Here is a 51277-nt window from a genome sequence, read left to right as displayed (position 1 = left end):
GCTCAACACAGCAGCGACAACGCGATCACGAAGGTCGTTCGATAAAGGTCGGGTCATAGATACTGGCCTCCATCCAGCCAGCATCTTGAATCACAATCATCCTGATTCGGGAATCACCTCAGATTCAGACCAAAGCGGAAACGGTCTAACACCCTACCAGCGCGGAGAGCCGAAGCCGAAATAGAAACCGTTGGAGCGGCGATAGCGGTATCTATCCCGCTCCCAGGCTCTGTCGTCGCGATGATCGCGATAATCCCGGCGGTTATAGTCTCGGTGATAGTTGCGGTCGTTATACCAATGACGTTCACCCCTCCGCTGCTGCCAGTTGTATGGGGGAAAATCGTCGACGCGCACCTCGACCACCCCGGTTCGGCCGGGTACGCCGGGAGGGGAGGCAGTGCCGGCGAAAGCAAAGGCCCCGGTGGCCGATCCCGTGGCAAGCGCTGCTGCCAACAAAACGATTGCTGCCTGTCTCACCGCTTTACTCCTATTGTTAGGTTCTCGAGGGGTAACGCATCGGTTTGGATGCAGGTTCCGCCCTGTGCTGCTGCCCGTCACGGAACCGGACCTCGGACTATTGAAGCACCTGGACGACTTTTCGGGATTGGGGCTGTACGATGACCCGCTGACGGTTGACGACAGCGTAGGAATAGTGCGGATCGTCAGGGACGGGAACGACAGCCACATTTTCCGGCAGCGTCCTGCCAACGGCAACCGGCTCTTGAACAACGACGTTACCGGCTGGCAACGGCTGTTGTTGGACGTAGGTGACGACGCGGGCGGGAGGCGGATCGATGGCGGCGCCAATGATAGCTCCGGTCACGCCGCCGACGGCAGCGCCCACCGGTCCACCGACCACCGCGCCGGTAACCGCACCGCCTGCCGCACCGGTAACAATTCCGTCGGCTTTGGCATTGTAGGAAAGGGCAGCTAGGAAAATTCCCGAAATCAGAATTGCCTTTTGCATTTCCGTTCTCCTATGAGCACGCCCCGCTCACCGTGCTTAAACGAGCATAGAGGCGGCGAGTTCCAAAGCCGGTTCAGGGGAGCGCGGTTGTGAAGCGAGTACACCGGTCAAGCATCGCAACCAACGCTGCAGAGCGCTCTCCATACGCACAAAAACGCCCGCATCGGTAGCGGGCGCTTGGCATGCGACTAGGCTTGTGTCTTAGCGGGTAGAGGCGCGGGCGAGGGCCGGAATTTGGCCTCTGCTGATCCCGAGGTCCTGTAGGGTCCGGCTGTTAAGGCGGCCAAGTTCGGAGATTGCGCGGCGATAAGAAAGCCAATTGTTGAAGCTGCGAACGACGTTCATGTTGATCCCCTTTCATGGGCTCAGTTGACGCCGGCTTCCATTTATTGGTCCGTCGTCTTGACGAACCTTATGTGGGGATGGCGGATGCAAAATGCTCGCGCCTAACGGTCAACCCACCCATGCGGCTCGTGCATAACTCGCGATCGGAAGGACAATGGCCTCACTGAGCGGGTCGCGCGATATAGCGCGTGCATAGGAGAAGCAGCACGATGGAAAAAGAGCTGAAGACGAGGCCATCGACCGCGCCGTAGCTGACCACCCCGACAATCCCGCCGACGAGAAATGCGAGAATGGTCACGATATGCAGCTTCAGCCGCGCGGAAGTCTCGTGCCGCTGACCGTGGGCGCCTTCACCCAGGAGCATGGCAAGTCCAACCCCTATATCGGTTGCAATGCCGGACACGTGCGTTGTCCTCACACGGCTCGCCGAGATGCGTGTCGAGGCGGCGTTTTGGATTCCCATCGCAAAACTGAGCAGGCCGGCGACCGTCAGTCCGCTGCCGGGCCACGTCGATCCATGGGCATAGACGCCGACGGCCATCAGCAATGCGGCTTCGGCAAGCAAGGTCAGAGCATAGATGTTCCTGAGACCGCGAGACTTGCCGACCTGGATGATCAAGGACGCTGCAAGCGCGCCTAGGATGAACATCGTCACTATCGCCAGGAACGCCAGAGCCAGTCTGAACTCGCGCACCGAAAGATAGTCCGAAATCAGGGAAACGTTCCCTGTCATGTTGGCTGAAAAGAAGCCGGAGGCGATATAGCCGGCGCTGTTCACCCCACCGGCCACGAAGGCAAGCGAGGCGGCCAACAGCAAATCGATTGCAGGAGTTCTAGTTTCGCCTTCTCGGACAAGCATATACGGACCTGAGCATCACCATGGCAGAAGCCACGCAGTTGAGCAGAAATTCCCGCCGCTCGCCAGCGCCCCCTTGTCGCGGGCGCACTGTGTCGGGGCAGGCCGGTCCAGTGCCGTTGCTCAGACGGGACGATCGGCCTCCCGGTAGTCGAGACCGATATCGAGGATCGGTGCGCTATGGGTCAACCAGCCGATGGAGATCAAATCGACACCGGTCGCGGCGATGTCGGGCGCCGTCGCGAGCGTAATGCTGCCCGACGCCTCGGTCACTGCCCGGCCGGCAACCATTGCCACCGCTTGACGCAACTGCTCGACCGACATGTTGTCGAGCAGGACGGCGTCGGGGGCGAAGGCCAGCGCCTGATCCAGCTGGGCCAGCGTATCGACCTCGACCTCGATCTTGACGAGATGGCCGACGCTGCGGCGTACTCGCTCGATGGCCGGGCGGATTCCGCCAGCGATGGCGATGTGATTGTCCTTGATCAGGATAGCGTCGTCGAGGCCGAAGCGGTGATTGGAGCCGCCACCGGCGCGCACGGCGTATTTTTCGACAGCCCGCAAGCCCGGCGTTGTCTTGCGGGTGCAGACGATCCTGGCGCTGTGACCGCGGACCGCATCGACGACTGATGCCGTCGCGGTGGCGATGCCGCTCAGATGACAAAGAAAATTGAGCGCCGTCCGTTCGCCGGTCAGGATGGCACGCGCCGGGCCGGTCACGGAGGCAATGACCTCGCCTTGCGCCACTTTGCTGCCATCGGCGCAATGCACCGTCATATCGACGTCCTTGTCGATCATCCGGAAAGCGAGCGCCGCCAGATCGAGCCCGGCAACGGTGCCGGCCTTTCGCGCCGCGAGCACTGTCGTAGCATGATGGTCCTTCGCTACGATGGCATCCGTGGTCAGGTCGCCGGCTCTGCCGAGATCTTCGAGAAGAGCGGCTCGCACCAAAGGTTCGAGCATGATTGCGGGGAGAGAGGAGAGGTTCGTCATATGACGCTTTCCTGAGCTGGGGCGTGTGCGAGTTCCCGCGCCGCCGCCAAGGCGGCCTCGAGGGTGATTTCGGAGCGGCGGGCGGCGGCCGCATGGTTTGGATAGTCCGTCCGGAAATGCGCGCCGCGGCTCTCACGACGTAGCAAGGCCGAGATCGTGATCATCAGCCCGACAATGGCCGGGTCGGACGCCGTTCCATGCGGCTGTGCCAGCGGCAGCAAGGCGAACGCAGCCGCCAGCAACCCTTCGCCGTCGCGGGTGACGCCGAGGGCGCGCGATAGGATTGGGCGCACGGTTACCGGATCGGAGGAGGGGTGTTCGACCGCTACGGTTGGTTTTCCGCCAGCCCCAGACGAGCCCGCTACGCTTTCGGCCACACGGCGCGCGCAGACGACGGCCTCGGTTAGCGAGTTGCTGGCCAGCCGGTTGGCGCCGTGGAGCCCTGTCGAGGCGACCTCTCCGCATGCCCAGAGGCCGGCAACCGACGCGCGCCCCGCGTGATCCACGGCGACGCCGCCCATATGATAATGCTGGGCGGGCCGGATGGGGATGAGGTCATGCGCCGGATCGATGCCTGCGCGGCGGCAGGCCAGCGCGATCGTCTGGAAATGCTGCGCGAATGCCGCTCCCGGCTTTTCGCTGACGTCGAGGAACACGCGATGGCCCGCCGCCAGATGTCTCGCGACGGCGCGAGCGACGACGTCGCGTGGTGCGAGTTCCGCACCCGGCACGGCCATGAGGAAACGCCGGCCGGTCTCGTCGACGATCGTCGCGCCCTCGCCACGGACAGCCTCGCTGATCAACGTCATCGGACGGCCCGGCCCGTCAAGCGCCGTCGGGTGGAACTGGATGAACTCGAGATCGGCAAGGGCTGCACCGGCGCGCGCCGCAAGTGCCAGGCCCTGTCCGCAAGAGCTCAATGGATTTGTCGTGTCGTTGAACAGTCCGCCAATGCCGCCCGTTGCGAGAACGACGCGCCCCGTGGCGAAGACTACGGGACCTGTCGAAGAACGCGCCAGCACACCGGTCACTCTGCCATCGTCCACTAACAACCGACGCGCTTCGTAGCCCTCCAGAACTGCTATCGTCGGAATGGAACGGACAGCGGCGACAAGTGCGCGCATGACCTCCCGCCCGCTTCCGTCGCCTCCGGCATGGACGATGCGCCGGCGGCTGTGGGCGGCTTCGAGCCCGAGACGCAGCGTTCCTCCGGCCGTTCGATCGAAGCGAACCCCAAAGCGCACCAGATCCTCGATCGCGGCTGGTGCGGCGCGCAGAATGCGCGTGGCGACTTCCTCGTTGCAAAGGCCGTCGCCGGCGGCGAGCGTGTCGGCGATATGGAGGGCAGGGTCATCGTCGTCGCCGAAGCTGGCGGCAAGGCCGCCTTGCGCCCAGGCGCTCGAAGCATCGGCACCAAGTGGCGATCGCGATAGAAGAAGCACCGGCTCGGGCGCCAGATGCAACGCCGTCATCAACCCGGCTATGCCGCCGCCGATAATGACCGGCCGTCCGGCGAGATCTTGGATATTCACGCTCATACGGCCAGCATCCGCTCGATGGCAAGCCGCGCAGGCCCGGCGAGCGAAGCGTCGATGGTTACGACGTGCCGGTTCTCTTCGAGCGCCGCGCGAATGTTGGAAAGCGTTATCCGCTTCATGTGAGGGCACAAATTGCAAGGCCGGATGAACTCGACCTCGGGATGCAGCACCGCGACATTGTCACTCATCGAGCATTCCGTGATCAGCACGACGCGCGGCGGCTTTTGACTCTCCACAAAATCGGCCATGGCCGCGGTAGAGCCGGAAAAATCGGCCTCCGCCACCACTTCCGGCGGGCATTCGGGATGCGCCAGAACCGTCACTCCGGGATGATCCTCGCGCAGCTGGCGGATGTCGGCCGGCGTGAAGAGTTCATGGACCTCGCAGTGGCCTTTCCAGGCAATGATCTCCACGTCGGTCTGGGCGGCGATGTTTTTCGCCAGGTACTCGTCCGGCAGCATGATCACACGGGGAACCCCGAGGGACTCGACAACGGCTTTGGCATTGCCCGAGGTGCAGCAGATGTCGGAGACGGCCTTCACCTCGGCAGATGTGTTGACGTAGGTGACGACAGGTACGCCCGGATAGCGCTGCCGAAGCAGGCGGACATCCTCGGCGGTGATCGAATCCGCCAGTGAACAGCCCGCCGCCAGGTCGGGAATGAGCACGGTCTTTTGCGGATTGAGCAGCTTTGCCGTTTCTGCCATGAAATGCACGCCTGCGAGCACGATGACGTCCGCTTCGGTCGTCATCGCCTTGCGGGCAAGCGCCAGGCTGTCACCCACGATATCGGCAACACAGTGGAAGATTTCCGGCGTCTGATAATTGTGCGCCAGGATGACGGCATTTCGCTGCCGCTTGAGGTCCATGATAGCGTCGACGTCAGCCGCGAATACGGGCCATTCAACGGCCGGAATGACGCGCCGCACGCGGTCGTAGAGTTCCGAGCTGCGGGTTTGTTCGTATGCCATAGCCATGCCTAATATGCTCCATATGAGTATATGTTGGGCATATGCTTATACTGAGCATAAGGAAAGTCAAGCGCGTGAGAGTGGCAATTTTGTCCCTGCTACGGCGCGCTCGGCCAGCACCCCGTGCCGGAAACGAAACAGTTTCGCCGGTCGGCCGCCGGTCTCCGTCGTCATCGTCCCGGTCTCTTCGACCAGTTCCTGCTGTTCGACCAGGCGTCGGAAATTCTGCTTGTGCACGAGCCGGCCGGCCAACGCCTCGACGCTGCGCTGGAGCTGCAGCAGCGTGAATGTCGGCGACATCAATTCAAAGACGACGGGACGGTATTTGATCTTGGCGCGCAGCCGGGCGATGCCGGTGGCCAGAATACGACGGTGATCCGCCGCCATGGCCGAGCCGAACACTGACAGCCTGCTATCCGTCGCCTTGTCGCGATGCGCCTCCGCAACGAGCGCGGCTTCGTAAAGCAACTCGTAGCGCTGCAGCACCAAATCTTCGTTCCAGCCATGCTCGTCGAGGCCAAACGCGACCGCTGTCCGCTGCTGGCGCTCGCTGCGCATCGAGGCGTTTTCGGCGGCGTTCGCCCAGGCGTTCAACTGCGGAATGATGACGTTAGGCAACGCCGGCGGGACGCCTTCGCGGTGATCCTCCCACGGGAAATAGGCGTACCAGTTGCGCCAGGTTGCCTTGTCCGCGGGCTCCGCCTGCCCCTCGCGAGCCAGGGCCAGATAGCTGATTGAAATCACCCGCTGTGCCTCATCGGCTGCCCGGTCGCGGTCGGCGAAAGTGTAGAGCTGCTCGATGTAGCCAAGCGGATGTCGCGTCTGCTGTTCGACCCAGTCCCGGAGACCCGATTGCAGCGAACGGTGTCCAAGCTCGAATGGACCGGAGGGCAGGGCCAGGCCGCTCTCGATGGTCATGACGCGCGGCTGACCGGCGGTTGCCGCGACGAGCACCGCAATCAGTTCAGCGGCAATGGAATGTCGCAGGTCGGGCTTCAAAACATCTTCCGTTCCACTCACACACCGTCGGCAAGGGGCGCCCTGAGTGAGATGTCACACACAATCCGGAACCCCGGCTCATTGCAAGCTTTTGATCTTGTTGATGTCGAGAAAGTTGGTAGCGGAGGAGGGATTTGAACCCCCGACACAAGGATTATGATTCCTCTGCTCTGACCTACTGAGCTACTCCGCCACGGAGCCTTACGAAGCCTTTGCGATTGCCGCTCAAGCCCGTCGGTTGAGCGGCTTATAAGGTGCGGTTTGGCCCGGTGTCAAGCGCGTCGGTGACAAAAATCACTGCGCGAAAGCATGCCTCATGCGGCCGCCTCAGGCGGCTACCGGGTGCTCAAGAAGCGCCTTCAGCGCGGCCTCGGCCTCAGGCTCGCGTTCGGATCGCTCGATGAAGCCGCCGCCGTAGACGCGTGCGTCGTCGCCGGGCGCGGAGTAGAGCGCGCAGGCCTGTCCGGGGGCCACGCCCGCCTCGCCGACGCTCAGATCGACATAGATGCCGCGTGGGCCGGCCTTGAGTGTCGCGGGCGTCGGGGCGCGGGTCGAGCGGACCTTGGCGTAGCAGGGGAAGCCTTCGCCGGCGGCGGCAATCTCGATCGGCTCGTCGCCGAGCCAGTTGACGTCGCGCAGATAGACGCGATGCGTCTCCAGCGCTTCCTTCGGGCCGACAATGACGCGGCGCGAACGGGCATCGAGAAAGACGACATAGAGCGGCTCGCCGGTCGCAACGCCGATCCCGCGGCGCTGGCCGATCGTATAGTGCAGGATGCCTTCGTGGCTGCCGAGCACACGGCCGTCGAGGTGGACGATGTCGCCGGCAAGGGCCGAATTCGGCTTCAGCTTGGTGATGATGTCGGAATATTTTCCCTGCGGCACGAAGCAGATGTCCTGGCTGTCGGCCTTCTTGGCGACGACGAGGCCCATGTCTTCGGCAAGCTTGCGGGTCTCGGCCTTGGGCAGTCCGCCGAGCGGAAAGCGCAGATAGTCGATCTGCTCCTGGGTGGTCGCAAACAGGAAGTAGCTCTGGTCGCGGTCGGCGTCGGCGGGACGATAGAGCGCGCGGCGGCCGGGGTTGTCGCGCGAGGGGTTCGGGCGCGAGCGGATATAGTGGCCCGTGGCCAGCGCGTCGGCCCCGAGTTCCTTGGCGGTGGTAAGCAGGTCGGCGAACTTGACCGTCTGGTTGCAGGACACGCAAGGGATCGGCGTCTCGCCGGCCACGTAGCTTTCCATGAAGGGATTGATGACCGTGTCGCGGAAACGCTTCTCGTAGTCGAGGACATAGTGCGGGATGCCGAGCGTTTCGCAGACGCGGCGGGCGTCATCGATATCCTGTCCGGCACAGCAGGAGCCGGCGCGATGGACGGCCGCGCCGTGGTCGTAGAGCTGCAGCGTGATGCCGAGAACGTCGTAACCCTCGCGCTTCAGGAGGCCGGCCACGACGGAACTGTCGACACCGCCGGACATGGCGACGACGACGCGCGTATCTTCGGGCCGCTTGTCAAAATCGAGTATGTTCACGGGTCTTCCTGCCGCCAATGTCGGTCATTTAAGCGCTTGCTGTTTCATCGAGCCCGCCGTTTGACATGCAAATGCGGCGGATTTTCATGGCCGTCGGCTCATCGCGGGCTGAGCGCGCGCCTCGATCGCCAAGCCATATAGAAAGGAACGGCGTTCCGTGCAAGAGCGAGCGGATTGGCAGGCTCCCGCGCCTTGTCAGCACTTTGCTCTCTGCCGGTCCGCACCTATATCCACTGGGTGCCCCGAAGAGAGGTGTTTCCCATGCCCGAACGCGCCGTCAAAATCCCCGGACCCGACCACCCCATCACGATCGAACATCTGCACGATCGCGTCGTCGTCACCGCCGGCGGCCGCACGATCGCCGACAGTTGCCATGCACTGTCGCTCAAGGAAGCATCCTATCCGGCCGTTCTCTATATCAGGCGCGAGGATGTCGACATGTCGTTGCTTCAGCGTACGGACCACGCCACCTATTGCCCCTTCAAGGGTGATTGCGCCTATTACAGCATTCCCATCGGCGGTGCCCGATCCTTAAACGCGGTCTGGACCTATGAGCATCCCTATGCCGCCGTCGCCGACATCAAGGACTACCTCGCTTTCTATCCCGACCGCGTCGATGAAATCAGAGTGACGCCGATCGCGTGAGGAAAGCCGCCCGGTCGCCGTTTCGGGGGAGATGCTTCAGCTGTGGATCGGATCGATCCACAGCACCTCTTCCGGCTTTTCGACCGGCTCTATGTCGAGATTGACGACGACGGGATCCTGCCCGGAGCGGACCAGCACGCATTCAAGCGTCTCGTCGCGGCTGGCGTTTATTTCCTGATGCGGCACATAGGGCGGAACGAAGATGAAATCCCCGGGGCCGGCCTCCGCGACGAATTCCAGGCTCTCGCCCCAGCGCATCCGCGCCTTGCCCTTGACCACGTAGATGATGCTTTCAAGATCGCCGTGATGGTGCGCGCCGGTCTTTGCATTGGCGTGGATGGTCACCGTGCCGGCCCAGATCTTCTCCGCGCCGGCGCGCGCGTGGTTGATGGCGGCGGCGCGGTTCATGCCCGGCGTCTGGGCCGTGTTCGGATCGAGCGCATTGCCCGGAATGATTTTGACGCCGTGCTCGCGCCAATCGATCGCCTCGTGCGGGCCATGGTCGTGGCTGTGATCTTTGCTCATGGATGTGGTCTCCGCGGGCCAGGATTCGCGCCTTCCGTTAACCAAACGGTATCCGGAAGTTCCATGAACATTAGCGCGAACCCATTAGAAAACATAGGGAAATTGAGAAAGTTCAGCAAAAGGCTTTTCAAGTCGGCATTAATCTATAGAATCACTCGTGTTAAGGCCGGCGGGCCTCGTCAGTTTGCCCGCGTTCGTGCCGGTCGACTTAGGAGGACTTAGGACTTCCGCTTGAGAGGAGACAGCCATGACGAATGTACTGCCCCCCCTTCACGAGGGACACGCCCCGTTCACCCTGCAGCAGCTTTTTCGCGAAGCCGTTGATGCATTCGAGGAATGGGATACCGAAGTCACAGAACCGATCGTCACTTTCGAGGGACGCATCCTGCCGATCAGCACCGTCTTCGAGGCGATGCGCGGTTGCAGCGACATCATGCCGGCAAACCTGCTCGGCGCGATCACGGACCGGCTGACAAAGCCATGGGAAGGCGCGGGTTCGATCGACCAGATGACCTTCTCCATAGCTGCCCGTATCCTGGGCGTGCTGGTTCGCAAGCGGCTTTTCGCGACCGACAGCGCCGATCTTATCGCCGCGGCCGGCGCGCAGCAGGCCGAAGAGCGCGCGGAACGCTAACCGTCGATCCGATAGCCAAGAAGAAGCCGCCGCAGTTCACTGCCGGCGGCTTTTCATTTAGCCCGCTTGAATTTCGCTCCCGGTCCACGGGCTTCCCAGCCCATCCTATTCGTCCGCGTGCTGCGGCAAGCCGGAAGCGGCCCCGCGGCGCATCGGGCGGCGCTTGCCAAAATACCTCATATGTGAAAATCTTATTTACAGAAGAAAAGACGATGCACGCATGTCGCAGTGCCGGGAGAGAAATATCATGTCGGAGACTGAATTGCCGCTGAGCGGGCTTGTGGTGCTGGATATGAGCCAGTTCCTCTCCGGCCCCTATTGTTCGCTGCGGCTGATGGATCTCGGCGCCCGCGTGATCAAGGTCGAGCGGCCGGATGGCGGCGACCTGTCGCGCGGACTTTATCTCAGCGACACCGAAAGCGGCGATTCGACGATTTTCCATGCGATCAACCGTTCCAAGGAAAGCCTCGCGCTCGATCTGAAAAGCGAGCGCGACATGGCGGCGCTTCGCAAGCTGATCGCCAAGGCCGACGTGCTGATCCAGAATTTCCGCCCCGGCGTCATCGAACGCCTGGGACTGCATTTCGAGGCGGCACGCGAGATCAATCCGCGCCTCGTCTATTGCTCGATCAGTGGCTACGGCGAGGAAGGCCCCTGGGTCGGCCGGCCCGGCCAGGATCTCCTGGCGCAGTCGCGCTCCGGCGTGATGTGGCTGAATGGCGACGAGGGGCAGGGGCCGGTTCCCTTCGGGCTCGCGATCGGGGACATGCTGGCGGGCGCCGCGGCCGCGCAAGGCATACTCGCCGCTCTGGTGCGGCGGGGCGTCACGGGCAGAGGTAGCCACGTCCAGACGAGCCTGCTCGAAGCGCTGGTCGACCTGCAGGTCGAAGTGCTGACGGTGCATATGAACAGCGGCGGCAAGCTGCCGCAACGTTCGGGCTTCCGCAGCGCGCATGCCTACCTCTCGGCTCCCTACGGGGTCTATGCCGCCGCCGACGGCTATCTGGCGATCGCCATGACGCCGATCGCGAAACTCGCCGATCTCCTGCGAATGGACGAACTCCTGCCCTATCGCGATGATCCGAAGAGCTGGTTTACCGCTCGCGACGAGATCAAGCGACTGATTGCGGAGAAGATCAAAACCGAGCCGGTCGACCATTGGCTGTCTATCCTCGAACCCGCCGACATCTGGTGCGCCAAAGTGCTCGATTGGCCGCAGCTGCTGAGCAGCGAGGGTTTTGGCGCGTTGGACATGCTGCAGACCGTCGTGCGCGACGACGGGGCATCGGTCCGCACCACGCGTTCCCCCATCCGCATTGACGGCGAGCGCCCGAAATCTCAGCGCGCGGCGCCGAAGGTTGGGGAGCATACGCAGGCGATCTGGAAGGAGTTTCGGCTGGATTGACGGGTGTCAGCCAGCACGCTCTGGTGGTTGCCGCTCTCCGCCGGGTCGCGGCGGCTCCCGCTCCTGTGATGAGCGGGAGCCGCGATCTATCGGCCGGGATCAGACCGACCGGGTGAGGCCGCCATCGACCTTCAGGTTCTGGCCAGTGATGTAGCCAGCGCCTTCGGAGGCCAGGAATGCGATGGTTGCAGCAATCTCGGCGCTCGTGCCGTAGCGCTTCATCGGCACCATGTCACGGCGCTCCTCGGTGGCAGGCAGGCTGTCGATCCAGCCCGGCAGCACGTTGTTCATGCGGATATTGTCGCCGGCATAGGTATCGGCGTAAATCTTGGTGTAGGAGGCGAGCCCCGCGCGGAAGACGGCGGAGGTGGGGAACATGGCTGCTGGCTCGAACGCCCAGGCGGTCGAGATATTGACGATCGCGCCCGACTTCTGCGCCTGCATGATCGGCGTGACCAGCCGCACTGGCCGGATGACGTTCATCAGATAGACGTCGAGGCCGGTATGCCATTGCTCGTCGGTGATCTCCGTGATCCCGGCGCGTGGACCATGACCCGCGCTGTTGACCAAGGCGTCGATCCGGCCCCATTTCTCCATCGTGGTATCGACCAGTCGCTTCAGGTCGTCGTTCGACTGGTTGGATCCGGTCACGCCGATGCCGCCGAGTGCGGTTGCCAAGGCCTCGCCCTTGCCGGACGACGAAAGAATGGCGACCTTGAAGCCATCCTGCGCCAGTCGCTTTGCCGCTTCAGCTCCCATGCCGCTGCCGCCAGCGGTGATGACTGCTACTTTTTCTACTGACATGGTAACCATCCTTGTGGCGCGAGAGCATTTGTTGATTGTCTGCGAAGTAACAATTATCATTATTCAGGATTGGGTCGCCAATCAGTTCTCCTGCGTTTTTGCTGTAGAAAATCTATCGGATGAATGATGCGCTCGGAAAACTTCCTTCCTTGAATGGCCTGAAGGCCTTCGAGGCCGCGGCACGCCATCTGAATTTCCGTCTCGCGGCCGAGGAACTCGGTGTCACGCAAGGCGCGGTAGCGCAGCAGGTGCGGGGACTGGAGGCGGAACTCGGTCTCCAGTTCTTCGAGCGTCGCCCCCGGACGCTGGCGCTCACGGGTGAAGGTCGCGCCTACATCGCCGATATCAGGCGGGCGTTCGAAATCATCGCCCGGGCAACGGGTGACCTGAAGCCGCAGCCGATCAAGCTGGCGATCAGCACGACCCCGACCTTCGCGTCGAAATGGCTGATCCCGCGATTGCCGGATCTGACTGCCCAGCATCCTGATCTTGACATCCATATCGTGGCGACCGACCGCATCTCGAATTTTCAGATGGACGGCGTCGACCTCGCCGTTCGCTACGGGCGACCGCCCTTCGGGCCAGGACTGGCAGCGCAATTGCTGTTCAAGCAGGAAATCATCGCCGCCTGCAGCCCGATGCTTCTGGGGGATCGCGGCCCGCCACGAACCGTTTCCGAGTTGTCGTGCTTCCCACTCCTGCAGGATGCGCACAACTTCTGGCCGGAGTTCATTGAAAGCCACTTCGGAACGGCCACATCTCCACGCGAAGTACCATTATTCAAGCGCATCAGCTTCAACCAGACGTCCCATGCCATCGATGCGGCGGTTGCGGGCCAGGGCATCGTGCTCGCCACCCGGAACTTCATCGCAAGTGATATTGCCGGGCGACGGCTCGTTCAGGTTGGTTCGACCGCGCTTTGGGGGCCTTCCGACTTCTATCTCGTCTGGCCAAGACACAGCAAAGCCGCAGCACTGCAGGCAGCAATGAGTTGGATGTTGTCGGCGGATGGGCAAGGGCGAAACCGCTCGATTGAGGCGGCCGACAGCCAGCTTATATGAAATGTTTCTGTGGTTCGACCATTGTCATTTGCATATGAATGAAATACTCATACTTAAGAATTATGCGGCCTTGGCGGCCGCCATTCCCGTTGTTGAGGGGAGCGGCGGGGCAGCCATGGATATCTAGGGAGCGACCAATGACGCGCATTACCAATCTTCGCGTTTTCGACCTGCGTTTTCCGACGTCGCAGAGCCTCGACGGCTCCGACGCGATGAATCCGGATCCGGACTATTCCGCAGCCTATGTCGTTCTCGAAACCGACAAGCCGGGCCTAGAAGGCCACGGTCTGACCTTTACGATCGGCCGCGGCAACGACATCTGCTGCATGGCGATCGAGGCGATGCGGCATCTGGTCGTCGGCACCGAGCTTGCGACGGTCCTTGAAAACCCCGGCAAATACTGGCGCCATCTCACCGGCGACAGCCAGCTGCGATGGATCGGTCCCGACAAGGGCGCCATGCATCTTGCGACCGGTGCGGTGGTCAACGCCGTCTGGGACCTCTTGGCCAAGGATGCCGGCCGGCCGGTGTGGAAGCTGATCAGCGAGATGGGCGCCGACGCGATCGCCGACATCGTCGATTACCGCTATCTGACGGATGTTTTGACGCGCGACGAGGCCGTGGCGATCCTGAAGAAGGCCGAGGCCGGCAAGGCGGACCGCATCGCAACGCTCGAGCGCGAAGGTTACGCCTGCTATACGACGTCCGCCGGCTGGCTCGGCTATGGCGACGAGAAGCTGCGCCGGCTCTGCCAGGAGGCAATCGACGCCGGCTTCAATCACGTCAAGATGAAGGTCGGTCGTGATCTTGAAGACGATATCCGACGCCTCACCATCGCCCGCGAGGTGATCGGCCCGGATCGCTATCTGATGATCGACGCCAACCAGGTTTGGGAAGTCGGCCAGGCGATCGAGTGGGTCAACAAGCTCGCCTTTGCCAAGCCCTTCTTCATCGAGGAGCCGACGAGCCCCGACGACGTGGCCGGCCACCGCAAGATCCGCCAAGCGATCGGCTCGGTGAAGGTGGCGACCGGCGAGATGTGCCAGAACCGGATCATGTTCAAGCAGTTCATCGCCGAAGGCGCCATCGACATCGTGCAGATCGACAGTTGCCGCATGGGCGGCCTGAACGAGGTGCTGGCAGTGCTGTTGATCGCCGCGAAATATGGCCTGCCCGTCTGGCCGCATGCCGGCGGCGTCGGGCTCTGCGAATATGTCCAGCATCTGTCCATGATCGACTATGTCGCGGTGTCGGGCACCAAGGAAGGCCGCGTGATCGAGTATGTCGATCACCTCCATGAACACTTCATCGACCCTTGCGTGATCAAGAACGCCGCCTACATGCCGCCGAGCCTGCCGGGCTTCTCGATCGAGATGAAGCCGGAATCGATTGAGGCCTATACCTTCAAGGGCTGAGCGCCTCCCGCCATGTGCCTTGCCCGCAGGCGTCTAGCCACTCCTGCGGGCTTGTCGTGCGCGGCGGTCGCGCGCATCTTGCGTGTGCGTCCCTTGGGTGTCGCGAGGAGGAGGATATCATGGCAGAGGCAGAGCGGCCGCTTGCGATCAGCGCGCCCGACCCGCGGACACTCGAACTGATCTTCACCGCCGAGGCCCTGGCCCGGCTGAAATCGAAGTACGAGATTGTCGAGGCCGATCCCGACGGTATCGCGGGACTTGGGGACGTGGTTCTTTCTCGCGCGCGCTATATCATCGGCCAGCCACCCCTTTCCAAAGAAACCCTCGACCGCATGCCGGCGCTCCGCTCCATCCTCAACGTCGAGAGCAATCTCTTGAACAACATGCCCTACGAGGTGCTTTTCGAGCGCGGCATACATGTTGTCACGACGGGCCAAGTCTTTGCCCTGCCGGTCGCCGAAATCGGACTGGGATTCGCGCTCAGCCTGGCGCGCGGCATCGCCGATGCCGATCTCGATTTTCGCGAAGGACGCGAATTGTGGGGCGGGGAGGGCAATGCGCGGGCGCGGCTCCTATCCGGCGCCGATATCGGCATTGTCGGCTTCGGCGATCTCGGCAAGGCCTTGAACCGCGTGCTTTCCGGCTTCCGGGCGAAGGTCAAGGTGTTCGATCCCTGGATGCCGCGCTCGATCCTGGAGGATTTCGGCGTGCAGCCGGCAAGCCTCGATGAGGTCCTGAGCGAAAGCGATTTCGTATTCATCGTCGCCGCCGTCACCAGCGAGAACAAGGGGTTCCTCGGCGCGCAGGCGTTCGCGAGCATGCGCCGGGGTGCCGCCTTCATCCTGCTCAGCCGCGCCGATGTGGTGGATTTCGATGCGCTGGTGGCCGCCGTCGCCTCCGGGCACATCGTGGCGGCAAGCGATGTCTATCCCGTGGAACCGCTGCCGCTCGATCACCCGGTGCGCGGCCTCAAGGGTTTTCTGCGCTCCGCCCACCGCGCCGGCGCGCTCGACAGCGCCTTCAAGCAGATGGGCGAGATGGTGCTGGAGGATATGGATCTGATGGATCGCGGCCTGCCGCCGATGCGCTGCAAGCGCGCCGAACGCGAGACGGTCTCGCGTATGCGTTCCAAGCCGGTCGAGCGAAACTAAAGCCAGTTGCCGATCAACTCGACGTCGTCGTCCGTCAGTTCGTGACCGTGGGGAACGGTCGCAAGCTCGACGGTCGCCCCCTTGCTCGTCAGCCAGTCGGCCAGCGGCCGGGCATAGCGGCCGTAATCGTCGGTTTCTCCGGCGACGATCAGCACCTGGACGTCGCTCATATCGGCTTTTGGCGGTTCGTCGTATACCGGCATCGAACGCAGCAGGATGGCGCGGCGGATGACATGCGGATGCAACGCCATCATCGCGTTGAGGAGGTTCGCGCCATTGGAATAGCCGAGAAAAGCGATCCGCGCCGGGTCGAGGTCGTAGGCGGCGATCGCGCCGGCGACGAAGGCGTCGAAAGCCTCGGCCTCCTTGACGATATCGGCTTGATCGAAGGAGAAGGGCGTCAGGCGCTTGAACCAGCGCGGCAGGCCTTCCTCCGTCGCGCGGCCTCGCACGGCAAGCAGCGTCGCGCGGGGTGCTGCGCGATGCGCGAGCGGCAGCAGCGTCGTCTCGTTGGCACCGGAGCCGTGCAGCAGGATCAACACGCTGCCGTCGGGGTCGTCAGGCGTGTAGAAGCGGTGGACGAAGGGCAGGTCGCGATAGATGACGCGCGGCTCGCCGGGCATCGAAAATTGCGGCATCATGACCGTGAGTTCGTCGCTGCGCTCAGTCACGGCAGGCGGCACGAAAAGCCGCGTTCCGAGCGTTGCTTCGTCCTCGTCGATGAGCATGCCCGGCGCGTCGGTCGCAAGCTCGAAGAGAATTCGGCCGGGCTCGCGGACGTAGAGCGAGCGGAAATATTTCCGGTCGTGCGTCGCGGTCGGCCAGGATCCGTCCGCCTGCAGCGCCGTCCTGACCGCCTCGATTTCGGCATCGTCCTTGGCGCGGAAAGCGACGTGGTCGACGGTTCCGGTTCCCGGCGCGGACGACCAGAAACCGCCGGCATCACGCACGTCGACGATGTCGCCGGTCTCAGAGGTGAGGCGGCTGATGGTTCCCGCCTTCGCAGTGGCGCGATAGCCGAAGTGACGCTCCAGCATCGCCTGCGTCTCGGCGGGCGTCTCGGCAAAGAGCGTCGCCCCGCGGATGCGGCGGATAGCGGCTTCTGCCGGAATGTCGGCCGCCGCCCAAGGAACCGCTGCCTCAAGCGCCGGCGTCCCAACGAGCTTGACGATGACACCGTCGGGGTCCTTCAGCCGCAACACCGGTTCACCGAATTCGACCATCGGGCCTTCCGGCCGCAAGCCGTGGCGGAGCGCTCGCGTCAACCAGAAGCCGATCTCGGTCGGCTCGACGGCCAGCGAGATTTCCCCGACCTGACCCAGGCCGGGACGGCCCGGCGAGCCGTCCTCCCAGACCAGGAACGTGACGAGCGAACCCGGAGAACCGACCGCGTCGCCATAGAACAGGTGGAGCTGCACCGCATCCTCGAAGCCACCGGTCCGCTTGACCAGCCTGAGGCCCAGAAAGCCGGCATAGAAGTCGACATTTGCCTGCACCTTGCGGGTGATCAGCGTGATGTGGTGGATACCGGCGACCATCGTCGTCCTCCGCATGTTTGTTTATGCGCAAGCTTTAAGCGTTGTTTGCACGGCGGAAAACAGAAAACGCCTGCGCCGATCACCGCGGGCGGATGTGCTCCATTCCGGCCTCGCGGGGCTTGCCCTTGTGGCCGCTGATTTCGGCGCCGTCGGTCTTGAGGAAACGGGCGTTCCAGATGGTCGCGAACAGGGAGATCAGCGTTACGACGATGAAGGCGGCGGAGAAGTCTTCAAGCGTGGCATGGTCGTGCTCGCTCGCATACATCGAGGCGTGCAGCGCCAGCGCACCGACGCAGATGCCGAGCGAGAGCATCAACTGCTGGAAGGTGGTGTAGAAGCTCGTGGCCGTGCTCATGCGCTCGCGTTCGATCTCGTCATAGGCGATCGTGTTGTAGCAGGTGAACTGGAACGACATGAAGAAACCGCAGAAGTAGAGGATTACGAAGATCAGCCACATCGGCCAGTCCGGCCTGAAGATCGCGCAGGTGCCGTAACCGAGCGTTCCGATCACCCCGAAGACGATAAGGCTGGTGCGAAAGCCGAAACGTCTGAGAATCTTCGACTGGATCGCCTTCATCGTCATCGAGCCGAGCGCGGTGGCAATCGCAATCCGGCCGGCCGCGGCCGCCGAAAGGCCGAAGCCGAGCTGCAGCATCAGCGGGATGAGAAAGGGCTGCGCGCCCTGCGAGATGCGGGTGAGCGAGCCGGCGATCACGGATGTCCGGAAGGTGCGCACGCGCATCAGCGAGAAATCCATGATCGGCGAGGGATGCTTGCGCGCATGCCTGAGATAGGCGATGCCGAAGATCAGGCCGATCGCGATCAGGAAGATCGCCCGCGCCCCTTCGCCGCTTCGGCTCGACGTTTCAAAGCCGAAAAGAAGCGAGCCGAGCGAAATGCCCGAGAGGATGAAGCCGACGAGATCGAACGGCCCGCGATGCGGCCCCTTCGCCTCGTCGATGAAGATCGTGACGAGCAGGAAGCCGACGATGCCGATCGGCACGTTGATGTAGAAGATCCAGCGCCAGTCGAGATAGGTGACGAACATGCCGCCGACCGGCGGGCCGAGGATCGGACCGATCAGTGCCGGCACCAGCAGCCAGGACATGGCCGCGACCATATCCTTGCGCGGCACGCTGCGCATCAGGACGAGGCGCCCGACCGGCAGCATCATGGCGCCGCCCAGCCCCTGGATCAGCCGTGAGGCGACAAGAAAGGTAAGGTTTGGCGCCTGCGCGCACATGATCGAGCCGATCACGAAGACCGCGATGGCGCTTCGAAACACGGTGCGCGTGCCGAAGCGATCGGCCATGGTGCCGCTGGCGGGAATGAAGATCGCAAGGCTCAAGAGATAGGAGGTGAGCGCGATACTCATCGAGGGCGGCGTCACGCCGAAATCGCGCGCCATGGTCGGCAGCGCGGTCGCAAGCACCGTGGCGTCGAGCTGTTCCATGAACATCGCGCTTGCAACGATCAGCGCGATTGTCCGGAAATTGCGCGCGGCTGGCTGAACCGCCGTGGACGGATAGGTCTGATCCGACATTGTCGGGGATCACTCTCGATGGTGCGGCGAGGTCTAAAAACGGCACCGCAACAGGTGGCGGCCAAGGGCCGCGTTTGGAACGGCGCCTGTATACTCCTGCTAAGGCTGTCTGACTATATGCGATCACGCAAATCTGATCGCCCATTTAGGCAAAGCCCCGCGCGTCGCGCGAGGCGTCCGATTGAAGCCTCGGCGGTTCAATATCCCGCGGCGGTTCCCGATTCCGCACGGGCGTCCATCGCGCCGTTGTAGCGCGCCCCGCCGCCGTCGGCGATTTCGCCGAGGCTCTCGCCGCCGATCAGGATGCCGGCCGCCTGTCCCCAGATCGGCCAGTTCTTGTCCTCCTGAACCGTATAGCCCATTCCCGTCAGGATCCGGATCGTATCGGGGGAGAGCGCGTGCGGCTCGATATAGACCTTGTCCGGCAGCCACTGGTGATGGATGCGCGGTGCATCGATCGCATCGGAAAGGTTCATTTTGAAGTCGATGACGTTGGTGATCGCCTCAAGCGTGATGGTGATGATGCGCGCACCGCCCGGGCTGCCGATCACCATGAAGGGCTTGCCGTCCTTGGAAATGATCGTCGGGCTCATCGAGGAGAGCGGTGTCTTTTTCGGCAGGATGGCGTTGGCCTCGCCCTGGACCAGACCGTAGAGATTGGGCACGCCCGGCTTCGAGGTGAAATCGTCCATCTCGTTGTTGAGAAGCACACCGGTGCCGGGCGCCACCACGCCGGCCCCAAACGAACCGTTCAGCGTATAGGTCACGGCAACGGCGTTGCCTTCGTCGTCGACAATCGAAAAGTGCGTCGTCTCATGGCTTTCGCCGAAACCCTTCGGCATCAGCTCCTTCGAAACGCCGGCGCGGTAGGGATCGATGCTGTCGCGAATCTTTGCGGCATAGGCCTTGTCGAGAAGCTTGCTGACCGGGTTGTCGACGAAATCGGGGTCGCCGAGCGCCGCGTTGCGGTCCACAAAAGCATGGCGCATCGCCTCGACCATCACATGCACGGTCTCGGCAGAGCCGTAACCGAGATAGGAGAGCGGATAGCCTTCGAGCACGTTGAGGATTTCGCAGATGATGACGCCGCCGGAAGAGGGGGGCGGCGAAGAGACGATCTCGTATCCGCGGTAATTGCATTTCACCGGGTCGAGTTCGCGGACCTTGTATTGCTCAAAGTCCTCCTTGGCGAGAACGCCGCCTTTCTCGCTGCTCGCCTTGGCGATCGCCTCGGCTGCCGCGCCCTTGTAGAAGGCGTCGGGGCCGGTCTCGGATATGCTGGCGAGGGTCGCTGCGAGATCAGGCTGGACGAGCCTGTCGCCTGCGGCAAAGGGCGTGCCGTCGGCCTTGACGTAGATGGCAGCCGCTGCAGGATCGCGTGACAGACGCTTCTGCCCGCCGTTGAGTTCGGCTGCGTCGCCCTGGTTGAAGACGAACCCATCCTTTGCAAAGCCGATCGCGGGCGCCAACAATTCCTGCCGCGATTTCGTGCCGTATTTCTCCCGCGCGGTCTCGAAGCCCATCACGGAGCCGGGCACGCCGACGGCGAGATAGCCCTCGGTGCTGGCACCTTTGACGACGTTGCCCTTGTCGTCGAGATACATCGTCTTGGTCGCCTTGAGCGGCGCGCGCTCGCGAAAATCGAGGAAGGTCGTCTTGCCGTCCTTGAGGCGGATCGTCATGAAACCGCCGCCGCCGATGTTGCCGGCGGTCGGGTAAACGACGGCGAGTGCATAGCCGACGGCGACGGCGGCATCGACCGCGTTGCCGCCGCTCTTGAGCACCGCAACGCCGACGTCGGTCGCCAGATGCTGAGCAGTGACCACCATGCCGTGTTCGGCCTTGACAGGCTCTGGCGAGGCGGCAAAGGCCGTGGCGCTGAGAAGGGAGAAACCAAGGACGGTGAGCGAAGTGGAGATGCGGCGGACAAGCATGTTCATATCGGATCCCTCTCAATCTGATCGCTTCACGAGTTGAACCCGCCGAAAATCTCCTGTCCACCCAAAAATACAGCACCGGACCAATAGAATCGGTTTCCTCGCGCACTTGAAAAAAATCGGTCCTCCGCTACGTCAGCCGAGGTAGGCCGAATTCCGATTGAGGGTGGCCGGCCACGATCTGTCCATCGAATATATGAAGCGATCGTTTAGGCTGAGCCTAAAATTCAACTGTTATTTCAAGAAGTAACTGGGGCAAAATACTATCCCGGTCGTAACCTTGCAGTGGTGGATCGCTGCTAAAAGTTATGCGTGCGCCGGGATAGGGCGTCGATCTGTCTGCGGAGAGTTGCCATGTTTGAAAGACTGGATCAATGGATAAGCGGACGTAGCCATCCGAAGCACATGTTCGTGCAGAAGAAGGTGCAGGAGATTGAGTGCGTCCATTGCCACGCGCGCTTCCTGCGCTGGTCTTCGACCATCGCCGCCTACGGGCGCTGCGACCAGTGCGCGGCGGAATTCGATGACGCGGCGAAAACCGGTCACTGAATCAGGATCGCCCTGAAGTCGTTGACATTCGTGCCTGTCGGACCGGGCACGAAGAGGTCGCCGACGGCGTCGAACGCCGTCCAGGCGTCATTGTTTTTCAGCATCTCCGCGGGCACGAGCCCCATTTGGCGCAGGCGCGAAGCCGTCGTCGCGTCGGCAAATGCGCCGGCGTTGTCTTCGCTGCCGTCGATGCCGTCGGTATCGGCGGCGATCGCTTGAATGCCGGAAGTCCCGTCGATGTCGATGGCGAGGGACAGCAGGAATTCGCTGTTGCGTCCGCCCTTGCCTTTCCCCCTCAAGGTTACCGTCGTCTCCCCGCCTGACAACAGCACGACGGGCTTTGCAAAGGGTCTGTTGCGGAACAGGACTTCGCGGGCAAGGGCCGCGTGGACATGGGCCGCTTCGCGCGCCTCTCCCTCGATCGCATCGGAGAGAATGGCCGCCTCGATGCCGGCGGCACGCGCAACTGCCGCTGCCGCCTCCAGCGAGACGCCCGCCGAGGCGATGAGATGGACTTCGTTACGGGCAAAACGCGGATCGTCGGGGCGTGGAGCTTCGGACTGGGGTTGCTCGATATGAGCGATCACCGCTGCCGGCAGGTCGATCCGGTGAAGGCGGATGAGGTCTAGCGCGTCGCTGCGCGTGCCTCGGCCCGGAACGGTCGGCCCGGAGGCGACCAGTGCCGGATCGTCGCCGGGAATGTCGGACACCACCAGCGAGACGACGCGCGCGGGGTAGGCGGCTGCCGCCAGCCGGCCGCCCTTGATGGTCGACAGATGCTTGCGGATGGTGTTCATCGCCGAGATCGGGGCGCCGGAGGCGAGTAGCGACTTGTTTACGGCGATTTCGTCTTCGACCGAAAGGTCGCCGGCCGGCGAGGGCAGAAGCGCCGAACCACCACCCGAGATCAAGGCGATCACCAGGTCGTCGTCGGTCAATCCGTCGACGAGCTTGAGCAACCGGCGCGAGGCGACGAGGCCTGCGGCATCCGGCACCGGATGCGCGGCCTCGATGATCTCGATGCGCTCGCAAGGCGCGCCGAAGCCGTAGCGGGTCACCGCCACGCCTTCCAGCGGACCGTCCCAGCAGCTCTCCAATGCCGCCGCCATCTGTGCGGACCCCTTGCCCGCCCCGACCACGACCGTCCGGCCCTTCGGCTTGGCCGGCAAATGGGCGCGGATACCGTTCAGCGGATCGGCGGCACGGACAGCGGCATTGAACAGCGACGTGAGGAAAAGGCGGGGATCGGAAATGGTCATCGGTCTGCCTTCTTGCATGGTCCAGGGTCGGCTCAACGCTTCGCCGAAGCGCGGATCCGCATTGATACTGTTGTTCCATTCCGGATGGAAAACCGCTGCGCACTTTTCCTGGAATTGCTTTGTCACCCGCGAGATGACCCGAACTGAAGCGTCGGCGCAAGTCTTCGATGAGCGATTGTTTCCGCGTTGGAAAACTCCTATCTCTCGCAAGCAATATTCGAACTAGCTTTTTCAAGGGTAGAGACATGGTTGAGCTTAAGGCCAAGGCAAGACAGACAGGCGCGACAGCGGTGCTCGGCCGCACCGGTTTTCCGCACGTCGTTTCACTGACGGGCGGCGAGATTAGCGTGGTGACCGCGCCGTCGCAGGCGGGGTTCAACCCGCTCGATCTTCTTTACGCGTCTCTCTCGGCCTGCCTGGTGCTCAGCGCGCGCATGGCGGCAAGTCAGATGGGCGTTCTCGACAAGCTCATCGAGGTGACTGCTTCCGTCACCGGAGAGAAGGCGGCCGAAGGTCTTTCGCGGGTCGAAAAGTTCAATATCGCCTTCACCATCAAGGGCGATTTCGACGACGAAACCCGGAGCGCGATCGCGCACGCGGCCGAGGACGAAATCTGCACGGTCAGCAACACGATCCGCGGCAATCCGAGTTTCTCGACGACGATTTCGGGCTGAGGCCCGCCTTATGTCCTTTCTCTCTGCGCGGCGAAAATGCCGACGATCCAGTCGATGAAGACGCGCACGCGCGGCGAAAGCTGGCGATTGCGCGGATAGAGAAGCGACACCGGCGTCGGAGAGGGCGGGAAGGGGGCCAGCACTTCGACGAGCTCACCCATCGCTAGCGCATGCTCGGCGTGATAGCGGGGGACCTGTATCAGGCCGAGGCCGAGCTTGGCGGCTGCCACATAGCTTTCCGCCGCGTTGACCGTGATTGTCGCCGGAAGCGCGACATTTTTCAGCAATCCATCCACCGTGAATTCCAGGGGCAATAGCCCGCCCGTCGCCGTCGAGTGAAAGCCCACCATGCGGTGGACGCCTTCGAGCACGGCAGGATGCTCGGGCATGCCATGGCGTTCGAGGTAGGCGGGTGCTGCCAGCGTCACCTCCGCCAGCGTGGCGACGCGCCGTGCGATCATGTCGCTGTCCTGCGGCACGCCCACCCTCAGCACGCAATCGATGCCTTCTCGGACGAGATCGACCAGACGGTCGCCCTCGCTCATATGCACAGAGATGTCCGGATAGGCGGCGAGGAACGAGGGAAGGTTCGGCAGCACGAAATGCCGCGCCAGCGTGCCGTGCACGTCGACGCGCAACAGACCCTTGGGCTTGACCCCGGCAAAGGCGCCCTCCGCCTCCTCTATGTCGGCGAGGATGGCAAGGCAGCGCCGATAGTAGGCCTCGCCATCGAGCGTCGGGCTCACGTGCCGCGTCGTCCGCTGTAAAAGCCTTACGCCGAGGCGCCTTTCCAACTGTTTGATCGCATCCGTGACGGTCGAGCGCGGCAGCCCTATATCCGCCGCAGCCAAGGTGAAGCTGCGGCGCTCCACGACGCGGGCGAAGACCTGCATGGCACTGAAACGATCCATCTTGATTGTTCGCGTTATTCGGATTGTTATCGCGGATATTGGCTGATTATCCGGCAATTTGAAAGAGGCATAGTCTCCTCATCGAACAGCGCCGTGGCGCGAAACATCAAGGAGAACGACCATGTCCGACATCAACAGCAAAAAAGTTGCCATCGTCACCGGCGCTTCCCGCGGCATCGGCGCCGCCATTGCCGAGCGGCTCGCCGCCGACGGGTTTACGGTTGTCATCAACTACGCCGGCAACGCCGCTTCCGCCGAGGCGCTGGCGCGCTCCATCGAAGAGAAGGGCGGCAAGGCATTGACGGCACAGGCTGATGTCAGTGATGCCGATGCAGTGCGCCGCATGTTCGACGCGGCCGAGGCAGCCTTCGGCGGCGTCGATGTGCTGGTCAACAATGCCGGCATCATGGTTCTGTCGAAGCTTGCCGACGCCGACGACGCCCATTTCGAGCGGCAGATCGCCGTCAATCTGAAGGGAACGTTCAACACGCTGCGCGAAGCCGCAAAGCGGCTTAGGGACGGCGGCCGTATCGTCAACTTCTCGACCAGCGTCGTCGGGCTGAAGCTCGAGACCTATGGCGTCTACGCCGCCACCAAGGCAGCGGTCGAGACGATGACGGCGATCCTTGCCAAGGAGCTCCGGGGCCGCTCGATCACGGTCAACGCGGTAGCCCCCGGACCGACGGCGACTGATCTCTTCCTCAACGGCAAGAGCGACGAACTGATCGAACGGATGGCCAAGATGAACCCGCTGGAGCGCCTCGGCACGCCCGCCGACATCGCGGCGTCGGTTGCCTTCCTCGCCGGTCCTGATGGCTCCTGGATTAATGGCCAGGTTCTGCGCGCCAATGGCGGCATGGTCTGATCCGTTCGCGCGGTCCCCAAGAACCCATGGCATCAACTGTAAAGGCGTTTCCCAAGGGAACGCCAGGCTTGAAGGAACAGGATCATGAGCAAGCAAGTCATCGTCATCACGGGCGCATCGAGCGGCTTCGGCGCACTCACGGCTCGCGCGCTGGCCAAGGCCGGCCACACCGTCTATGCCGGCATGCGACACACCGAAGGGCGCAACGCGCCGCAGGTCGCAGTTGCTGACGCTTTCGCCGCCGAGCACGGCGTGGCCCTGAAAACCGTGGAACTCGACGTCGCGTCCGACGCATCTGTCGAAGCTGGCATTGCGAAAGTCATCGCGCAGGAAGGCGGTATCGACGTCCTGATCCACAATGCGGGCCATATGTCCTTTGGCCCGGCGGAGGCCTTCACGCCGGACCAATACGAGGAACTCTTCGACATCAACGTCTTGAGCACGCAACGCGTCAACAGGGCGGCACTCCCGCATATGCGGCGGCAAGGCAAGGGTCTTGTGGTCTGGGTCTCCTCCTCCAGCACCCGTGGCGGCACGCCGCCTTACCTTGCGCCCTATTTCGCTGCCAAGGCCGCCATGGATTCGCTCGCCGTCTCCTACGCGTCCGAACTCACCCGCTGGGGCATCGAAACGGCGATCATCGTGCCCGGCGCGTTCACCAAGGGCACCAACCACTTCGCCCATTCCGGCTCTCCCGCCGACACCGAGCGCGCGGCCGAATACAATGACGGCCCCTATGCCGGCGTTTCGGACAAGGCTTTGCAGGGGCTGGCCGCGCTCGAACCGGCGGATGCAGACGCAGCCTCGGTGGCCACCGCGATCGTCGAGATCGTCGACATGCCGTTCGGAAAGCGCCCCTTCCGCACCCATGTCGATCCGTCGCAGGATGGCGCCGAAGTGGTCAACGGCGTCGCGGACCGTGTTCGCGCCGAACTCTTCCGCCGCATCGGCCTCGACGATCTTCTGAGCCCTCGCGCCAATGGGTAGAAGCTGAAATTCAGCCCGAATTTGCGTCAAATCGCCGCTCTCTTGCAAGGAAAGCGGCGATTGTTGCGCTCAATTGACGTTTGCCATGCCTTCCAGGCTTCCGTACGGCGGTGATTGGGACTAAAGCGACGCCGGGAGGCAGAGGAATTGTTGGATGCAAGAAAACGACATCACTCAACTCGCCGCCTGGCTCATGAACGAGGGTCTCAAAGGGGCCGCCGAAGCTGATCTGCTCGCGGGTTTCTGCGAAGCCTGTCGAGATGGCGGGCTCGACATCGGCCGCTCCATGGCGCTGATGGATACGCTTCACCCCGTCTACGAAGGGCGGGCTTTCCGATGGGACAGCCAAGAGGACATCGAGGCGGTTTTCGAGTACGGCCCGTCCGGGCAGGGGATCGGGGCGGAAAACTGGCGGCGCTCGGCCTTTTACCATCTCCAGAGCACCAATGAGACCGAGGTGCGCCGCCGCATAGGCTTCGGCGATCCGCTTGATTTCTATTCGCTGGATCTCCTGAAGGAGGCGGGCCACACTGATTTCATCGCTTTCGCCAATCATTTCGGCAGCGCCGGCACGATCGGCGAAATGGACTGCTGCTTCGTGAATTTCGTGACCGCGGCGCCCGATGGCTTCGGCAACGGCGACGTCGCCGTTCTGCGTCGCCTGGTGCCGGCGCTGGCGCTCGCCATAAAATGCACGGCGCTTGGCCGCATCGCCCGCACGATCGCGGAGGTATATCTTGGCGAGGACGCCGCCCGCCAAGTGCTCGAGGGCAAGATCACCCGAGGCAAGGCGGAACGCATTTCCGCGGCGCTGTGGTTCTCAGATCTCGCCCACTATACGCGCATTTCGGATACGGCCGAGCCGGACGAGATCATCCCCATGCTCAACGACTACGCGGACGCCGTGATCTCCTCGATCCACGAGGCTGGTGGCAACGTGCTGAAGCTGATCGGCGACGGAACGCTTGCCATCTTCAAGGGCGGCAACTCAGCCGATGCCTGCGCGGCGGCGCTGCGCGCCGAGGCCACGCTGCGCAAGCGCCTGCGGGACTTGAACGCGCAGCGCGAGATCGAAGGGCGTCCTGTCACGGAAGTCTATCTCGGCCTCCACATCGGCGACGTTTTCTACGGCAATATCGGAAGCCAGGACCGGCTCGACTTCACGGTGATCGGCCCCGCGGTCAACGAGGTAAGCCGTATCGCCTCGCTGTGTCGCTCGGTCGATCGCAACATCCTGACGTCGTCGGATTTCGTCAACGCCGTGCCGAAGCCCGAGCGCGACGACCTTGTTTCGGTCGGCCGCTATGCGCTGCGCGGCGTCAACCGCGCGCAGGAGCTTTTTACGCTCATGGGAAAAAGGTGAGGCGCTAGTCTAGGTCTAACTTCACCGACGACCGGCGGCGAACATCGGCCCGCCCTTGTGCGAGGGAAAGCCGTAGCCGTTGATCAACACCAGGTCGATATCGCTCGGGCGAGCGGCTATTCCGCCGTCGAGGAGTTTCTGCCCCTCGTCGGTCATCGCCTTCAGAAGTCGGGCCACGATCTCGTCGGCGCCGAGCTTGCGCGGGCTGATGCCTTTCTCGGCGCGGGCGGCTTCGATCAGCGCCGTGACCTCGGGGTCGACAGTCCTCTTGCCCTCGGGATAGGCGTACCAGCCGCGACCGGTCTTCTGGCCGAAGCGGCCGGCCTCGCAGAGGCGATCGGGGATGACAACATAGCGTTCGCACGGATCACGCGTCGCTGCCTGGCGCTTGCGCCGTGCCCAGGCGATCTCCAGGCCTGCGAGGTCGAAGACCGCGAAGCAGCCCATCGGGAAGCCATAGGCCTCCAGCGCGGCATCGATCTCGTTCGGCAGGGCCCCATCTTCCAGCATGAATTCAGCCTCGCGGCGGTAGGCCGAAAAGATGCTGTTGCCGATGAAGCCTTCGATGACGCCACAGACGATCGGCAGCTTGCCGAGGCGTTTGGCGACGGCAACGGCGCTCGCCAGCACGTCGGGCGCCGTTTGCGCGCAGTTGACCACTTCGACCATGCGCATGATGTTGGCCGGCGAGAAGAAATGCAGGCCGACGACGCGCTCGGGATGCTCAGTGGCGGCAGCGATCGTATCGGGATTGAGATAGCTGGTATTGGTGGCAAGGATCGCGTCCTTGCGGACGATGGCGTCGAGGCGCTGGAAGAGCTCGGTCTTGACAGTCAGATCGTCGAACACCGCCTCGATGACGAGATCGGCGGCGGCAAGTTCCTGCGCATTCGCCGTCACGGTCAGCCGCTCCACTCGGTCGGCAAGACCGGCGGCGTCGAGGCGGCCGCTCTTCAAGTCTCTTTCCAACATGCCGACAATGCGCGCGCGGCCCTTGTCGGCGGCCTCCTCGGTCTGCTCGACGCCGATGACGCGGTAGCCGCCATTGAGGCTGGCGACGGCAATGCCCGAGCCCATCAGCCCGGTACCGACGATGCCGATGGTTTCGATTTTGCGCGGGGTGACCGCCTCCAGGCCGGCGACCTTGCCGGCGGCCCGCTCCGCGAAGAAGACGTGCCTCAGCGCGGCGGCCTCCTCGGAGTCGCGCAGGCGCAGGAAAGTGGCGCGTTCTTCCGCAAGTCCCTCGACAAGCGATACCGTCGCCGCCAGCTTGACGAGCCGGAGCGCTTCGGAGGGGGCTGCCTGTCCGCGGGCTTTGCCAAGAATCTTTGCCGAAGCGGCCTCGATCGTGGCGGCGTCGTCCGCCTTGACGGCAAGCTCGCCTGTGCGGCAGAGCGGCGTGCCCGCAAGCTCGCGGGCAAGTGTGGTAGCCGCAGCGACGACGTCGTCGGCTGCGCGGTCGGCAAGTCCGAGCGCAACGGCTTCCTTGCTCTTGACTGTCCGGCCGCTGCCGATGAGGTCGATGGCGGCCGGCGTTCCGATCAGTCGGGGCAGGCGCTGCGTGCCGCCGGCACCCGGCACGATCCCGAGCTTCACCTCAGGCAGGCCGAAAACGGCGGTTTGCCCGGCGACACGGCCGTGGCAGGCAAGCGCGATCTCGCAGCCGCCCCCGAGCGCTGCGCCATTGACGGCGGCGACGACCGGTTTTGAAAAGGCTTCGATGTGGTTGAGGACATCAGGCAGATGCGGCTCGACCGGCGGCTTGCCGAATTCGCGGATGTCGGCGCCGCCGACAAACGTCTTTCCGGCGCCGGTGATGACGAGCCCGACGATGCCGCTATCGCCCTCGGCATGGTCAAGGGCAGACATGAGGCCGGCACGGACATGCGCCGAAGTTGCGTTGACGGGCGCGTTGTCGATCGTGACGATCAGGACGCCGTCGCTCAGCGTTGCTGAGACGCTTTCGGAGAAGTTCGTGGCCGGCATGCTCTTACTCCCTCACGCAGGAACGACGGCGGTCGCCTGGATCTCGATCTTGGCGCGGTCTTCGACGAGCGCTACGACCTGAACGGCTGCCATGGCGGGGAAGTGGCGGCCGATCGTCTCCCGGTATGCCTGGCCCAGGCCCTTGAGGTTGCCCATGTATTCGGCCTTGTCGGTGAAATACCAGGTCATCGTCGTGATGTGATGCGGCTCGGCGCCGCCGGCGGCCAGAACGTCGACGATGTTCTTCAGCGTCTGGCGCACCTGCCCGACGAAATCGTCCGTTTCGAACTCGCATTGCGCGTTCCAGCCGATTTGACCGCCGACGTAGATCGTGCGGCCGGTTGCCGCGACGCCATTGGCGTATCCGATCGGCTTGGCCCAGCCTTCAGGTTGCAGGATCTCATGCATCGGTGGGGGTCTCCAAATGGTGGGTCAGCGCGGCGCGGATATCGTCCGGCCAGGCAAGCGATTTATGCGTTTCAAGCGAGGTCGCGACGAGGCGTTGGCGTGCGGTCCAAAGGACGTTGCCGCCGGCCGATACCTCGTGCTCCAGATCGAGGGATGAGCGGCCGATGCCGCGCACCCTTGCTGTGAATTCGAGCTGGTCGCCGTGGAAACCAGGATGCACGAAGGTCACGTCGAGGCGCAGCGTTGGCGTTCCAATCCGGCGCTCGCCGATCAAGTCCGCCCGGCCGGCGCCGAGCGTTTCAAAGAATTCTTCCATCACACCGTCGAGAATTCTCAGGTAGGACGGGAAGTATGCGATCCCGGAGGGATCGCAATCTCCGAAGCGCAAGGGCCTGGTGGTTTGGAATGCCAAGGCAGACCTCAGTTCGAAAAGGCGGCAATGCCGGTGATGGCGCGGCCGAGGATCAGCGCGTGGACGTCGTGCGTGCCCTCATAGGTGTTGACGACTTCCAGGTTGACCAGGTGGCGGGCAATGCCGAATTCGTCGGAAATGCCGTTGCCGCCGAGCATGTCGCGGGCGTTGCGGGCAATCTCCAGCGACTTGCCGCAGGAATTGCGCTTGACGATCGAGGTGAGCTCCACCGGCGGATGACCCTCTTCCTTCATGCGGCCGAGCCGGATGCAGGCCTGCAGGCCGAGCGTGATCTCGGTCGTCATGTCGGCGAGCTTCTTCTGGATCAGCTGGTTGGCTGCGAGCGGCCGGCCGAACTGCTTGCGGTCGAGCACGTACTGGCGTGCCTTGGCGTAGCAGTCCTCGGCGGCGCCGAGCGCACCCCAGGCGATGCCGAAGCGGGCGGAGTTCAGGCAGGTGAAGGGACCCTTGAGGCCGGTGACGTTAGGCATCAGGTTTTCTTCGGGCACGAAGACGTTGTCCATGACGACTTCGCCGGTGATCGAAGCGCGCAGGCCGACCTTGCCGTGGATGGCCGGAGCGGAAAGTCCCTTCCAGCCCTTTTCCAGGATGAAGCCGCGGATGAGGCCGTCTTCGGTCTTTGCCCAGACGACGAAGACGTCGGCGATCGGCGAATTGGAAATCCAGGTCTTGGCGCCGGTGAGGCTATAGCCGCCGTCGACCTTCTTGGCGCGAGTGACCATCGAGCCGGGATCCGAGCCATGGTTCGGCTCGGTGAGGCCGAAGCAGCCGATCCATTCGCCTGTGGCAAGCTTCGGCAGGTACTTCTGCTTCTGAGCCTCCGTGCCGAAGGCATCGATCGGCACCATGACCAGCGAGGACTGCACGCTCATCATCGAGCGGTAACCGCTGTCGACGCGTTCGACTTCGCGGGCGATCAGGCCGTAGGCGACGTAGCCGAGGCCGGCGCCGCCGTATTCGGGGGAAATCGTCGGGCCGAGCAGGCCGAGTTCGCCCATTTCGCGGAAGATCGTCGGGTCGGTCTTCTCGTTGCGGAAAGCATCGAGCACGCGGGGCGCCAGCTTGTCCTGGGCGTAGGCGTGCGCGGTATCGAGCACCATGCGCTCGTCGTCGGTCAGTTGCTCCACGAGCCGGAAGGGATCGGCCCAGTCGAAAATCTCGCGTGTATGCTGCATGGTCTTTCTCCCGTTATCTGCTTTTCAGAAGTTCGCGCGCGACGATGAGTTTCTGGACCTCAGTCGCCCCTTCGTAAATACGAAGCGCGCGAATTTCGCGATAAAGTTTCTCTGTGATCTCGCCGCTTCTGACGCCACGGCCGCCGAACAGCTGCACGGCACGGTCGATAACGCTTTGGGCGGTTTCCGTCGCCGTCATCTTGGCCATGGCGGCTTCGCCGGTCGTCGGCAGCTTCTGCACGTCGCGGCGCCAGGCGGCGCGATAGGTCAGAAGTGCTGCCGCGTCGATCCCGGTCGCCATGTCGCCGAGGGCCGCCTGCGTCAGTTGCAGGTCGGCAAGCTTGGCGCCGAACATTGGACGGGCGGTGGCGTGCGCGACCGATTCATCGAGCGCCCGGCGGGCAAAGCCGAGCGCGGCCGCCGCCACCGAGGCGCGGAAGATGTCGAGCGTGCGCATGGCGATCTTGAAGCCTTCGCCGGGTGCGCCGAGCCTGCGCGACGCCGGAATGCGGCAGTTCTCGAAACGGATGGTGGCGAGCGGATGCGGCGCGATCACATCGATGCGCTCGGCGATCGAAAAGCCCGGATCGTCGGCAAAGACGATGAAAGCCGAGATGCCGCGCGTACCCGGCGCTTCGCCGGTACGGGCAAAGACGGTGTAGACATCGGCGATGCCGCCGTTGGAAATCCAGGTCTTTTCGCCGTCGAGCACGTAGTGGTCGCCATCGGCGCGGGCAGCGCACGCCATGGCCGCGACGTCGGAGCCGGCTTCCTTCTCGGAAAGCGCAAAGGCCGACAGCCATTCGCCGGAGCGGACCTTCGGCATGACGGCGGCGCGCAATGCGGGATCGCCGGCAAGGCCGATCGCGCCGGTGCCAAGGCCCTGCATCGCAAAGGCAAAGTCAGAAAGCCCGTCATGCCAGGCAAGCGTCTCGCGGGCGAGGCAGACGAGGCGGCTGTCGATCAAGGGCTCGGCCTCGGAGCGTCCGGTCGCCGCCTCGAGAATGCCGGCGTCACCGAGCGCGCGCACCAGCTTGCGGCAGGCGCCGTCGACATCGTGATGGTCGATGTCGGCCATCGGCGCCGACTTGGCGAAGGCATCGAGCTTGGCTGCGAAATCGCGATGGCGCTCCTCGAAGAAGGGCCAGTCGAGATGTTCGCGGGACGGACCCGCAAGCGTGGTCGCGGCGGTCATGTCTCAGTTCCCTTCGAAGACGGGCTTGCGCTTGGCGGCGAAGGCCTCGAAGGCGCGTCGGAAGTCCTGGGTTGCCATGCAGATCGCCTGGGCCTGCGCCTCCGATTCGATCATCTCGTCGATCCCCATCGCCCATTCCTGGTTCAGCATGGTCTTGGTCACGCCGTGCGCGAACCACGGGCCGTCGGCGAGCGAGCGGGCCAGCTTGTGCGCCTCGGCTTCGACTTCGGTCCCGGCATGCAGGCCGTTGAAAAAGCCCCAGGCCTGGCCCTCTGCGGCACTCATCGAGCGGCCAGTATACAGCAGTTCGGCGGCACGGCCCTGGCCGATGATGCGCGGAAGAATGCCGCAGGCGCCCATGTCCGCACCGGCAAGGCCGACGCGGGTGAAGAGAAAGGCGGTCTTGGCTTCAGGGGTCGCCAGGCGCAGATCGGAGGCCATGGCGAGGATCGCGCCGGCGCCGGCGCAGATGCCGTCGATTGCGGTTACGATCGGCTGCGGGCACTTGCGCATCGCCTTGACGAGGTCGCCGGTCATGCGGGTGAAAGCCAGAAGCTCCGGCATCGCCATGCGGGTCAACGGCTCGATGATCTCGAAGACGTCGCCGCCGGAGGAGAAGTTGCCACCGGCGCCGGTCAGCACGATGGCGCGGATGTCGGAGGCGTAAGCGAGGTCGCGGAAGAGGTCGCGTAGTTCCGCGTAGCTTTCGAAGGTCAGCGGGTTCTTGCGTTCCGGGCGGTTCAGCCGGATCGTCGCCACGGGGCCGTCCTCGCTGACTTCCCAGAGGAAGTGCTCGGCCTGATAATCCTTGAAGGGCTTGAGATGGCCCCGCATCGTCATATCGTGATCGCTCATCCTGCAAGAACCTCCCCACCGGCAACCGCGATTGCCTGTCCATTGATCGATGCCGCACCAGGCGATGCAAGCCATAGGACGGTATCTGCAACCTCCTGCGGTTTGACAAGACGTCCCTGCGGATTGGATTTCGTGAATTCCGTAAGCGCCGCTTCGCGGCTGCGCCCGGTCTTGGCGACGATCGTCTCGATCGAACGCTCGATGATCGGCGTGTCGGTGAAGCCGGGGCAGACGGCGTTGACCGTGATCCCGGTCTTTGCAAGCTCCAGCGCCAGCGCGCGGGTGAGCCCGACGACGCCGTGTTTGGCGGCGACATAGGCCGAGACGTAGCCATAGCCGGTCAGCCCGGCCGTCGAGGCGATGTTGATGATGCGGGCACCAGTGCCGCGGGCCCTGAGGTCAGGCAGGACTGCCTGGGTCACCTGGAAGACGCCGGTGAGATCCACCGACAGCACATGGTTCCACATCTCGAGGCTGGTCTTTTCGAAAGATGCGGTCGGCGCCTCGCCGGCGTTGTTGACGAGAATATCGACCGGTCCGAATGTATCGCGCGCGGCCTTGAGACCGTTCGCGATCGCCGCGGCATCGGTGACGTCGAAGCCGTCAGCAACGAAGGCTGCGGTCCCGATCTCGGCGGCCAGCGTTTCCAGCGGCTCGCGCCTGCGCCCGGCAAGCGTAACGCGCGCGCCTTCGGCGGCAAGCGCGCGGGCGACCGCCGCGCCGATGCCGCTGCCGGCACCGGTGACGAGGACATGACGTCCGGCAAGTTTACCCAAGTTCGTCATCGCGGACACTCACTTTGCCGGGGCGGCTGCGGCCGCACGGGCGAGGTTGGCCTCGTACTGGTACTTGCTCGACTGATACTGCTTCGGCCAGGCGATCGAGCCGAGGCCGATCTTGGCCGCTTCGTGCAGCGCCCAGGCGGGGTCAGCGAGATGCGGACGGGCAACGGCGCACAGATCGGCACGTCCGGCCGAGATGATCGAGTTGGCATGGTCTGCTTCCGAGATCGCGCCGACCGCAATCGTCGAGATACCGACTTCGTTGCGGATCTTGTCCGAGAAGGGCGTCTGAAACAGTCGGCCGTAAACCGGCTTTTCTTCCTTCCATACCTGACCCGACGAGCAGTCGATCACGTCGGCGCCGGCGTCCTTGAACATCCTGGCGAAGATCGCGGCATCCTCGGGCGTGTTGCCGCCCTCGGTCCAGTCATGGCAGGACAGGCGCACCGACATCGGCTTGTCGGCCGGCCAGACCGCGCGGACCGCCTTGAACACTTCCAGCGGGAAACGAGCACGGTTTTCGTGGCTGCCGCCGTATTCGTCCTCGCGGCGGTTGGTGAGCGGCGAGAGGAAGCTCGACAGCAGATATCCGTGAGCGCAGTGGAGCTCCAGCCAGTCCGCGCCGGTCGTCACCGCCAGTTCGGCGGAACGCACGTGATCGGCCTTGACGCGGTCCATATCTGCCCGGTCCATCGCCTTCGGCACCTGGCTGTGCTTGAGGTAGGGAAGAGCGGATGCCGACATCAGCGGCCAGTTGCCGTCGTTGAGCGGCTGGTCGATGCCTTCCCAGGCAAGGCGCGTCGAGCCCTTGCGGCCGGCATGGCCGATCTGGATGCCGACCTTGGCCGGCGTGCCGTTGTGAACGAACTCGACGAGCCGCTTCCACTGCGCTGCCTGTTCCTCGTTCCAGAGGCCAAGGCAGCCGGGGGTGATGCGGGCATCGGGCGATACGCAGGTCATTTCGGCGAAGACGAGACCGGCACCGCCCATGGCGCGGGCGCCGAGATGGATCAGGTGGAAGTCATTGATCATGCCGTCGTCCTTGGCCGAATACATGGCCATCGGCGACACGACGACGCGGTTGGCAAGCGTGGTGCCGCGAACCGTAAAGGGCGTGAACATGGGCGGCAGGCAGCGATCCTCGCCGACCGGAAGGCCGGATTTCTCTGCAAACCAGCGCTCGAAGCCTTCGAGCCAGGTCTTGTCGCGCAGGCGCAGGTTTTCGTGGCTGATGCGCTGCGAGCGCGTCAGCATCGAATACATGAACTGCTCCGGCTCGAGCTGGTCGGCATAGCGGCGGCCGACGACTTCGAACCATTCCATGGCGTTGCGCGCCGCGTTCTGGATGCGGGCGACATCGACGCGGCGGATTTCCTCGTAAGTCTTCAAGACTTCGGAAATGTCGGCGTTGTCGTGGTCGTGGATATTGAACTGATTGGCAAGCTCGATCGCGTCGTCGATGGCAAGCTTGGTGCCCGAACCGATGGCGAAATGCGCGGTGTGGGCGGCATCGCCCATCAGCACGACCTGTGAATTGCCGTTGAAATGGCTCCACTTGCCGCAGATCAGGCGGCTGAAATTGAGCCAGGCCGAACCGCGCACGTGGCGGGCATTGGTCATCAGCGAAGCGCCTTCGAGCACTTCGGAGAACACGTTTTCACAGAAGGCGATCGAGTCGTCCTGGCTCATCTTGTCGAGGCCATGGGCGAGGTAGGCTTCTTCCGTGGTTTCGACGATGAAGGTGGAAGTCTGGTCGTCGAACTTATAGATGTGCGACTGGAACCAGCCATGCTCGGTCTTGCGGAAATCGAAGGTGAAGGCGTCGAAGAGCTTGTTGGTGCCGAGCCAGATGAAGCGGTTCGGGCGGATGACCATGTCCGGCTCGAAAATATCGGCGTAGCGGTTGCGGATCCGCGAATTGACGCCGTCCGACGCGATGATCAGATCGGCATCCGGGTAGTCGAGATCGGAATCGACGTCGGTTTCGAAGATCAACTCGACGCCGAGGGCTTCGCAGCGCTTCTGCAGGATGTTCAAGAGCTTCTTGCGCCCGATGCCGACGAAGCCGTGGCCGGACGTGCGCTGGCGGGTATCCTTGAAGAGGACTTCGATGTCGTCCCAATGGTTGAACGCGTCCTCGATCTCGGCCGCGCTTTCAGGGTCCCATTGGCGCATCGACACCATCGTCGCATCGGAGAACACAACGCCCCAGCCGAAGGTGTCGTAAGGCCGGTTGCGTTCGACGACCCTGATCGAGTGCTCCGGATGCAGCTTCTTCATCAGAAGCGCGAAGTAGAGCCCAGCCGGTCCGCCACCGATACAGACGATGCGCATCGCAATCCCTCCCGTGGTGCCGCGTCGATCAGCGGCTCATCAAGTTATTTTAAGTTTAAAATATAATGGCTGTTGCCGAGGCGTCAAGCGCTAAATCACCACAAGATATTATAAGCTTAAAATTTCTCTTGATGGAAGCCGCATTTCAGTGCAATGCTCAGGTATCAGGGCAGGGAGGCCCGGTGACGGCGGACATATGCGCCCTCACGAAAAACATCGCTACGACGGGAGAGAAGCATGCTTGGACCGAGCGGTCATGTGGATACCTTTACCCGGGACAACCTGCCGCCCTTCGAAGAGTGGCCCGAGATCAATCTCGAAGGCTTCGACTATCCCGAATGGCTGAATGCCGCCGTGGAACTCACCGACCGCATGGTCGAGCGCGGTTTCGGCGATCGCATCGCGCTCATCGGCAACGGCCGCCGCCGCACCTATAAGGAACTCGCCGACTGGACGAGCCGCATCGCCCATGCGCTGGTCGAGGACTACGGTCTGAAGCCGGGCAACCGCGTGCTGCTCCGCTCGGCCAATACGCCGGCGATGATCGCCTGTTGGCTGGCTGTGACCAAGGCCGGCGGCGTCGCCGTCAATACCATGCCGATGCTGCGCGCGGGCGAACTCGCCAAGGTCGTCGACAAGGCTGAGATCGCACTTGCGCTTTCAGACACGCGGCTGATGGACGAAATGGTCGCCGTCGCCAAGGAAAGCCGTTTCCTCAAGCAGGTCGTCGGTTTCGACGGCACCGCCAATCACGACGCCGAGCTCGATCGCATCGCGCTCAACAAGCCCGTGCATTTCGATGCGGTGAAGACAGGCCGCGACGATGTCGCTCTTCTAGGCTTCACGTCCGGTTCGACCGGCGTTCCGAAGGCGACGATGCATTTCCATCGCGATATCCTCCTCATTGCCGATGCCTTTGCCAAGGAAGTGCTGGCCGTGACGCCCGACGACGTTTTTGTCGGCTCGCCGCCGATCGCGTTCACCTTTGGCCTTGGCGGGCTGGTCGTCTTCCCGCTTCGTTTCGGCGCGTCTTCAGCGCTTCTGGAAACCGCGTCGCCGCAGAACATGGTCAAGATCATCCAGGACCACAAGGCGACCATCAGCTTTACCGCGCCCACCGCGTACCGCGCCATGATGGCGGCGATGGAGGAGGGGGCCGACCTTTCGTCCTTGCGCATTGCCGTCTCGGCGGGCGAAACGCTGCCTGCTCCGGTCTACGAGGAATGGACCAGGAAGACCGGCAAGCCGATCATCGACGGCATCGGCTCGACGGAAATGCTGCATATCTTCATTTCCAACCGGCTCGAAGACGCCAAGCCCGGCTGCACCGGCAAGCCGCTCACCGGCTATGAGGCGCGCATCGTCGACGAAGAGATGAACGAGGTTCCGCGCGGCACGGTCGGGCGGCTCGTGGTCCGTGGTCCCATCGGCTGCCGCTATCTCACCGACAAGCGTCAGGGCGAGTATGTCCGCGACGGCTGGAACGTGACCGGCGACTCTTTCTACCAGGATAAGGACGGATATTTTCATTTCGCCGCCCGCAGCGACGACATGATCGTGTCGGCCGGCTACAACATTGCCGGCCCCGAGGTGGAAGCCGCGCTGCTCAAGCACCCGGACGTCGCCGAATGCGCCGTCATCGGCGCGCCGGACAGCGATCGCGGCACGATCGTCCAGGCGCACGTCGTGCTTGCGCCGGGCTCGGTTGCCTCCGACGCCATGGTCAAATTGCTTCAGGAGCACGTCAAGGCCACGATCGCGCCCTACAAATATCCGCGCTCCGTCGTCTTCACCGAGGCGCTCCCGAAGACCGAATCCGGAAAGATCCAGCGTTTCCGTCTGAAGCAGTGAAGTAGATACAAAGATACCAGAAGGCCCGGTCGAAGGCCGGGCCTCAGACTGCTGACAAACTCTGACGGCTTACCAGGACTGCGCCGCTATCCGCCGTCACCCCGGACCTGATCTGATCTGATCCGGGGTCCAGCGCGCGCAAGTCATTGCGCGCGAAAGACTCTTTCGCCCCGCCGACGCGGCGCGGCTGGATCCCGGCTCAAGGCCGGGAAGACGGAGAGAACGGACGCGTCACAAGGCACTCCGTCGTCTTCGTGCTTGTCTCGGACAGGCCCGACGATGAAGGAGAAGACCCTAGGGCTTTCGCCCTATTTCGACGGGTCCTTCGGGCTCCAGAGGATGGTCTTGGAGTTTTTCTCGTAGGCCATGCCGTCCGGATAGCTGATCGCTTCCAGCTGCAGGCCCCAGGGTGACTGGAAGTAGAGGACCGTCTGGCCGGCGGCGGGACCTTCCTTGATCGGTAGCGGCCCCATGCGCGTTGGTACACCCTTGGCGTCGAGATATTTCTTCGCGGCAGCGACGTCATCGACATAGAGCGCGATGTGGAAGGCGCCGATGTCGCTGTTGCGCGGCTTCAATGCCTTCTGGTCCGGTGCCGTGTATTTGAAGAGTTCGATGTTCGAGCCGTAGCCGCAGCGGACCTGTGCGATCTGTTCGATCACCGCCTTGGAATCGACGCCGAGGAGGTCGGTCATGAATGTGCCTTTATCGTCGGAGAAGGGGCCGAAGCTCATGGCTTCCTCGCAGCCGACGACATTCACGAAGAAATCGAGCGCCTGCTTCATGTCCGGCACGGTGATGCCGGTATGGTCGTGGCCCTTGAGGCCGGGAATGGAATCGGCCGAGGCGGTGCCGGCGCAGCCGAGGGCTGCGAACGCCGCTGCGATGACAGTCCGTTTCATGCGATGGCTCATATTGATGTTCCCCTTGATTTGGCGGGCAACTTAGACTTCTTCGACACGCGCCGCCGGCCCGCTGGGTCGGCGCTTGTTTCTTCAATGGGCGCCGGACCTCGTTCAGGCGGCGTCTTCACTCTCCATGCGACGCCCCAGCCACTCCGGATCGACCTCCGGCAGCGGAATGGCGTCGAGCAGCATGCGGGTGTAGGCGGAGGCGGGTGCGGCAAAAACCCGGTCGCACGGTCCTTCATCCACCACCTGGCCGTGGCGCATGACATAAACGCGGTTGCAGATGGCGCGGATGACGGAAAGGTCGTGGCTGATGAAGGCCATGGACAGGCCGAGATCGGCCGACAATTCCTTGAGAAGATTGAGAACCTGCGCCTGCGTGGAAACGTCTAGGCCGGAGACGATTTCGTCGGCGAGCACGAAATCCGGTTCAAGCAGCGCCGCCCGGGCGATGCCGACGCGCTGACGCTGGCCGCCGGAAAGCTCATGCGGATTGCGATCGAGGCAGGCGGCCGGAAGCGTCACGCGCTCGAGGATGGCCGAGACCCTGCGTTCGGCGGTCTTGGCGTCGGCGGCAAGCCCATGCAGGCGCAGCGGTTCGACGAGAATGCGCCGGATCGTATGACGAGGGTTGAGCGAGGCCATCGGGTCCTGGAAGATCATCTGCATGCGCCGGCGAAGCGGTCGCATCCTCGGCTCGGACAGATGGGTGATGTCGGTCCCGTCGAAACGGATGGTCCCCGCTGAAGAATTGACCAGCCGCAGGAGAGCCCGGCCGAGGGTCGTCTTGCCGGAGCCGGATTCGCCGACGATGCCGACGGTTTCGCCGCGCCGAATGGAAATGTCGACGCCGTGCAGCACCTTGTGTCCGCCGCCGGGCTTGCCCATGAGCCCGCGGGTGGTTCCGTAGGTGACCTCGATACCGGTGGCCGTCAGTAGCTCGTCGGACATGGTCAGCGTCCTTCCTCGGCGGCGCCGATCTCGCGTCGCAACTGCTCGAATACCGCAGGCGGGACCGGCGTCAGGCCTGCATCGGGCCGATCGTAACGCGGGCCGGCGGCGATCAGCGCCTGGGTGTAGACATGGCGTGGATGGGCAAGAACATCCGCCGTGCGGCCTTCCTCGATCACCTTGCCGCCGTAGAGAAGCGTCACCGTATCGCAAATCTGCGCGACGACGCCAAGATCATGGGTGACGAAGATGACGCCGGTGCCGTGTGCTTCCTGCATGCCGCGGATCAGCCTCAGGATTTGCTTCTGCACGGTGACGTCCAGCGCCGTCGTCGGCTCGTCTGCCACCACCAACTTCGGCTCCAGCGCAAAGGCGGCGGCGATCAGGATGCGCTGGCGCATGCCGCCGGAAAGCTCGTGCGGATAGCTCTTCATCACACGCTCGGGCTCGCGGATGCGCACCTCTTCCAGGAGCGTGAGTGCCCGCTCGTGAGCCTGTCGGGCCGACAGGCCGCGCTTCAATCTGAGGCCGTCCGTCAGCTGCGCTTCGATGCGCCGGCCGGGATTGAGCGCCGTCTGCGGGTCTTGCGGGATCAGCGATATCTCGCTGCCCATGATGTCTCGGAGTTCCCTGTGTGGCAGCGTCAGGAGATCGCGACCCTCGAAGAGAAGTGAGCCTGAGGTGACGCGCACGGTGCGCGGCAGGATGCCGAGAAGCGCCTTGGCGATGGTCGACTTTCCGGCGCCGCTTTCGCCGACAAGACCACGGACTTCGCCGCGCGCCACCGCGAGCGACACGTCGCGCAGGATGCGCGCGCCGCCGTCGCGGTCGGAAACGGCGCTGAGGCCGGTTATGGAAAGTAGGGGCTGCGTCATCTGCGCATCACCGGATCGAGTGCCCGGCGCAGGCCGTCGCCGAGCTGGTTGAAGGCAAGGACGGTGGCGAAGAGCGCGATCAGCGGCGCGAGAAGCACCCACCAGCCTTCATAGATGATCTGCCGCCCTTGGGCGATCATGCCGCCCCAGGTCGGCGTGTCGGAGGAGACCGAGAGGCCGACGAAGGAAAGGATCGCTTCCACGATGACGGCAATGCCCATCTCCAGGCTGACGAGGGCGATCAGCACCGGCGCCACGTTCGGCAGGATCTCGGAAAAGAGAATGGTGAGACGCGAAAAGCCGATGGTGCGCGCCGCCGTCACATAGTCCATCTGCGCCTGTGCCTGGGTCTCGGCGCGCACGACGCGACAGAAGCGCGTCCAGTCGATGATAACGATGGCGGCGATCACCGAATGCACGCCGGAGCCGAAGACCGCGACGAGCAGGATAGATAGCAGCACCGGCGGAAACGCCATCCAGATATCGACAAGGCGGGAAATCAGCTTGTCGGCCCAGCCGCCGTACCAGCCGGCAAGCAATCCGAGGAGCGTTCCGATCAGGGCGGCAAGGCCCGCTGCCACGAAAGCGACGATAAGCGCGATGCGTGAGCCGAAGATCAGGCGCGAGAGGACATCGCGCCCGAGATCATCGGTGCCGAAGAAGAAGCCGGGATCGCCGCCCTCCATCCAGGACGGCGGAAGCGTCCCCGCCATCAGATCCTGCTCCAGCGGGTCCTTCGGCGCGATAAATGGGGCAAACACGGCAAGCACGATCAAAAGCAGAATAAAGCCACCGCCGAAGATCACCTTCGGCTCGCAAAGCAGCGAGCGCAGGCGCCGGGCATTTCTGGAGGGGGGCTTGGGCGCGGTGCCCGTGACGGCAAGCTCAGCCATGTGCGAGCCTCGGATTGAGCGCGGCCACCAGAAGATCGACCAGCAGATTGACGAGAATAAAGAGCGCGCCGAACACCAGCACGAGGCCCTGGATCAGCGGCAGGTCGCGATTGATGACGGCGTCGATCGCCATGTTGCCGATACCGGGATAGGCAAAGATTCGCTCGACGATGACAGTGCCGCCGATCAGGAAGGTGAACTGGACGCCCGTCAGCGCGATCGTCGGTCCGACCGCGTTGCGCAGCGCCTCTTGCAGCACGAGGCGCAGTTCGGACATGCCCTTCAGCCGTGCAAGCAGGATGTAGTCCTGCACCATCGCCTCCGACAGCGCCGCCTTCAGCACGCGGGCGATGATGGCGGCGAGGGGCAGGCCGAGCGCCAGCACCGGCATCACCATGTGGGAGGCCACGTCGGCAAAGATTGCAAAGCGCAAGGTGAGCAGACTTTCGAGGAGATAGAAGGAGGTCGAAAATTGGGGATCGACGCTCGGGTCGATGCGGCCGGAAAGAGGAAACAGCGGATAAAGGACGCCGAGCACGAGGATCAGCGCCAGTGCCCAGACGAAGTCCGGTACGGCGAGAAACAATCCGTTGAGGCCGTCGATGACCGGCTCGAATACGGTGCGGCGTGCCAGCGTGCCGATGATCGCGACAGTGCCGCCGAGGATGATGGCAAGCGCAAGCGCGGCAAGCGCCAGCTCCAGCGTCGCCGGCAGCTTTTCGCCGAGCAGCGCCAGCACGTTGCGCTTCAGCGAAATCGAGGTGCCGAAATCGCCGGCAAGAACGGATTTGAGCCAGAGCCCGAACTGGACCGTCACGCTGGCGTCGAGGCCGTAATGGGCGCGAAGGGCCGCGATGTCGGCGGGGCTGGCGCCCGGCGAAATCATCATCGCGATCGGATCGCCCGGCACGACGCGCAACAGTACGAAGACGATGACCGCCACTCCGAAAAGCGTGGCTGCGGCCATCAGCAGGCGATTGATTATGGAAACGGCTAACATGGACTACGAATTCCCAACCGCGAACGAGGCGGCACGCGTATCGGCGGGCGAAGGGGCGGCGATACCCCCGTGAAGGCAGGGTCGGCGCGAAGCGACGGGGTGGGTAACCGCTCCGTTCATTTCTGCCGCGGGTCACCCCCACCCGCGGCTATGTCGCGACCTCCCCAGAAAGGGGGAGGGGAAGCCGATCCTAGCCCTTGGAGACCAGCGTCGGCTGCAGTGCGCCGGAAACGTTCGGCGTTACCTTGAGCTTCGACTTATAGACCACCGGCTGGGCATACTGCAGCAGCGGGATCACGTAACCCTGCTCGGCGATATACTTGCTGGCGGCCTTCCAGCCGGCGATGCGCTTGGCTTCGTCCTTCTCTCCCCAGAGCGGCCCGAGCATGTCGTCGACATCCTTCGTCTTCCAGGCCGAGTGCGGCGACGGGCCGAACATGGCAAAGCCGGTCGACGTCGTCGGGTCGCCGATGGCATTGCCCCAGTTGTAGAACGCAGCCGGGCCGAGCTGGTGGGCGGCGCGCAGCTCGTAGTGCTTGGCGATCTCGTAGACCTCGATCTCCGCCTCGATGCCGACCTTGCGCCACATGCCGACGATCGCCTGGATCATCTCGTAGTCCTTCGGCTTGAAGCCGCGGGTCGTCTTGATGGTGAATTTCACCGGCTTTTCCGGTGAATAGCCGCTGGCGGCGAGCAGCTTCTTGGCCTGTGCCGGGTCGTAGGGGATCTTGATCGACGGATCGAATGCGTCGTATTCCGGTGCCTCCAGCGTCGAGAGCGGCTTGCCATAGCCGCGCAGCAGGCGCTTGATGATCGCTTCCTTGTCGATCGACATGTTGGCGGCGAGGCGGACGTTCTTGTCAAGCATCGGATCGACGTTGGAAATGAAGATCATGCCGATATCGGAGATCGGCGTCGCTTCTCCGGCAAGTCCCGACTTCTTCTTCAGACGGTCGAAGTCCTCGTAGGGGATTTCGAGCGTGACGTCGGAGGAGCCGGATTCGATTTCGGCAACGCGGCTCGTCTGATCCGGCACGAACTTGAAGACGACGGTGTCGAAGGCCGGCTTGCCGCCGAAGTAGTTTGGATTGGCCTTGAGGCGCAGGAAGGAGTTGCCTTCATAGGCATCGACCATGTACGGCCCGGTGCCGACCGGCTTCTTCTCGAAGCCCTCCGCGCCGACCTTGGTATAGTAGTCCTTCGGCAGCACGTAGCCGGTCAGAAACGCCATCCACTTGAAATAGGTCGGCTCGAAACGGACGACGTCGCCGGTGATGCGGTTGCCTTCGATCTTGTAGTTGTTGGCGGTCGACCAAATGAAGGAAATCGGATTGCCGCCCTTCTGATCGGCGGCGCGTTCCAGCGACCAGACCACGTCTTGCGGCGTGAACTTGGAGCCGTCGTGCCAGGTCACGCCCTCGCGGACGTCCATCCATACCTTGGTCTTGTCGTCGTTCCAGCCCCAGGCGGTCAAAAGGCCGGGTTGGAATTTCAGGTCCGGCCCCTGGCCGATGAACTGGTCGAATATAGAGCGATAGATCGCCTGGATGCTCGGGTTGACCGCCGACGGACCGGTTGTCGGGTCGAACGCCGGCAGGTTGACGTTGTAGGCGATGGTGAGCGTGTTGCTGTCGGCGGCCTCAACGATCGTCCGGCCGGCGAGAATCCCAGTTATGAAAGTAGCCGCGCCGAGGCTCAGGGCCTCGCGCCTTGTCAGGTTGGTCATGTTCACTCCGTTCCCCAGTTCGAAGGCTTGAAGGTATCGCCCGCAGAGCCGCCGATGATTTATTATCGGAATGCTTTAATGCTAAAATACGTGTTCGGAACCGGCAAGGGATTTCTATGGGTTTGCAAATATTTCCGTGGAGATGAAGCGGCCGATGCGGATCCGACCGCCGCCTTCGCTATATATATGCTGACGCATATAAAATTGGAAAACCGTGAGCCGCGACGGCTTGCGAGAATCAGCTACTTCGACCCTTGTCAGGCCACGAAATAGGCTACTTTCCAATTGACACGCCAACGCTGCACAAAATATGCTTTTGCAAATTGTTGTGAGTGAAGCCGAAAAGGCGAAAGGGAATTGCGATGGCCGAACGATCATTCGCACGCGAGGTCGAGGATCTGAAACTTGGAGAAGGAGATATCTTCCGCGGCGAAGGTATTCTCGCGATCACCAAGGCGCTTCTGCAGTCCGGCGTCTCCTATGTCGGCGGCTATCAGGGCTCGCCGATTTCCCACCTGATGGACGTGCTTGCCGACGCCAAGGACGTGATGGCGGATCTTGGGGTGCATTTCGAGACATCGGCCTCCGAAGCTGCCGCCGCAGCGATGCTGTCGGCCTCCGTCATGTATCCGGTGCGCGGCGCCGTTACCTGGAAATCGACGGCTGGCACCAACGTCGCCTCGGACGCGCTTTCCAACTTGTCCTCCGGCGGCGTGACGGGTGGGGCCCTGATCATCATCGGCGAGGATTACGGCGAAGGCTCCTCGATCATGCAGGAGCGCAGCCATGCCTTTGCGATGAAGTCGCAGCTCTGGCTGCTCAACCCGCGCCCGAACCTCCCTTCGATCGTCGAAGCGGTGGAAACCGGCTTCGAACTGTCGGAAGCCTCCAATACGCCGGTCATGCTGCAGGTCGGCATCCGCAGCTGTCACGTGCACGGCCAGTTCGAGGCGAAGAACAACAAGCGCCCGGAATTCACGCTGAGGCAGGCGCTGGAAAATCCGGTGCGCGACGTCAACCGCATCGTGCTGCCGCCCGCCTCTTTCCTGCATGAGAAAGAGAAGCTGGAGAAGCGCTGGCCGGCGGCCGTCGAGTTCGTCAAGAACCGTAAGCTCAACGAATATTTCGGTACATCCGAGGGTGAGGTCGGCATCATTCTGCTTGGCGGCATGTACAACAGCGTCATGCGCTCGCTGCAGCAGCTTGGGCTTGCCGACGTCTACGGCAATTCCTCCATCCCGCTTTACGTGCTGAACGTCGCCTATCCCCTGATCGACGATCAGATGGCCGAATTCTGCGCGGATAAGAAAGCGGTGTTGATGGTCGAGGAAGGGGCGCCGGAATATATCGAGCAGTCCCTCAACACGATCCTGCGCCGCCGTGACATCCAGACAAAGGTGTCGGGCAAGGACGTGCTGCCGATGGGCGGCGAATATACGACGCCGGTGCTGATCAAGGGCATCAAGACCTTCATCGAAAACCATCACCGCATCCTGCTCGGCAACCAGCCGCCGCTCCCGGATCCGACGCCGATCCTCAACGACCCGAAGGTCAAGGCGCTGGCCGAAGTCGTGCCCCCGCGTCCGGCAGGTTTCTGCACCGGCTGTCCGGAGCGCCCGATCTTCGCGGCCATGAAACTAGTCGAAAAGGAGCTGGGCGAGCACCATGTCTCCGCCGACATCGGCTGTCATCTGTTCTCGATCCTTCCGCCCTTCAACATCGGCGGTACGACCATGGGGTACGGCCTCGGCCCGGCATCGGCCTCGGCCTTCAACGTCGAGGCCGACAAGCGCTCGATTTCCGTCATGGGCGACGGCGGGTTCTGGCATAACGGTCTGGCGACCTCGGTCGGCAACGCCGTCTTCAACAAACAGGACGGCGTGATCCTCGTCGTCGACAATTTCTATTCCGCGGCCACCGGCGGCCAGGACATATTGTCGTCTCGCGCCATCAACCCGCGGCGAAAGACCAACAATTCCATCGTCAACGCGGTCAAGGGCATCGGCGCCACGTGGGTTCGCCAAATCGACCACACCTATGACGTCGCCAAGATGCGCGACACGCTCAGGGAAGCGCTGACGACGAAGGAGCCCGGTCCGAAGATCATCGTCGCCTCGTCGGAATGCATGCTGAACAAGCAGCGCCGCGTGAAGCCGCAATTCGCCAAGGCGGTGAAGGATGGCAAGCGGATGGTCAAGGAGCGCTTCGGCGTCGACGAGGACGTCTGCACCGGCGACCACGCCTGCATCCGGCTTTCCGGCTGTCCGTCGCTCTCGGTCAAGCACACGGACGATCCGCTGAAGGACGATCCGGTGGCGGCGATCGACAACACTTGCGTCGGCTGCGGCAACTGCGGCGAGGTCTCGGAGGCGGCAGTCCTCTGTCCCTCCTTCTATCGTGCCGACGTCATCCACAACCCAACCGGCTGGGATCGCTTCCTTGCCCGCACGCGCGCTAAAGTCATCGGCTGGCTGCAGGCGCGCCGCCAGGCAAGCCGCATCGTCTTTGCCGACTGAGGAGCACGACAGTGAACGAACATGTGAACCTCAACCAGCGCCTTTCGACCGATAAGCCGATCTCCGTCGCCATTCTCGCCATGGGCGGGCAGGGTGGCGGCGTGCTTGCCGACTGGATCGTCGCGATGGCGGAAGAACAGGGCTGGATGGCGCAGACGTCCTCCGTCCCCGGCGTCGCCCAGCGCACCGGCGCCACTATCTACTATCTGGAAATGCTTCCCGCCCGCGACGGCCATGCGCCGATCTTTTCGCTGATGCCGACGCCGGGCGATGTCGATATCGTGCTTGCGGCCGAATTGATGGAAGCTGGCCGCTCGGTGCTGCGCGGTCTCGTGACGCCCGACAGGACGACGCTGATTGCCTCCACGCACCGCTCGTTCGCCGTTGGCGAGAAGGAAAAGCCGGGTGACGGCACGGCCAATCCGGTCGTCGTTACCGACGCGACCGATTTCGCCGCCAAGCGCACCATCGCCTTCGACATGGAGACGCTGGCGACGAAGAACGGCAGCGTGATTTCCGCCTCCATGTTCGGGGCACTTGCAGGATCGGGCGCGCTGCCCTTCGGTAAACCGGCTTTCGAGGCGGTCATCCGCTCCGGCGGCAAGGGCATCGAAGCAAGTCTGAGAGCGTTCAACGCCGCCTTCGAGCGCGCCTCCGGCAAGCCGAACGATCCGGTATCGGCGACGCCGCACAAACGCTTCGACGCGCTGCCGGAAACGGCAGGACATCCGGACCTCGACCGGCTGGTCAACCGCATTCGCGCGGAATTTCCCGAACAGGCAAGGCCGCTGCTCTTTGCCGGCGTCAAGAAGCTCACCGATTTTCAGGACCCGGCCTATGCCGGAGAATATCTCGATCGTGTCGCCGGCCTCAACGCGCTCGACCGCAAGGCGGGTGGCGAGGCGAGGGACTTTGCCTTCACCGTTCAGGCGGCGAAGTACCTGGCCGTGGCGATGGCCTATGACGACGTCATTCGCGTGGCCGACCTCAAGGTCCGCGGTTCGCGCTTCGAGCGCGTACGCAAGGAAGTGGGCGTCAAGGACGACCAGATCCTCTACATGACGGAATATATGCATCCGCGCATGGAAGAAATCTGCGGCACGCTGCCGAAGGCCTGGGGGCTTTGGATCGAAAACCGGCCGAAGCTGTTCAACCGTCTCGATCGCATCGTCAACAAGGGGCGGCGCGTGCAGACCGGGACGTTCTTCTGGTTCCTCAGCCTTTACGCGGTCTCGGCGCTGCGGCGCACGCGTCGCGGAACGCTGCGTCACATGCGCGAAACCGAGCATCGCCAAGCCTGGCTTGTGGCCGCGACCGGTCTCATGACTGCGAACTATCCGCTCGCCGTCGAGGTCTTGAACAACCGCCGTCTGGTGAAGGGCTATTCCGACACCCACGCACGCGGGCTGTCGAAATTCGACCGCGTCATGTCGGCCTTGCCGATGCTCAAGGGCCGCGAGGACGGCGATGCCTGGATGCGGCGGCTGAGACAGGCGGCACTGCTCGATGAAAACGGCATCGCGCTCGACGGCGCCCTGAAGACGGTGGCGACACTCTAGGGGCCAAAGTGTATTACACTGTCATGCTTCTGTGCTAGAAAGACTCCTCAGGAGGTTCCCAAGATGCGCAGAAGCAAGCCCATCACCGTAACCCTCGGGAAGCAGCAGCATCTGCTCGATGAACGGCTGCAATCGGGTGCGTACGATTCCGCCAGCGAGGTCGTTCGGGCCGCGCTCCGCGCGCTCTGTCGCGAGGAGCAGGTCTTGGACGCCGTTATGCGTGCAAAAATTCAAGAGGCATTGGACGATCCACGGCCGGACGTTCCGGCCGAAGACGTGTTTGCGGAATTGCGCGCGTATCGTGCTGAAAAGATAAAGGCCGAGAAGGTTGATCCATAGGATCGTTTTCCGGCCAGCGGCGCAGGCCGATCTTAGGGCGCTCTACGACTACATTGCCGGTGAGGCCGGTCACGATATCGCTGGGGCCTATCTGAATAGGATCGAAGCGGCCTGCATGGCCCTTTCGACGTTTCCGACGCGCGGTAACGCGCGCGACGATCTGCTACCTGGCCTGCGGATTGTCGGCTTCGAGCGCCGCGTCTCGATTGCATTTGTCGTGGAAGCGGATGCGGTCCGTATCCTGCGTATCTTCTACGGGGGCCGCGATTTTCCGAACGAGTGGGCCGAAGAGTAGTGCGAGAGGCGGCCGCAAAGCGTGCCGCCGGTTGTGTTTGTCTCACATTTTGAAGAGACGTTAGCCTGTCCGTGGAGACGTCATCGTAGGCAATTGCTTTAAGCTTAAAATTATTATAATGCGTCCTCGTGTCGCGGTGCGCTTTCGCCGCGCCGGCGCCGGTTCCATGCAACGGGAGAGGAGCCGGCTTTCAACAAGAGGAGGTTTTATGGATAGTTTGAAGGGAGTAGGCGCCGGAGCGAAAGCCCATGGCGCAAAAGAGATTTCGCTCGGCAAAAGCCTGCTTGTGGTCCTGCTTTGCTGGATCGCGATCTTCGCCGAAGGGTATGATATCGGCTTTCTCGGCGCCATTTTGCCGGCGCTGAAGGACGACACGACCTGGAGCCTGACGCCGCTTCAGCTGGGCGCGATGGGCAGCTACACGCTGTTCGGCATGCTGATCGGCGGCATCGTCATTTCGACGCTAAGCGACCTTTACGGCCGCAAGCCGATGTTCCTGGCCTGCCTGACGCTGTTTGCCACTTCCATGCTGGTGACGGCCTGGTCGCCGACGCCGACATGGTTCGGGATCAGCCGCTTTGTCGGCGGCCTCGGACTTGGCGGCATCATTCCAGTGGCGGCCGCACTAACCATCGAATACTCGCCGTCGAGGCGAAAGAGCTTCAACTACGGCATCATGTATTCCGGCTATTCGCTCGGCATCTTCGCCGCCGCCCTCGTCGGCCGCGAACTGCTCGTCGACCATGGTTGGCGCGCGGTGGTGCTGGTAGGTGCCGCGCCACTCGTTTTCGTGCCGTTCCTCGCCTGGCTGCTGCCGGAATCGCTCGAGTACCTTGTTGGGCAGAAGCGCGATGCTGAAGCGCGCAAGCTCGCGGCGCGGCTCGGCGTCGACGTGCCGGCGCCGGTGCAGAGGCCCGGCGCCAAGACGGGCTGGCGGGAAGTTCTCGGCGAGATCTTCGCGCCGCGCAATGCCTTCATGACTGTCTGCTTCTGGGTGGCGCTGTTCTCCGGTCTGTTGCTGGTCTATGGCCTGGCGCAGTGGCTGCCACAGATCATGCGCAAGAGCGGCTACAATCTCGGCGATGCACTGCTGTTCCTGGCCGTCTTCAGCTTTACCTCGGCAATCGGGGGTATCGTGCTCGGAAAACTGGCCGACCGCTTCGGTCCGCGGCGCACCGTCGCTCTGGCCTACATTGCCGGTGCGTTCGGCATCGCCGCCATGGCCTTCCAGAGTTCGATCTGGCTGAACTATACCTTCGTCGCCATCGCCGGCTTCGGCACGGTGTCGGCTTCGCTGGTTCTGACGGGCTATCTGGCCGCGCACCTGAAGCCCTTCGTTCGTGCAGCCGGTACCGGCTGGGCGCTGAGCTTCGCGCGCATCGGTGCGCTGAGCGGACCGCTGCTCGGCGGCTATATCGCCGGCCTCGACGTTGGACCTCAGTGGAACTTCTACGTCTTTGCCGGCGTCGCACTGGTTGCGGCGGTGGCAACGATCCTCATCCCGCCGAAGCGCGCCGACTGAGGAAAGGCGGGCCGAGCCCGCCCGCAAGAAGTAAAGTAACAACCGCGCGCCGAAAGACGCGCGGTTTTTTCGTGCCGACCGGTAGATCTTAGCGCGATAGCTAAGGCTGCAGCGCCCGCCGGCTGTGCCGTTCCTTGATATCGGCGATCTCCGCCAGCATGTCCTTGAGCGCGTCGATCGCGGCGGTTTCGTCCTGGCTCAAAGGTGTCTTT

At 63.2% G+C, this 51277-nt stretch carries 48 protein-coding genes and 1 tRNA gene (1 of these 49 only partly in view); 17 read left to right on the top strand and 32 right to left on the bottom strand.

Annotated features, from left to right (window positions below; translation table 11 throughout):
* Nucleotides 1-153 precede the first annotated feature (153 nt).
* From AB4048_RS03230 to mnmA, 10 genes are all read right to left on the bottom strand, one after another.
* Nucleotides 154-477: a hypothetical protein gene (locus AB4048_RS03230; protein ID WP_442200467.1), complete on the bottom strand. Its 324-nt coding sequence runs from the start codon at nucleotides 475-477 to the stop codon at nucleotides 154-156.
* A 97-nt stretch (nucleotides 478-574) separates the two neighbouring features.
* Complete coding sequence (locus tag AB4048_RS03225) at nucleotides 575-967, bottom strand: DUF1236 domain-containing protein (protein ID WP_442200466.1); 393 nt, start codon at nucleotides 965-967, stop codon at nucleotides 575-577.
* A gap of 201 nt (nucleotides 968-1168) precedes the next feature.
* Nucleotides 1169-1312, bottom strand: a complete 144-nt coding sequence (locus AB4048_RS03220) for a DUF1127 domain-containing protein (protein ID WP_442200465.1) — start codon at nucleotides 1310-1312, stop codon at nucleotides 1169-1171.
* Nucleotides 1313-1472: 160 nt separating this feature from the next.
* On the bottom strand, nucleotides 1473-2123 hold the full coding sequence (locus tag AB4048_RS03215) for a YoaK family protein (protein WP_442200464.1): 651 nt from the start codon (nucleotides 2121-2123) through the stop codon (nucleotides 1473-1475).
* A 168-nt stretch (nucleotides 2124-2291) separates the two neighbouring features.
* Nucleotides 2292-3161 (bottom strand): carboxylating nicotinate-nucleotide diphosphorylase, encoded by an 870-nt coding sequence (nadC, locus tag AB4048_RS03210; protein WP_442200463.1) that lies wholly within the window; start codon nucleotides 3159-3161, stop codon nucleotides 2292-2294.
* On the bottom strand, nucleotides 3158-4699 hold the full coding sequence (locus AB4048_RS03205) for an L-aspartate oxidase (RefSeq protein WP_442200462.1): 1542 nt from the start codon (nucleotides 4697-4699) through the stop codon (nucleotides 3158-3160). The genes nadC and AB4048_RS03205 overlap by 4 nt, the downstream gene beginning before the upstream one ends.
* On the bottom strand, nucleotides 4696-5670 hold the full coding sequence (nadA, locus tag AB4048_RS03200; protein WP_442200484.1) for a quinolinate synthase NadA: 975 nt from the start codon (nucleotides 5668-5670) through the stop codon (nucleotides 4696-4698). The genes AB4048_RS03205 and nadA overlap by 4 nt, the downstream gene beginning before the upstream one ends.
* Before the next feature lie 66 nt (nucleotides 5671-5736).
* Nucleotides 5737-6669 carry an NUDIX hydrolase gene (locus tag AB4048_RS03195; protein ID WP_442200461.1) on the bottom strand — a complete coding sequence of 311 codons (933 nt, stop codon included), beginning with the start codon at nucleotides 6667-6669 and terminating at the stop codon, nucleotides 5737-5739.
* Nucleotides 6670-6785: 116 nt separating this feature from the next.
* A tRNA-Met gene (locus AB4048_RS03190) sits at nucleotides 6786-6862 on the bottom strand.
* A gap of 134 nt (nucleotides 6863-6996) precedes the next feature.
* The gene (gene mnmA, locus AB4048_RS03185) at nucleotides 6997-8196 is read right to left on the bottom strand and encodes a tRNA 2-thiouridine(34) synthase MnmA (protein WP_442200460.1); all 1200 of its coding nucleotides are present in this window, start codon (nucleotides 8194-8196) and stop codon (nucleotides 6997-6999) included.
* 261 nt (nucleotides 8197-8457) lie between these two features.
* On the opposite strand from mnmA, the gene AB4048_RS03180 reads away from it, so the two are divergent.
* Nucleotides 8458-8841, top strand: coding sequence for a DUF427 domain-containing protein (locus AB4048_RS03180; protein ID WP_442200459.1), 384 nt, complete (start codon nucleotides 8458-8460; stop codon nucleotides 8839-8841).
* A gap of 36 nt (nucleotides 8842-8877) precedes the next feature.
* On the opposite strand, the gene AB4048_RS03175 is transcribed toward AB4048_RS03180, so the two are convergent.
* Complete coding sequence (locus AB4048_RS03175) at nucleotides 8878-9366, bottom strand: cupin domain-containing protein (protein WP_442200458.1); 489 nt, start codon at nucleotides 9364-9366, stop codon at nucleotides 8878-8880.
* A 247-nt stretch (nucleotides 9367-9613) separates the two neighbouring features.
* Here AB4048_RS03175 and AB4048_RS03170 point away from each other — a divergent pair, with 247 nt between their 5' ends.
* Nucleotides 9614-10000 carry a hypothetical protein gene (locus AB4048_RS03170; protein WP_442200457.1) on the top strand — a complete coding sequence of 129 codons (387 nt, stop codon included), beginning with the start codon at nucleotides 9614-9616 and terminating at the stop codon, nucleotides 9998-10000.
* 244 nt (nucleotides 10001-10244) lie between these two features.
* Nucleotides 10245-11405 (top strand): CaiB/BaiF CoA transferase family protein, encoded by a 1161-nt coding sequence (locus tag AB4048_RS03165; RefSeq protein ID WP_442200483.1) that lies wholly within the window; start codon nucleotides 10245-10247, stop codon nucleotides 11403-11405.
* A gap of 99 nt (nucleotides 11406-11504) precedes the next feature.
* Here the strand turns inward: AB4048_RS03165 and AB4048_RS03160 are convergent, their stop codons facing one another.
* A complete protein-coding gene (locus AB4048_RS03160; RefSeq protein WP_442200456.1) occupies nucleotides 11505-12209 on the bottom strand; it encodes an SDR family oxidoreductase in 705 nt (234 codons plus the stop codon).
* A 119-nt stretch (nucleotides 12210-12328) separates the two neighbouring features.
* Between AB4048_RS03160 and AB4048_RS03155 the strand changes: the two genes are divergently transcribed.
* The 3 genes from AB4048_RS03155 (at nucleotide 12329) to AB4048_RS03145 (ending at nucleotide 15836) form a co-directional block, all read left to right on the top strand.
* Complete coding sequence (locus tag AB4048_RS03155; protein WP_442200455.1) at nucleotides 12329-13270, top strand: LysR substrate-binding domain-containing protein; 942 nt, start codon at nucleotides 12329-12331, stop codon at nucleotides 13268-13270.
* Nucleotides 13271-13407: 137 nt separating this feature from the next.
* Nucleotides 13408-14685 carry an L-fuconate dehydratase gene (locus AB4048_RS03150; RefSeq protein WP_442200454.1) on the top strand — a complete coding sequence of 426 codons (1278 nt, stop codon included), beginning with the start codon at nucleotides 13408-13410 and terminating at the stop codon, nucleotides 14683-14685.
* 119 nt (nucleotides 14686-14804) lie between these two features.
* Nucleotides 14805-15836: a hydroxyacid dehydrogenase gene (locus tag AB4048_RS03145; RefSeq protein WP_442200453.1), complete on the top strand. Its 1032-nt coding sequence runs from the start codon at nucleotides 14805-14807 to the stop codon at nucleotides 15834-15836.
* Here AB4048_RS03145 and AB4048_RS03140 read toward each other — a convergent pair.
* From AB4048_RS03140 to ggt, 3 genes are all read right to left on the bottom strand, one after another.
* Nucleotides 15833-17374, bottom strand: coding sequence for a VOC family protein (locus tag AB4048_RS03140; protein ID WP_442200452.1), 1542 nt, complete (start codon nucleotides 17372-17374; stop codon nucleotides 15833-15835). The two genes, AB4048_RS03145 and AB4048_RS03140, sit on opposite strands and share 4 nt — an antisense overlap.
* A gap of 79 nt (nucleotides 17375-17453) precedes the next feature.
* Complete coding sequence (locus tag AB4048_RS03135; RefSeq protein ID WP_442200451.1) at nucleotides 17454-18917, bottom strand: DHA2 family efflux MFS transporter permease subunit; 1464 nt, start codon at nucleotides 18915-18917, stop codon at nucleotides 17454-17456.
* A gap of 197 nt (nucleotides 18918-19114) precedes the next feature.
* Nucleotides 19115-20851: a gamma-glutamyltransferase gene (gene ggt / locus AB4048_RS03130; RefSeq protein ID WP_442200482.1), complete on the bottom strand. Its 1737-nt coding sequence runs from the start codon at nucleotides 20849-20851 to the stop codon at nucleotides 19115-19117.
* Nucleotides 20852-21208: 357 nt separating this feature from the next.
* Here ggt and AB4048_RS03125 point away from each other — a divergent pair, with 357 nt between their 5' ends.
* Entirely contained in the window at nucleotides 21209-21403 is a 195-nt protein-coding gene (locus AB4048_RS03125; RefSeq protein ID WP_442200450.1) for a hypothetical protein, read from the top strand.
* Here the strand turns inward: AB4048_RS03125 and AB4048_RS03120 are convergent.
* Nucleotides 21397-22662, bottom strand: a complete 1266-nt coding sequence (locus tag AB4048_RS03120; protein WP_442200449.1) for a glycerate kinase type-2 family protein — start codon at nucleotides 22660-22662, stop codon at nucleotides 21397-21399. The two genes, AB4048_RS03125 and AB4048_RS03120, sit on opposite strands and share 7 nt — an antisense overlap.
* Nucleotides 22663-22907: 245 nt before the next feature.
* Here AB4048_RS03120 and AB4048_RS03115 point away from each other — a divergent pair, with 245 nt between their 5' ends.
* A complete protein-coding gene (locus tag AB4048_RS03115; protein WP_442200448.1) occupies nucleotides 22908-23336 on the top strand; it encodes an OsmC family protein in 429 nt (142 codons plus the stop codon).
* An 8-nt stretch (nucleotides 23337-23344) separates the two neighbouring features.
* On the opposite strand, the gene AB4048_RS03110 is transcribed toward AB4048_RS03115, so the two are convergent.
* On the bottom strand, nucleotides 23345-24247 hold the full coding sequence (locus AB4048_RS03110) for a LysR family transcriptional regulator (RefSeq protein ID WP_442200447.1): 903 nt from the start codon (nucleotides 24245-24247) through the stop codon (nucleotides 23345-23347).
* A gap of 121 nt (nucleotides 24248-24368) precedes the next feature.
* Between AB4048_RS03110 and AB4048_RS03105 the strand changes: the two genes are divergently transcribed.
* The 3 genes from AB4048_RS03105 to AB4048_RS03095 all read left to right on the top strand — a co-directional run bounded on the left by AB4048_RS03105 (nucleotide 24369) and on the right by AB4048_RS03095 (nucleotide 27462).
* Nucleotides 24369-25112: an SDR family oxidoreductase gene (locus tag AB4048_RS03105; protein WP_442200446.1), complete on the top strand. Its 744-nt coding sequence runs from the start codon at nucleotides 24369-24371 to the stop codon at nucleotides 25110-25112.
* 84 nt (nucleotides 25113-25196) lie between these two features.
* Complete coding sequence (locus tag AB4048_RS03100; protein WP_442200445.1) at nucleotides 25197-26099, top strand: SDR family oxidoreductase; 903 nt, start codon at nucleotides 25197-25199, stop codon at nucleotides 26097-26099.
* Nucleotides 26100-26253: 154 nt separating this feature from the next.
* The gene (locus AB4048_RS03095; protein ID WP_442200444.1) at nucleotides 26254-27462 is read left to right on the top strand and encodes an adenylate/guanylate cyclase domain-containing protein; all 1209 of its coding nucleotides are present in this window, start codon (nucleotides 26254-26256) and stop codon (nucleotides 27460-27462) included.
* Nucleotides 27463-27483: 21 nt separating this feature from the next.
* Here AB4048_RS03095 and AB4048_RS03090 read toward each other — a convergent pair whose 3' ends face one another.
* From AB4048_RS03090 to AB4048_RS03055, 8 genes are read right to left on the bottom strand one after another with little or no spacing between them, the layout of a single operon-like run.
* Nucleotides 27484-29448, bottom strand: coding sequence for a 3-hydroxyacyl-CoA dehydrogenase NAD-binding domain-containing protein (locus AB4048_RS03090; RefSeq protein WP_442200443.1), 1965 nt, complete (start codon nucleotides 29446-29448; stop codon nucleotides 27484-27486).
* A gap of 12 nt (nucleotides 29449-29460) precedes the next feature.
* Nucleotides 29461-29856, bottom strand: coding sequence for a RidA family protein (locus tag AB4048_RS03085; protein WP_442200442.1), 396 nt, complete (start codon nucleotides 29854-29856; stop codon nucleotides 29461-29463).
* Nucleotides 29849-30268, bottom strand: coding sequence for an acyl-CoA thioesterase (locus tag AB4048_RS03080; protein WP_442200441.1), 420 nt, complete (start codon nucleotides 30266-30268; stop codon nucleotides 29849-29851). Before AB4048_RS03080 ends, AB4048_RS03085 begins: the two co-directional genes overlap by 8 nt.
* An 8-nt stretch (nucleotides 30269-30276) precedes the next feature.
* On the bottom strand, nucleotides 30277-31464 hold the full coding sequence (locus tag AB4048_RS03075; protein WP_442200440.1) for an acyl-CoA dehydrogenase: 1188 nt from the start codon (nucleotides 31462-31464) through the stop codon (nucleotides 30277-30279).
* A gap of 13 nt (nucleotides 31465-31477) precedes the next feature.
* The gene (locus tag AB4048_RS03070) at nucleotides 31478-32659 is read right to left on the bottom strand and encodes an acyl-CoA dehydrogenase family protein (protein ID WP_442200439.1); all 1182 of its coding nucleotides are present in this window, start codon (nucleotides 32657-32659) and stop codon (nucleotides 31478-31480) included.
* 3 nt (nucleotides 32660-32662) lie between these two features.
* On the bottom strand, nucleotides 32663-33514 hold the full coding sequence (locus AB4048_RS03065) for an enoyl-CoA hydratase family protein (RefSeq protein WP_442200438.1): 852 nt from the start codon (nucleotides 33512-33514) through the stop codon (nucleotides 32663-32665).
* On the bottom strand, nucleotides 33511-34299 hold the full coding sequence (locus tag AB4048_RS03060; protein ID WP_442200437.1) for an SDR family NAD(P)-dependent oxidoreductase: 789 nt from the start codon (nucleotides 34297-34299) through the stop codon (nucleotides 33511-33513). The genes AB4048_RS03065 and AB4048_RS03060 overlap by 4 nt, the downstream gene beginning before the upstream one ends.
* 9 nt (nucleotides 34300-34308) lie before the next feature.
* Entirely contained in the window at nucleotides 34309-36630 is a 2322-nt protein-coding gene (locus AB4048_RS03055; protein WP_442200436.1) for a bifunctional salicylyl-CoA 5-hydroxylase/oxidoreductase, read from the bottom strand.
* A gap of 237 nt (nucleotides 36631-36867) precedes the next feature.
* On the opposite strand from AB4048_RS03055, the gene AB4048_RS03050 reads away from it, so the two are divergent.
* A complete protein-coding gene (locus tag AB4048_RS03050) occupies nucleotides 36868-38481 on the top strand; it encodes an AMP-binding protein (protein WP_442200435.1) in 1614 nt (537 codons plus the stop codon).
* 308 nt (nucleotides 38482-38789) lie between these two features.
* On the opposite strand, the gene AB4048_RS03045 is transcribed toward AB4048_RS03050, so the two are convergent.
* The 6 genes from AB4048_RS03045 to AB4048_RS03020 all read right to left on the bottom strand — a co-directional run bounded on the left by AB4048_RS03045 (nucleotide 38790) and on the right by AB4048_RS03020 (nucleotide 44834).
* Nucleotides 38790-39383, bottom strand: coding sequence for a VOC family protein (locus tag AB4048_RS03045; RefSeq protein WP_442200434.1), 594 nt, complete (start codon nucleotides 39381-39383; stop codon nucleotides 38790-38792).
* A gap of 114 nt (nucleotides 39384-39497) precedes the next feature.
* A complete protein-coding gene (locus AB4048_RS03040; RefSeq protein WP_442200433.1) occupies nucleotides 39498-40340 on the bottom strand; it encodes an ATP-binding cassette domain-containing protein in 843 nt (280 codons plus the stop codon).
* Nucleotides 40341-40342: 2 nt separating this feature from the next.
* A complete protein-coding gene (locus AB4048_RS03035) occupies nucleotides 40343-41215 on the bottom strand; it encodes an ABC transporter ATP-binding protein (RefSeq protein ID WP_442200432.1) in 873 nt (290 codons plus the stop codon).
* Nucleotides 41212-42108, bottom strand: a complete 897-nt coding sequence (locus tag AB4048_RS03030) for an ABC transporter permease (protein WP_442200431.1) — start codon at nucleotides 42106-42108, stop codon at nucleotides 41212-41214. Before AB4048_RS03030 ends, AB4048_RS03035 begins: the two co-directional genes overlap by 4 nt.
* Nucleotides 42101-43108, bottom strand: coding sequence for an ABC transporter permease (locus AB4048_RS03025; protein ID WP_442200430.1), 1008 nt, complete (start codon nucleotides 43106-43108; stop codon nucleotides 42101-42103). Before AB4048_RS03025 ends, AB4048_RS03030 begins: the two co-directional genes overlap by 8 nt.
* Nucleotides 43109-43298: 190 nt before the next feature.
* Entirely contained in the window at nucleotides 43299-44834 is a 1536-nt protein-coding gene (locus AB4048_RS03020; RefSeq protein WP_442200429.1) for an ABC transporter substrate-binding protein, read from the bottom strand.
* A 362-nt stretch (nucleotides 44835-45196) separates the two neighbouring features.
* Here AB4048_RS03020 and AB4048_RS03015 point away from each other — a divergent pair, with 362 nt between their 5' ends.
* From AB4048_RS03015 to AB4048_RS02995, 5 genes are all read left to right on the top strand, one after another.
* The gene (locus AB4048_RS03015; RefSeq protein WP_442200428.1) at nucleotides 45197-47350 is read left to right on the top strand and encodes a thiamine pyrophosphate-dependent enzyme; all 2154 of its coding nucleotides are present in this window, start codon (nucleotides 45197-45199) and stop codon (nucleotides 47348-47350) included.
* Nucleotides 47351-47361: 11 nt separating this feature from the next.
* Nucleotides 47362-48909, top strand: coding sequence for an indolepyruvate oxidoreductase subunit beta family protein (locus AB4048_RS03010; protein WP_442200427.1), 1548 nt, complete (start codon nucleotides 47362-47364; stop codon nucleotides 48907-48909).
* 63 nt (nucleotides 48910-48972) lie between these two features.
* Nucleotides 48973-49248: a type II toxin-antitoxin system ParD family antitoxin gene (locus tag AB4048_RS03005; protein WP_442200426.1), complete on the top strand. Its 276-nt coding sequence runs from the start codon at nucleotides 48973-48975 to the stop codon at nucleotides 49246-49248.
* Entirely contained in the window at nucleotides 49238-49543 is a 306-nt protein-coding gene (locus AB4048_RS03000) for a type II toxin-antitoxin system RelE/ParE family toxin (RefSeq protein WP_442200425.1), read from the top strand. The genes AB4048_RS03005 and AB4048_RS03000 overlap by 11 nt, the downstream gene beginning before the upstream one ends.
* 208 nt (nucleotides 49544-49751) lie before the next feature.
* Nucleotides 49752-51065, top strand: a complete 1314-nt coding sequence (locus tag AB4048_RS02995) for an MFS transporter (RefSeq protein WP_442200424.1) — start codon at nucleotides 49752-49754, stop codon at nucleotides 51063-51065.
* Nucleotides 51066-51165: 100 nt separating this feature from the next.
* On the opposite strand, the gene AB4048_RS02990 is transcribed toward AB4048_RS02995, so the two are convergent.
* A protein-coding gene (locus AB4048_RS02990; protein ID WP_442200423.1) for a hypothetical protein crosses the window boundary here: on the bottom strand, nucleotides 51166-51277 show its 3' end. It continues 227 nt past the right edge of the window; only the last 112 of its 339 coding nucleotides appear in the window; the start codon falls outside the window, past its right edge — the gene reads right to left on this strand; its stop codon occupies nucleotides 51166-51168.

The sequence above is a fragment of the Rhizobium sp. RAF56 genome (assembly GCF_052113965.1).
Taxonomy (GTDB): domain Bacteria; phylum Pseudomonadota; class Alphaproteobacteria; order Rhizobiales; family Rhizobiaceae; genus Rhizobium.
This window is presented reverse-complemented; position numbering and strand designations above follow the sequence as displayed.

Coding starts and splice junctions, on each gene's coding strand:
- AB4048_RS03225 (WP_442200466.1), bottom strand. CDS start 967: ATGCAAAAGGCAATTCTGATTTCGGGAATTTTCCTAGCTGCCCTTTCC.
- AB4048_RS03220 (WP_442200465.1), bottom strand. CDS start 1,312: ATGAACGTCGTTCGCAGCTTCAACAATTGGCTTTCTTATCGCCGCGCA.
- nadC (WP_442200463.1), bottom strand. CDS start 3,161: ATGACGAACCTCTCCTCTCTCCCCGCAATCATGCTCGAACCTTTGGTG.
- AB4048_RS03205 (WP_442200462.1), bottom strand. CDS start 4,699: ATGAGCGTGAATATCCAAGATCTCGCCGGACGGCCGGTCATTATCGGC.
- nadA (WP_442200484.1), bottom strand. CDS start 5,670: ATGGCATACGAACAAACCCGCAGCTCGGAACTCTACGACCGCGTGCGG.
- AB4048_RS03180 (WP_442200459.1), top strand. CDS start 8,458: ATGCCCGAACGCGCCGTCAAAATCCCCGGACCCGACCACCCCATCACG.
- AB4048_RS03175 (WP_442200458.1), bottom strand. CDS start 9,366: ATGAGCAAAGATCACAGCCACGACCATGGCCCGCACGAGGCGATCGAT.
- AB4048_RS03170 (WP_442200457.1), top strand. CDS start 9,614: ATGACGAATGTACTGCCCCCCCTTCACGAGGGACACGCCCCGTTCACC.
- AB4048_RS03160 (WP_442200456.1), bottom strand. CDS start 12,209: ATGTCAGTAGAAAAAGTAGCAGTCATCACCGCTGGCGGCAGCGGCATG.
- AB4048_RS03155 (WP_442200455.1), top strand. CDS start 12,329: ATGAATGATGCGCTCGGAAAACTTCCTTCCTTGAATGGCCTGAAGGCC.
- AB4048_RS03150 (WP_442200454.1), top strand. CDS start 13,408: ATGACGCGCATTACCAATCTTCGCGTTTTCGACCTGCGTTTTCCGACG.
- AB4048_RS03145 (WP_442200453.1), top strand. CDS start 14,805: ATGGCAGAGGCAGAGCGGCCGCTTGCGATCAGCGCGCCCGACCCGCGG.
- AB4048_RS03140 (WP_442200452.1), bottom strand. CDS start 17,374: ATGGTCGCCGGTATCCACCACATCACGCTGATCACCCGCAAGGTGCAG.
- AB4048_RS03135 (WP_442200451.1), bottom strand. CDS start 18,917: ATGTCGGATCAGACCTATCCGTCCACGGCGGTTCAGCCAGCCGCGCGC.
- ggt (WP_442200482.1), bottom strand. CDS start 20,851: ATGCTTGTCCGCCGCATCTCCACTTCGCTCACCGTCCTTGGTTTCTCC.
- AB4048_RS03125 (WP_442200450.1), top strand. CDS start 21,209: ATGTTTGAAAGACTGGATCAATGGATAAGCGGACGTAGCCATCCGAAG.
- AB4048_RS03120 (WP_442200449.1), bottom strand. CDS start 22,662: ATGACCATTTCCGATCCCCGCCTTTTCCTCACGTCGCTGTTCAATGCC.
- AB4048_RS03115 (WP_442200448.1), top strand. CDS start 22,908: ATGGTTGAGCTTAAGGCCAAGGCAAGACAGACAGGCGCGACAGCGGTG.
- AB4048_RS03110 (WP_442200447.1), bottom strand. CDS start 24,247: ATGGATCGTTTCAGTGCCATGCAGGTCTTCGCCCGCGTCGTGGAGCGC.
- AB4048_RS03105 (WP_442200446.1), top strand. CDS start 24,369: ATGTCCGACATCAACAGCAAAAAAGTTGCCATCGTCACCGGCGCTTCC.
- AB4048_RS03100 (WP_442200445.1), top strand. CDS start 25,197: ATGAGCAAGCAAGTCATCGTCATCACGGGCGCATCGAGCGGCTTCGGC.
- AB4048_RS03095 (WP_442200444.1), top strand. CDS start 26,254: ATGCAAGAAAACGACATCACTCAACTCGCCGCCTGGCTCATGAACGAG.
- AB4048_RS03090 (WP_442200443.1), bottom strand. CDS start 29,448: ATGCCGGCCACGAACTTCTCCGAAAGCGTCTCAGCAACGCTGAGCGAC.
- AB4048_RS03085 (WP_442200442.1), bottom strand. CDS start 29,856: ATGCATGAGATCCTGCAACCTGAAGGCTGGGCCAAGCCGATCGGATAC.
- AB4048_RS03075 (WP_442200440.1), bottom strand. CDS start 31,464: ATGCAGCATACACGCGAGATTTTCGACTGGGCCGATCCCTTCCGGCTC.
- AB4048_RS03070 (WP_442200439.1), bottom strand. CDS start 32,659: ATGACCGCCGCGACCACGCTTGCGGGTCCGTCCCGCGAACATCTCGAC.
- AB4048_RS03065 (WP_442200438.1), bottom strand. CDS start 33,514: ATGAGCGATCACGATATGACGATGCGGGGCCATCTCAAGCCCTTCAAG.
- AB4048_RS03060 (WP_442200437.1), bottom strand. CDS start 34,299: ATGACGAACTTGGGTAAACTTGCCGGACGTCATGTCCTCGTCACCGGT.
- AB4048_RS03055 (WP_442200436.1), bottom strand. CDS start 36,630: ATGCGCATCGTCTGTATCGGTGGCGGACCGGCTGGGCTCTACTTCGCG.
- AB4048_RS03050 (WP_442200435.1), top strand. CDS start 36,868: ATGCTTGGACCGAGCGGTCATGTGGATACCTTTACCCGGGACAACCTG.
- AB4048_RS03045 (WP_442200434.1), bottom strand. CDS start 39,383: ATGAAACGGACTGTCATCGCAGCGGCGTTCGCAGCCCTCGGCTGCGCC.
- AB4048_RS03040 (WP_442200433.1), bottom strand. CDS start 40,340: ATGTCCGACGAGCTACTGACGGCCACCGGTATCGAGGTCACCTACGGA.
- AB4048_RS03035 (WP_442200432.1), bottom strand. CDS start 41,215: ATGACGCAGCCCCTACTTTCCATAACCGGCCTCAGCGCCGTTTCCGAC.
- AB4048_RS03030 (WP_442200431.1), bottom strand. CDS start 42,108: ATGGCTGAGCTTGCCGTCACGGGCACCGCGCCCAAGCCCCCCTCCAGA.
- AB4048_RS03025 (WP_442200430.1), bottom strand. CDS start 43,108: ATGTTAGCCGTTTCCATAATCAATCGCCTGCTGATGGCCGCAGCCACG.
- AB4048_RS03020 (WP_442200429.1), bottom strand. CDS start 44,834: ATGACCAACCTGACAAGGCGCGAGGCCCTGAGCCTCGGCGCGGCTACT.
- AB4048_RS03015 (WP_442200428.1), top strand. CDS start 45,197: ATGGCCGAACGATCATTCGCACGCGAGGTCGAGGATCTGAAACTTGGA.
- AB4048_RS03005 (WP_442200426.1), top strand. CDS start 48,973: ATGCGCAGAAGCAAGCCCATCACCGTAACCCTCGGGAAGCAGCAGCAT.
- AB4048_RS02995 (WP_442200424.1), top strand. CDS start 49,752: ATGGATAGTTTGAAGGGAGTAGGCGCCGGAGCGAAAGCCCATGGCGCA.